Origin of the sequence: Neisseria flavescens (assembly GCF_001618065.1) — a bacterium.
In the GTDB taxonomy this organism is placed as follows: Bacteria; Pseudomonadota; Gammaproteobacteria; order Burkholderiales; family Neisseriaceae; genus Neisseria; species Neisseria flavescens_A.
The window spans coordinates 115344-172529 of the sequence record NZ_LAEI01000041.1 but is presented as its reverse complement, the minus strand read 5'-3'; the positions used below and the strand labels follow the sequence as shown (position 1 = coordinate 172529).

Sequence of the window (57186 nt, the reverse complement as noted above, 5' to 3'; positions counted from 1 at the left end):
GCGAGTACACGGTTACGCGCACCAGCAAAGCCGACAAACCGCAAGAATATATCGAACACAAACCCGATTGACGACTTCCTTCATAAAAGGCCGTCTGAATTAGGAATACCTCAAAAGTGTTTCATATTTCAGACGGCTTTAGTCATTTCCTGGCTTTGAAAATGTAAATATCGGTTTGTAATTCGGTTATTCCGCATAAATCATTTAAAATAAACAGCTATTTTGATTCTAAAAACGACACGGTATCCAATGAACGTTCAACGTCTTTTCCCTCTTTCCCTCAGCTTGATTACCGCCGCTGTTTTATCGGCGTGTGCCACCCAAAACACACCGACTGCTTCGAAAACCGAAACCGTCGTTCAGCCTAAATCTACTTCTATTCCTTCACGCCGCGCCGACAGCGAGTCCAAAGTCCTGTCCGATTACAGCCAATACCAAAGCGCCATCGATGCCGCCAAACGCGGTGACGATGCTTGGGTACAACAATTTTTATCCCAAGCCAGCGACAGCGCAATGGCTGAAAACGTCCGCAACGAATGGCTGAAAACCTTGGGCGCGCGCGGCCAATGGGATTTGTTCCGTCAAGAATTCGGCAAATTGAACGCCGCCGGCGTCGCACAAGAAGTGCAATGTTATGCCGATTTGAGCAGCGGCAATTACAGCAAAGCCGCCGAGCTGGTTCGCGTGACCAGCAAACTGCCTACCGGCTGTACCCGCTTGGTTGAAAGCGCGGCAGCTTCAGGCCGTCTGAACACCAACGACGCATGGCGTCGCGTGCGCGGCTTGTTGAGCAACAGTCAAACCACAGATGCACGCAACCTCGCCGCCGCATTGGGCAGCCCGTTTGAAGGTGGCGCGCAAGGTGCGACCGAATACAGCCTGTTGAGCGTGATCGGCAAAGATGCACGCAAATCCGCTTCTGCCGCCGCTACCCTGTCCGACATGGAATCAGGCCTCAGCCGCGAACAACGCAGCTTCGCATGGGGCGTACTGGGCCACTACCATGCACAAAGCCAAAACATGCCGACTGCTTTAAGCTACTACGGCCGCGTTTCCGACCGCAAGCAACTGACCGACGAACAATTAGAATGGTACGCACGCGCCGCTTTGCGTCTGCAACGTTGGGACGAATTGGCAAGCGTGATTCAGCATATGCCTGAAAAACTGCAAAAAGACCCGACATGGCAATATTGGCTGGGCCGCAGCTTTGCCGCACAAGGCAAAAGCAGCCAAGCCAAAGAAATGTATGAAAAAGCTGCCGCTTCCGGCCGCAATTTCTACGCCGTAATGGCAGGTGAAGAACTGGGCCGCCGCATCAATACGCGCAACAATGTTTCTGATGCCGATGCCAGAGACGTCCGCCGTATGAGCGAAGACGGTGCCATCAAACGCGCATTGGTTCTGTTTAAAAACTGCCAAAGCAACGGCGATTCCAAAATGCGCCGTCAGGCACAGGCGGAATGGCGTTTTGCCACCCGCGACTTCAACGAAGACAACCTGCTGACTGCCGCACAAGTCGCTTTCGACAACCAGTTCTACGACATGGCAATCAACAGCGCCGACCGTACCGACCACAAACTCAACTACAAACTGCGCTATCTCTCTCCGTTTAAAGACCTGACCGTCCGCTATGCCGCACAGGCAGGCGTTGACCCGGCATGGGTTTACGGTTTGATTCGCCAAGAGAGCCGCTTTGTCATGGGCGCGCAATCAAGCGTCGGCGCACAAGGCCTGATGCAGGTCATGCCTGCAACCGCCCGCGAAATTGCCGGCAAAATCGGCATGAGCAGCAGCGAACTCTACACCATGGACGGCAACATCCGCATGGGTACTTGGTACATGGCAGATGCCAAACGCCGCCTGCAAAATAACGAAGTGATGGCCACCGCAGGCTACAACGCCGGCCCCGGCCGCGCCCGCAACTGGCAGGCTTCTTCTCCTTTGGAAGGCGCCATCTACGCCGAGACCATCCCATTCACCGAAACTCGTGATTACGTGAAAAAAGTCATGACCAACGCGACTTATTACGCGTCATTGTTCAACGAACCGCAAACTTCGTTGAAACAACGTATGGGTACGGTTCCCGGCCGTTATTAATACCCGATAGGCCGTCTGAAAAGTGAGACAGAATCAAACGTTCAGACGGCCTGCAACCTTGACAGACTATCGGGTTTATAAGATAATCGCCCGATTGTTTCTGACCGAAAAGGTCACTTGCACGGCAAAAGCCGACTTGTTAGGAGGTGATGTTTACATCACGGCGCGTATCCCGCCCTGCCCTAGGCAAACCAGCGATACAACAACTCCCCCATTATGACAAACCGTCCTCTATTTCTTAAAACGGTTTGATTGAACAAAATTTAAAGGAAATAAAATGCCTGCTATTCGTGTTAAAGAGAATGAACCATTTGAAGTTGCCATGCGTCGTTTCAAACGTGCCGTAGAAAAAACCGGTCTGTTGACCGAGTTGCGCGCCCGTGAAGCGTACGAAAAACCAACTACCGAACGCAAACGCAAAAAAGCTGCTGCAGCCAAACGTCTGCAAAAACGTCTGCGCAGCCAACAACTGCCTCCTAAAATGTACTAATTACAGGCCTGCCCTGTGATAAACGACACACCGCAAGGGCAGCTTTGCGGTGTGTTTTGTTTTTCAGACGGCATCTTTTATATAAAGTGAGAACATTATGAGCCTAAAAACACAATTAACCGAAGACATGAAAACCGCCATGCGTGCCAAAGACCAAGTGTCTTTAAGCACCATCCGCCTGATTAATGCCGCCATCAAACAATTTGAAGTAGATGAGCGCACCGAAGCCGATGACGCAAAAGTCATCTCTATCCTGACCAAAATGGTAAAACAGCGCAAAGACAGCGCCAAAATCTACACCGAAGCCGGCCGTCAAGATTTGGCTGACAAAGAAAACGCGGAAATCGAAATCCTCAATCGCTACCTGCCGCAAATGATGTCCGCAGAAGAAATCAAGACTGTCGTTGAAGCAGTCATTGCAGAAACCGGTGCATCAGGTATGGCAGATATGGGCAAAGTCATGGGCGTATTGAAGACCCGCCTGGCCGGCAAAGCCGACATGGGCGAAGTCAATAAGGTTTTGAAAACCGCATTGACTGCTTAATCCTCAATAATCAAAAAGGCCGTCTGAAATATTATTTTCAGACGGCCTTTCTTATTGTGCCAATCAAGCAGCAGTTACTTTACCTTCATGACGCAACAAAGTAATCAAATCGCTGATACGTTTTTTCATGGAACGGCGATCGACGATTTGGTCGATTGCCCCCTTCTCCAACAAGAATTCTGCACGTTGGAAACCTTCCGGCAAGGTTTCACGTACAGTCTGCTCGATAACGCGCGGACCGGCAAAACCAATCAGCGCATTCGGTTCTGCCAAAACCACATCACCCAAGAAGGCAAAACTGGCAGACACGCCGCCCATGGTCGGGTCAGTCAATACGGAAATAAACGGCAGACGTTTTTCAGTCAGTAAATGCAAAGCCGCGCTGGTCTTCGTCATCTGCATCAAAGAGTTAATCCCTTCCTGCATACGCGCACCACCGGAAGCCGCCACGCAAATAAACGAACAATTATCTGCAACGGCACGACGTACACCCTGAACGAAACGCTCACCCACGACCGAACCCATAGAGCCGCCGATAAAACGGAATTCAAACGCAGCCACAACGACAGGCAGGCCGTTCATGGTGCCTTTCATAACAACCAATGCATCGTCTTCGCCGGTTGCTTTACGCGCAGCCGCGAGGCGATCAGGATATTTTTTGCTGTCTTTGAATTTCAGCGGGTCGGTCGGTTTAATATTGGCTGCAATCTCTTCACGGCCTTCTTCATCCAAAAGTAGATTCAAACGTTCGCGCGCAGAAAGCGGATTGTGGTGATTACATTTCGGGCAGACTTCGCTGTTTTGCTTCAACTCGGTTGAATAAACTGTTGCCGAACAAGACGGACATTTGTGCCACAGGCCTTCAGGGACGCTGGACGAACTGCTTCGGTTTTTAATTTTCGGAGGAAGAATTTTATCTAGCCAGCTCATGAATGACTCCTTGGAATTCAGAATTCAGACGGCCTGTTGAATGTAAGGCCGTCTGAAATAATGGAATAAAAAATATTAGCGAATCGCGTCTTTCAACTCTTTAACCAACACGCCTACCGCTTCGGCCTCGCTACCCGCGTGGCTTTCAATCTCTTTGACGATACGGCTGCCGACAATAACGGCATCCGCTACCGCACCAATTTTACGCGCACTCTCCGCATTATTGATGCCGAAGCCGACACCAATCGGAATATCGATGTATTTGCGCAAAAGCTCTATTTTACGCGAAACTTCTTCAGTATCCAAACTTGCCGCACCGGTCACGCCTTTGAGCGATACATAATACACAAAACCGCCGGCTACTTTGGCAATCGTTTGAATACGCTCCTCAGTGGTCGTTGGCGCAATAAGGAAAATACAATCAATACCTTGCGCTTTCAACGAGTCATGCAGCGGGGTAATGGTTTCTACCGGGGAATCCACAGTCAATACGCCATCCACGCCCGCGTCGGCAGCCGCTTGTGCAAACGCTTGATAACCCATTTTATGTACTGGGTTCAAATAGCCCATTAACACAATCGGCGTTTTATCATTGGTTTGGCGGAACAAACGTACTGTTTCCAATACGTCGTGCAAAGAAACATGATTTGCCAACGCCCTTTCGGCCGCACGCTGAATGGTCGGACCATCCGCCATCGGGTCAGAAAACGGCACACCCAGTTCCAAAATATCGGCACCATTAGCCACCAGGCTATGCATCAATGCCAAGGTTGTCTCAAGGCTGGGATCACCCACCGTAATATAAGGAATCAGTGCTTTTGCGCCATTGAGCGCTGAAAAAGTTTGTTGGATTCTGCTCATTTTCTGCTATCCATTTCATCGATTTGAATGTTGTTCGGCAGCCTATTTATTCTGCCGTTACATTTGTTTTAAAAACCTCAGTCTGCCATGAAAAGGCGGCATCTATCCGCATTATCTAATGACTGCTTCTTCCCAATCGGCAAACAAGAGGCTAAGTATAACATTTACCGGCTATTTCATAGAATCATTTGCAATCAAGATTCTGATATTTTGAAAGCAATATAAAACAATAAAGGCCGTCTGAAAATCATTCAAACAGCCTTTATTAGAATCAATTATGCAAATCTTTGTATGCTTTCGCACTTTTGATCAGAGTTTCCCTATCGATTACAGCTCAACATGATGGTTTTGTTGTTCAGAACCTAGATGACGCTCCAAATCAGACAAAATCTGTGTCAGACCATGACGGACTTCTTCCGCATTAGCGGCAGGATTGCCGTTTGCATCCAAAGCGCCACGGCTGAACGTATCGATATACGGTTCAAACGTATCTTTCAGTTTCAACAACTTAACTACATCTGAGCGCGTATATCGATCGCCACCGTATCCAATCACAACATTATTTTCATGTTGCCATTGGGCAAACTGAGCCGGGCTGATTTGCACCAATTGGCACATTTCATCCAACGTAAAATAACGCTTGGCAGGAATAACCGGATTATTGTTGTTTGTCATAGTAATGCTCCACCATGCCTTTGAGTTTTTGGCTGGCATGGAAAGTTACCACACGGCGTGCGGTAATCGGCACTTCTTCGCCTGTTTTAGGGTTACGGCCTGGGCGTTGGGGTTTGTCGCGCAATTGGAAATTGCCAAAACCGGAAATTTTAATTTCTTCACCACGCGCCAAAGTGCTGCGGATTTCTTCAAAAAAGAGCTCGACGATTTCTTTGGCATCATTCTTGGTGACGTTGCTGACTTTGTCGACCAAAATATCAGCCAATTCTGCTTTAGTTAGTGTCATGTGTTTACCTTCATTCAAACTGGTGCAATTATTACCAAAATTCTTTTAAAAATCAAGTCCTCACCAAAAAATCAAACATTATTGGTGATTTTTGGCGACAACTTTTATCTTAATTTTAAGCGCGAAGCTGTGCGTCTTTTTCGGCTGACGCTTTAATCATTTTCGCAACCAAAGGCTCAATGACTTCATCTGTCAGCGTATTTTCCATATCTTGCAAAATGATTTTGACGGCAACGCTCTTCATGCCTTCAGGCACGCCCGTACCGCGGTAAACGTCAAACACGCTGATTTCTTGAACCAGCTTGTTCGCCGCCGCTTTTAGGGCATTTAACAAATCATCATGCGTCACAGCTTCAGGCATTACAAATGCCAAATCTCGGCGTGCAGGTTGGAATTTGGATACAGACTGATAACGGGTTTTCTCACGACCCAATACCGCATCCATATCGATTTCAAATACCAGCGGCGCTTGTGGCAAATCATATTTTTGCAGCCATTTCGGATGCAATTCGCCAACAAAACCAACTACTTTGCCGTCTGAAACAATATTGGCGGCACGACCAGGATGCAATGCCGGATGTTCGGTCTTAACAAAGGATACTTCCTTGTTTTTCAAGAGGCTCTCAACATCGGCTTTCATATCGTAGAAATCCACGTTGCGTGTTTTCTCACCCCATTGCTCAGGCAGAACAGAGCCATACCACAAACCGCCGATACGTTCGTTTTGAACAAATTGATCAGCCGAATCTTTGCTGAACACACGGGCAATTTCAAACACGCGTACTCGGTTTTGCTTGCGGTTCAAATTGTTTTGCAAAACTTCCACCAAACCACCGATAAGCGTAGAACGCATGACGGCATACTGCGCCGCTAACGGATTTTGCAGGCGGATAGGATGGGTATTGGCAGCAAAGTCTTGCTCCCATTGCTCATCCACAAACGCATAGCTGACTACTTCGCGGTAACCGCGAGCCGCCATTTCGTTATAAACCGCAAAACGCGGACGTTTGGTTTCAGGCAAAGCCAACATTTTCAGACGGCCTGAAGTATAGTCGTCAGGAATATTTTCATAACCGTAAACGCGGCCGATTTCTTCAATCAAATCGGCTTCGATTTCAATATCGAAACGGAAGCTAGGAGAAGTGACACGGAAGCCTTCTGCGGTTTTTTCAGGCTGCAAACCCAAGTGTTGCAAGATAATTTCAACTTGATCGGCAGGAATTTCAACGCCCAATACCGTTTTCAGACGGCCTAAACGCAATTCAACCTGTTTTGCCTCAGGCAATTTTCCTTGTGCCTCAATCATTTCACCAGCTGCACCACCACAAATCTGCAACACCAATTCGGTAGCACGCTCAATGGCATCAGCTTGCAAGCGGTAATCCACACCACGTTCAAAACGGAAAGAAGAATCCGAGCCAAAACCGTATTGACGGGATTTACCGGCAATAATCTCCGGAGCAAACCAAGCAGCTTCCAACACAATATTTTGCGTCTCATCAGAAACCGCGCTTGCCTCGCCGCCCATCAAACCGGCCAAGCTCAACGCACCTTTTTCATCAGCAACTACCAGCGTATTGTCAGCCAAAGTAACCGTCTTCTCGTTCAGACACGCCAAAGTCTCGCCATTTTGAGCACGGCGGACAATCAAACTGCCTGACAGCTTGTCAGCATCGAAAACATGCATAGGCTGACCGATTTCCAGCATCACATAGTTGCCGATGTCCACCAATGCAGAAATGCTGCGGATACCGCTGCGTTCCAAACGTTGTTTCATCCAATCGGGAGTAGCTGCTTTCGCATTGACATTTTCAATAACGCGGCTGATAAAACGGCCGCAGTCGGCCGGTGCATCAATACGGACAGCCTGTTTTTTCTCACTGCCGATAGAGGCCGTCTGAATTTCAACAGGCGTAAACGCACATTGAGTCAAGGCAGAAACCTCACGCGCAATACCCTTAACACTCAAGCAATCAGCGCGGTTAGGCGTAATTTTCAATGTAAACAGCGTATCGTCCAAATCCAAGTATTCACGGATATTGGTACCGACAGGCGCATCTTCAGGCAGAATGTGCAGACCATCTACACCATCATCAGGCAAACCCAGTTCATTGGTCGAACACAACATACCGTTTGATGGTACGCCGCGCATTTTAGTCGGCTTAATTTTGAAATTGCCCGGCAAAACGGCACCTGGCAACGAACACGGCACTTTAATGCCCGGCTTGACATTCGGCGCACCACAAACAATCTGAACCAACTCGCCCGTACCGGCATCAACTTGGGTAACGTTCAAACGGTCTGCATCAGGGTGTTTTTCAACGGATTTTACTTCGGCAACAACCACGCCACTGAAAGCAGGGGCAGCAGTATCGATTTTTTCCACTTCCAAACCGGCCATGGTCAAAAGATGCTCCAGTTTATTGGCAGAAAGATCAGGATTGGCTTGAGTTTTCAGCCATGAATAAGGAAATTGCATATTATTTTCTCTACTATCAGGCCGTCTGAAACAAATTTTTATCAGACGAAATCAGTAATATCTATTCACTTTTCAGACGGACTATCAAAAAACCATCTGAAATTTATTTAAACTGCTTCAAAAAGTTCAAATCGTTATCGAAGAATAAACGCAAGTCATTGACGTTGTAGCGCAACATGGCAAAGCGGTCGAGACCGATACCGAAAGCGAAACCGGTATATTTTTCAGGGTCGATATTGACGTTTTTCAACACGTTAGGATGTACCATACCGCAACCGCCGACTTCCAACCATTTGCCGTTTTCGCCCATGATGTCGATTTCGGCAGAAGGCTCGGTGAACGGGAAGAAAGACGGACGGAAACGTACTTGCAGGTCATCGCGTTCAAAGAAGCGACGGATAAAGTCAGTGAACACTGCTTTTAAGTCGGCAAAAGTTACGCCCTCTTCTACCCACAAACCTTCGGCTTGATGGAACATAGGCGAGTGAGTGGCATCACTGTCCACGCGGTAAACGCGGCCGGGAGCAATAATTCGGATAGGCGGCTCTTTTTTATCGAGCATATAGCGGATTTGAATAGGCGAAGTGTGTGTGCGCAAAACGTCGCCGTTTTCAACGTAGAAAGTATCCTGCATCGCACGTGCTGGGTGATTTGCAGGAATATTCAAGGCTTGGAAATTATGAAAATCGTCTTCGATTTCAGGGCCGTCCGCCACTTCAAAACCCATACCGTGAAACAGCTCAACCACACGTTGCAAAGTCAAAGTAACCGGATGCAAACCGCCATGCTCTTGTGCACGGCCCGGCAAAGTAATATCCAAGGCCTCTGCAGCCAATTGGGCTTGCAGCTTGGCTTCATTCAGGGCATCGCGCTTGGCATTAAAGGCCGTCTGAAACTGATTTTTGCATTCGTTGATATGCGCGCCTATGGTTTTACGCTCTTCAGGAGACATTTGACCCAAAGTTTTCAAAAGTCCGGTCAATTCGCCGGTTTTACCAAGATAGCGTGCTTTAATTTGTTCTAAGGCATTGAAGTCTTGCGCGGCTTCAATAGCGGCAATACCTTCTGCAACGATACGGTTTACATTTTCCATAGTGGTTTATCGTCTGTTTGTTGATGGCAGGCCGTCTGAAACAACAAAGCCGTCTGTTGGATTTAATTACAAACCCGTTCAGACGGCCTTTTGTCTTACTGCGGCCAATCCGTTTGATAAGAGAGGCCTATTTTATCGCAAATTAGTATAAAAAAATAGAGTTTAAAGAAAGAAAATCAACTACATAGGATTTCTTTAAGAAAAGAAAAAAGGAAGCATAAGCTTCCTTTTTAAATAATCTTATCGAATTAAGCAGCCAAAGCAGCTTTAGCTTTTTCAACCAATTGTGCAAATGCAGCTTTGTCGAATACGGCCAAATCAGCCAATACTTTGCGGTCGATTTCGATAGCAGCGCGTTTCAGGCCGTTCATGAATTTGCTGTAAGACAGACCATTTTCACGGGCACCTGCGTTGATACGAACGATCCACAGTTGGCGGAATTGACGTTTGCGTTGGCGACGGTCACGGTATGCGTATTGACCGGCTTTCATTACCGCTTGTTTGGCAACACGGTAAACGTTTTTACGACGACCGCGGTAGCCTTTGGCTAACGCGAAGACTTTTTGGTGACGAGTACGAGCGGTAACACCGCGTTTTACGCGTGGCATATTCTAAACTCCTTAAGCGTAGGGCAACATTTTAGCAACAGAAGCCAAATCGCGTGAATCCACCATAGCGGTGCCGCGCAATTGACGTTTAGTTTTAGTGGTTTTTTTGGTCAGGATGTGACTTTTGAACGCATAACCGCGTTTTACACCACCGTTACCCAGTACTTTAAAGCGTTTTTTCGCGCTAGACTTGGTTTTCATTTTAGGCATTGGAAAACTCCATTCGTTATTAGATAAGGTATAAGGGGTTTTGAAATAAATTTCAAACACTTGGAACCCAAAATACCACGGTTTTTGCCGCTAATTAAACCTTATTTCGAGCGGCAATCGAAATAAGCCTTGCATTATAGCTTTATTTTTTCTTAGGCGCAATCATCATCACCATTTGGCGGCCTTCCATTTTAGGGAAGGACTCAATTTGTGCCACTTCAGCCAACTCTTCTTTTACACGTTCAAGCAGTTGGGCACCCAATTGTTGGTGGGCCATCTCACGACCGCGGAAACGCAATGTCACTTTGACTTTATCACCATCGGCAAGGAAGCGGTTGATATTGCGCATCTTGATTTGATAGTCGCCTTCATCAGTACCCGGACGGAATTTAATTTCCTTAATCTGCACCTGCTTTTGGTTTTTCTTGGCTTCGTCGCGCTTCTTGGCTTGTTGGTATTTGTATTTACCGTAATCCATCAGTTTGCATACGGGCGGTTTGGCAGTCGGGGAAATTTCTACCAAATCGACATCTTGCTCTTCGGCCATAGCCAGAGCTTCACGAACTGAAACGACACCAAGCTGATCGCCTGACTCACTGATTAATCGCACTTCTTTGGCGGTAATTTCACCATTGATTCGTGCTTCGCGTTCTTGAGCGATGATGAATACTCCTATAAAAATTAATGATTGACGAGGGCGTCAGTGATTTCTTGCTGCAATTGCGCAATAAAATCATCTACATTCAAAGAACCCAAGTCTTCTGCTTTGCGGCGCACCGCAACTTTGTTTTCTTGTTTCTCTTTATCGCCGACAACGATTTGATAAGGGAAACGGTATTGGCTGTTGTCGCGGATTTTGTAACCGATTTTTTCGTTACGCAAATCCAATTCGACACGGAAGCCCGCCGCCTGCAACTTAGCAGCCACTTCACGACAATAATCTGTTTGGTTCTCGGTAATATTCATAATCACCATTTGAACCGGCGCAAGCCACAATGGGAATGAGCCTGCATGGTTTTCAATCAGAATACCAATGAAGCGCTCCAATGAACCCAAAATAGCACGGTGCAACATTACAGGACGCGCACGATCGTTGTTTTCTGTTACATATTCGGCATTCAAACGCTCCGGCAATACGAAGTCCAACTGCAGGGTACCGCACTGCCAAGAGCGACCCAAGGCATCTTTGACATGGTACTCAATCTTAGGACCGTAGAATGCGCCTTCTCCAGGCAATTCTTCCCACTCTACGCCGCAAGCGGTTAATGCATCACGCAAGCCTTGTTCGGCTTTATCCCAAACTTCGTCAGAACCTGCACGTTGTTCAGGACGGAGGGACAGCTTCACAGCAACATCATGGAAGCCGAATTGTCTGTAAATGCGAACAAGCAATTCATTGAATGCACGTGCTTCGTCAACGATTTGATCTTCGGTACAGAAGATGTGCGCATCATCCTGCACAAAACCGCGAACACGCATCAGACCATGCAATGCACCGCTTGGTTCATTACGATGGCAAGAACCAAACTCGGCCAAACGCATTGGCAAATCGCGATATGAGCGCAAACCGTTATTGAAAATTTGCACATGACCCGGACAGTTCATCGGTTTAACCGCGTATTCACGTTTTTCGGAACTGGTCACAAACATATTGTCTTTATAGTTTTCCCAGTGGCCGGATTTTTCCCAGAAGGTTTTATCCATAATCTGAGGTGTTTTCACCTCTTTATAACCAGCAGCATTCAGTTCTTTGCGCATATGCTGCTCAATCACTTGCCACAAAGCCCAGCCTTTAGGATGCCAGAACACCATGCCCGGTGCTTCATCTTGCAGGTGGAACAAATCCAATTGTTTACCCAGCTTACGGTGGTCGCGTTTTTCCGCTTCCTCGATGCGTTGGATATAGGCTTTCAATTCATCTTTACTTGCCCAAGCCGTACCGTAAATGCGTTGCAACATTTCATTATTGCTGTCGCCGCGCCAGTATGCGCCTGCCAGCTTGGTCAGCTTAAAGTTTTTCAAGAAACGGGTATTGGGAACGTGAGGACCGCGGCACATATCGACGTATTCTTGATGATGATACATACCCATTGCTTCCACTTCAGGCATATCTTCAATCAGACGCAATTTGTACTCTTCGCCGCGATCTTGGAAAATTTTGATGGTTTCTGCACGAGGCGTCATCACTTTAATAACGTCATAGTCTTGTGCAATCAACTCTTTCATGCGCGCTTCGATAGCGGCCACATCATCAGGCGTAAACGGTTTTTCAGTCGCAATATCGTAATAGAACCCGTCTTCAATCACCGGGCCGATAACCATTTTGGCATCTGGGTAGAGCTGCTTGACCGCATGACCGACCAAGTGCGCGCAGGAGTGGCGGATAATTTCCACACCTTCTTTGTCTTTAGGCGTAATGATTTGAACATGGGCATCTTCGGTAATCGGATCGCAAGCATCCACCAATTTACCGTTAACCTTGCCCGCTACCGTTGCCTTTGCCAAACCTGCACCGATAGACGCTGCAATTTGCGCCACGGTAACGGGTGATTCATATTGGCGGACCGAACCGTCCGGCAAGGTAATGTTCAACATCAGAAAGCTCCAAAACATTAAAAAATAACGGCATAAAGCCGTTATGGAAATTTGGTAGGCACAATTGGACTCGAACCAACGACCCCCACCATGTCAAGGTGGTGCTCTAACCAACTGAGCTATGTGCCTTCATCTAAGTCGCTTATTGTAACGAAGCGTGTTCCCTTTTGCAAGCATCTGTAAATACTTTTCAGACGGCCTGAATATTTTTGTTTGATTTATACCTCATTTTTTATTTCCTCCGTCATTCAGGCCGTCTGAAGCATTGTTTTGACAAAGATAAAATCCAGCCGTCAACCAACGAAAAATCCTTTATAATCTGCCCTTTCATTTCGCACACACGCGAACGTCCAATCTATTATTACTATGCTCAAATTTACCTTACACAAAAAAGACGGTCATGCCCGACGCGGCACTTTGGAACTGAACCACGGCAAAATCGAAACGCCGGTATTTATGCCGGTCGGCACTTATGGTTCGGTCAAAGCGATGAATCCGCAAAACCTGCATGACATCAAAGCGCAAATCATCTTAGGCAACACTTACCATCTGTGGCTGCGCCCCGGTTTGGAAGTCATTGAACAATTCGGCGGCCTGCACGAATTTATAGGTTGGGATAAGCCGATTTTGACCGACTCGGGCGGTTTTCAAGTATTTTCGTTGTCCGACATGCGCAAGCTGACCGAAGAAGGCTGTACATTCCAAAGCCCGATCAACGGCGACAAACTGTTCCTCTCGCCCGAAGTGTCGATGAAAATCCAAACTGTGTTGAATTCCGACATTGTGATGCAGTTAGACGAATGCACCCCTGGCGAAGCAACGCACAGCCAAGCGCAAAAATCGCTGCAAATGAGCCTGCGCTGGGCGGAACGCAGCAAAAAGGCTTTTGAAGACCTGAAAAACCCAAATGCGCTGTTTGGTATTGTCCAAGGCGCGATGTATGAAGATTTGCGCGAAGAATCGCTGAAAGGTTTGGAAGAACTCGACTTTCCCGGCTTGGCCATCGGCGGCTTATCTGTTGGCGAACCCAAGCCCGAAATGTACCGTATGTTGCGCGCCGTCGGTCCTATCCTGCCGGAACACAAGCCTCATTATTTGATGGGCGTCGGCACCCCTGAAGACTTGGTGTACGGCGTGGCACACGGCGTGGATATGTTCGACTGCGTCATGCCTACCCGCAATGCGCGTAACGGCTGGCTGTTTACCCGTTTTGGCGATTTGAAAATCAAAAACGCCAAACACAAACTCGACAAGCGTCCGATTGATGAAAGCTGCACCTGCTACGCCTGTCAGAATTTCAGCCGCTCCTACCTGCACCATCTGCACCGTGTCGGCGAAATCTTGGGCGCACAGCTCAACACCATCCACAATCTGCACTTCTACCAAGTCATCATGGCAGAAATGCGCGAAGCCATCGAACAAGGCAAATTTACCGATTGGCAGGCGCAATTCCATGAAAACCGCGCCCGCGGTGTGGACTAACTATTTACCAAATTAAAATAAAAAGGCTATCTGAAAATTCTCAGATAGCCTTTTTTAGTTGAAATTTGAATTTCATTACTTACTAATTAGTATCCCAAACACCCCATTCATCAACCCCCATTTCATCACCACATATCGTTGCCAACTGATTAAAGTATAAAAATTTTTCCCCCTCATCAAAATCATCAAGTACGCAACCTGCAGAAAACCGATGGCAATTATCCATTAACAAACTATAACCTCGCTTCTTACCTACCCATTTTTTTGCTATTTTAGCAACTTTTTTTGAACCAACGGGCTTTCCATTTTTACAGCTTACAAAAACATTGATTGCATTATTCCAACCACCTAATCTCTCCATAAATTCGCTATAGGAAACCGTTTCAACCATGCCAGAACCATCAAGATGGACAATTTTTCCATTACCAACATAAATACCACTATGTTCAACTACACCTAAATCACACCAAACAACAGAACCTTCAACAGGTTTCACATATTCACGCAAAATTCCCCATGTACTGGTATCGTATAACTTATCTCTATTTAATTTATACGATCTGTCATATAAAGAACGATGCATAGTATTTCCTTTATAACCAAAATTTTCCCGTTTATCTTAAAAGGAGAGTGCTATTTTTAATTTTAAAACCCACCACGTTTCCAAATACTACTTTCAGAAACTCCAAACTTTTTTGAAGCCAATGAGACCGCCTCTTCTTTTGATACTCCCTCCGTAAATATTATCCATAAAATAAAACGAATAATTGGTAACCAGTCCATTTAGTTATACCCTCTAAAAAAAATTAAGATTAAAATTATTTCATATTTTATTCCATTCGTCTATATTTTTAGTTACTTCCATTTAGTTACTTATATTATGAATAGAAGATTCCTAATTCTTGTTTATAGCATTTTTTTTTAGATTAGCCACATTTACAAAAAATAATGTCTAAAACTAAAATCTCCAGACAATAGTTTCATTGTTATAATCTTATTTTTAAAATAAAACGATTTAATCACTATGTCCCGTTTCCATACCGAACCACCCTTAGCCTACACCGCACAAAACCGTACCGCCGTCCTACTGCTCAACCTCGGCACGCCTGACGCGCCTACTGCTGCCGCAGTCAAGCCTTACTTGAAAGAATTTCTGTCTGATCAACGCGTTGTCGAACTACCCAAGCTCTTATGGCAACCGATATTGCGCGGCTTGGTATTGACTTTTCGCCCGAAAAAAAGCGCGCATGCCTATGAAAAAGTTTGGTTTAAAGAAGGTTCGCCGCTTGAGGTTTACACACACCGCCAAGCAGAAGCCCTAGCCAAACATTTGCCCGATGTCATCGTCCGTCATGCCATGACTTACGGCAACCCAAGCGTTGCCGATGTTTTGGCGGAACTCAAAGCCCAAGGCGTGGGCAAATTGCTGGTCATCCCGCTCTATCCGCAATATGCCGGCTCTTCTACCGGCGCGGCTTTGGACAAAGTGTTTCAAGAGTTATTGCTGCAACGCAACCAAATGAGCGTCCGCACCGTCTCCCGTTATTACGACGATGCCGCCTATATTCAAGCCATGAAGCAGCATATTGAAGCCTATTGGGCCCAAAACGGACGCGGCGAAAAACTGATGTTGAGTTTCCACGGCATTCCGCAAAAGCATCACGACGACGGCGACCCCTATCCTGACGAGTGCCACCATACTGCCAAACTGCTGGCGCAGGCATTGGGCTTGTCCGAACAAGAATATATCGTTTCTTTCCAAAGCCAGTTTGGCAAATCCCAATGGATCAAGCCCAGCACGCAAGCCCTGTTTGATCAGCTTCCGAAACAAGACACGACCAAACTCGACGTATTCTGCCCCGGCTTCCTGGCCGACTGCCTCGAAACCATGGAAGAAATCGCCATTATGGGACGCGAACAATTCCACGCCGCAGGCGGCAAAGAATACCGTTACATCCCCTGCCTCAACGATTCCGCCGACTGGATTGCCGCACTTGCACAATTAAGTCGGGCTAATCTGCAAGGCTGGATTTGACCTAAACCAAAGGCCGTCTGAAAAATTCACTTTCAGACGGCCTTTAGCGTTATCATCAAGCTATTAAAACGCAAACCAAGCGTGTAGCCATCAAAAACAACACTACTCAAAAAGGAACACATCATGACTGCACTCCGCCCTATCCTGCTCCTTCTGACCTCACTCAGCATCCCAACCGCTTTTGCCGCCGATGCCGCGTTGATGAGCAAAGGACAAAAGATTTACGAAACCAACTGCGCCGCCTGCCACGGCAAAAAAGGCGAAGGCCGGGGTGCCATGTTCCCGCCTTTATTCCAGTCCGACTATATCAACAAAAAACCGCAAGTCCTGTTGCAAAGCATGACCAAAGGCATCAACGGCCCGATTAAAGTAAACGGCAAACCCTACAACGGCTTCATGCCTTCTACCGCCATCAACGATGCCGATGTTGCCGCCGTTGCCACTTACATCATGAACGCCTTCAATAATGGCGGCGGTACGATTACTGAAGCAGATGTCAAAAAATCTCACGGGAAAAAATAAAACGTCTCTCCCATAAAGGCCGTCTGAATATTTCAGACGGCCTTTTCGATACGGAACACATTTTTGTTTCCATATTTATGGTTACGCAACATCAACAAACATACGCAAAAAACCGTCAAACCAAAAAAAGCATATGCGTTTTGTGTTAAAGTAAACGTTATTTAGCGGCTGTTTTACGTCCAGGCCGTCTGAAAGGTTTTATGTTATGAACTTTTTCCGCAAGACTGTTTTATTTCTAGTCGTCCTCTCCATATTTGCCGCCTGCGGCTCCTTTATTTCCCAATACGTTTTGGGCATGAACCCGTGCGTATTGTGCATCCTGCAACGCTTGTGCGTATTGGCAGTCGGGCTGTTGACCATTGTTACGGCATTCAGTTCTCAATCTTCCAAATTTGCCCGCTCGCTCTCGGCATTGTTGATTGCCGCCCCGGCCGTTTACGGCGCAGGTGTTGCCGCCTATCAAATTTGGCTGCAAAGCCTGCCGCCCGGCACCGCCCCTTCTTGCGGCGCACCTTGGACCTTCCGCCTGCGCAACTGGCCTTTGTTCGATTGGTTTGAACCCATCGTTCGCGGCTTTGGCAACTGCGCCGAGCCGGACTATCTATTCGGCGTCGCCCTGCCGATGTGGAGTATTTTGTATTTCAGCTTCGTGGTATTGCTGCTACTTTGGGCTTGGTTGAAAACCAGAAAAATCTGATTGGTTTCGATATAAAAAGGCCGTCTGAAATTTCAGACGGCCTTTTGTTATTTAAACTGTTTAGTCCAGATTCAACACGGCAGAAGTGTAAACGTCTTGTACGTCGTCCAAATCTTCCAATGCATCAATCAGTTTTTGCATCTTAACCGCATCTTCGCCGCTCAACTCGGTTTCGTTTTGGGCGCGCATGGTAACGTCGCCGTCAACAGATTTGTAGCCTGCGGCTTCCAATGCTGCTTTCACGCCTGCCCAGTCATTCGGCGCGGTAATCACTTCGATAGAACCGTCGTCGTTGGTGATAACGTCTTCCGCACCAGCTTCCAAAGCTGCTTCCATCAGCGCATCTTCGTCAACGCCCGGTTCAAACACCAAATAGCCTTGATGAACGAAGTTGAACGCTACGCAACCGTCGGTACCCAAGTTACCGCCGTTTTTAGTGAACGCATGACGCACATCGGCAACGGTACGGGTTTTGTTGTCGGTCAGACAGTCCACCATCAAAGCCGCGCCGCCGATGCCGTAGCCTTCGTAACGCAACTCGATGTATTCCACGCCTTCCAGATTGCCCGTACCTTTGTCGATGGCACGTTGCACGTTGTCTTTAGGCATATTGTTTTCAGCGGCTTTTTCCAAAGCCAGGCGCAGGCGTGGATTTGCGCCCGGGTCGCCGCCACCCATACGGGCAGCAACGGTAATTTCTTTAATCAGACGGGTGAAGATTTTGCCGCGTTTGGCATCTTGTCGGGCTTTTTTGTGTTGGATATTTGCCCACTTACTATGGCCTGCCATGTTGATTCCTTTCGTTTTTTCACGCGTTGAGGCGGAATTTGCTTCATTTGTAAGGCGTGCATTTTATCATAAGTTGCCTTTAGCCAAAATATTTCAGACGGCCCGAATATTTGCAAAAACAGGCCGTCTGAAAACAAAGAAACCTTTTTAAATAAAGAAGCACAGTTGCGGCAAACCTTTGTCAGTTTTTCATTTTAATTCACGAAAGTTTACGGTATGATGACAAAATCGGTCAAAATTGTTAACAACTTAACCGGTATCAAATGGCAAAACGGCCTGCTCGCCGATATTGCCAACCGCGAAAAATGTGTGGGAGTAGTTACCCGTATCATTTTATTTTTATTGTTTTTATTAAAGGTTTTATTATGGAAGAAATATTGTCTGCTCTGGTGGGTGCAGTCAATCAGGTTCTTTGGGACTACCTGCTAATTTATGCCTTAATCGGTATCGGCCTGTTTTTTACCCTGTACTTGGGCGCGCCGCAAGTGACCAAATTGGGGACGGGTTTTAAAGCCGTTTTCGGCGGCTTGTTCAGCAAAAAAGACAAAGACCACGAAGGCAAATCCCTGTCTCAATTTCAAGCTCTTGCTGTGGCGATTTCCGCGCAAATCGGTACCGGTAACGTTGCCGGTGTCGCCACTGCGATTACTGCCGGTGGCCCGGGTGCCATTTTTTGGATGTGGTTGTCTGCCATTTTGGGCATGTCTACCATTTTTGCAGAAGCCGTTTTGGCGCAAAAATACCGCGTGGTCAGCCACGGCAAATACATCGGTGGCCCTGCGTTTTACATTACGCACGGGCTGACGCCGAAAATCGGTCGTGGTGCGGCGCGTTTCCTGTCCGGTTTTTTCTCCATTGCCTTGATTATCGCGCTGGGCTTCATCGGTAACGCGACCCAATCCAACTCCATCGCCTCTGCCATGAATTTGGCTTTCGATATTCCCCCGATGGCTGTCGGCATTGCTTTGGCGGTTTTCGCCGGCCTGATCATCATCGGCGGTATCAACCGCATTGCCGGTATCGCGCAATTTGTCGTGCCGTTTATGGCGGTAATTTACATCTTGTGTGCCGTGATTATTTTGTTCAAATTCTCCGACCACATCATCCCGATGTTCCACAGTATCTTTGTTGCCGCCTTCAATCCTGAAGCGGTATTGGGCGGTGCGGCCGGTATCGGTATGCGCGAGGCCGTCCGCTTCGGTGTGGCGCGCGGCCTGTTTTCCAATGAAGCCGGTATGGGTTCGACCCCGCACGCTCATGCGACCGCCAACGTCAAACACCCTGTGCAACAAGGTATGGCCGCGTTTATCGGTATCTTTATCGATACGCTAATGGTCTGCACAGCAACCGCGCTGATTATCCTGCTGACCGATGCCAACCTGTCCGGCGAAACCGGCGCGGCAGTTACCCAACTGGCTTTTAACAAAGCCTTCCCGGGTTTCGGTTCGCAACTGCTCGCCGTCTGTCTGACCTTCTTCGCCTTCACCACCATCATCGGCTGGTACTACTTCGGCGAATCCAATATCCGCTTCCTGTTCCGCGGCAAATACTTGGGCATCTACCGCGCACTGGTTTTGGTGGCCATCGTATTGGGTACATTGGGCAAAGTGGATTTGGTTTGGAGCATGTCCGATATGTTCAACGGCTTTATGGTCTTGCCGAACTTAATCGCCCTCTTCCTGCTGCGTAAGGAAATCCGTGCGGTTTACGACGACTATCTGGCGCAAACCAAAGCCGGCAAAGAGCTGACCTACAACTATGAATTCCACGAATTCCACGACAAAAACCCAGGTTAACGACAAACAAAAACCTCTCAGTCAAACTGAGAGGTTTTTTATTTCAGGCCGTCTGAAACTACAACACATAAAAATAAATGCTGATAAATTGCGTCAAACTGCCTGCCAAGACAAACAAGTGCCAGATACCGTGGCCGTGGCGGATTTTCGTATCGTTGATAAACCAATAAATCCCCACGCTATACAATACGCCGCCCAACACCAGCCAAAACAACCCGCCGGCCGAAAGCGACTGTATCAGCGGCCACACCGCCACCACAATCAGCCAGCCCATCAACACATAAATCACCATCGACAGCAGCCGCTTCTCGCTTTTACGCCCAATCGTCAGTTCCTGAACAATGCCCAGCAAAGCCAGTCCCCACGACACGCCGAAAAGCAACCAGCCCCAGCCGCCGTGAAGGGTAATCAGCGTAAACGGCGTATAGCTACCTGCAATCAAAAGATAAATCATGCAATGATCGACCTTTTGCAAAATCGCCTTGGCTTTCGGCTGCGGAATGCTGTGGTATAAGGTTGAGCCCAAATACAGAAGCAGCAGGCAAACTCCGTAAGTCAGTGCACCGGCAATCCGATAGCCGTCCGCCGATTCCACCGCTTTCACCAGCATCAGCACCAACGCCGCCACTGCCAATAAGAAACCGGCCAAATGGCTGTACGCATTAAATCTCTCGCCGTGATACATAAACCATTCTCATTTCTAAAAAACCAAAGTGTACGCGAAGACAGGCCCTTCGTCAGAGAAATCGGTTTAAAAATAAGTTAAAGCGCAAAGGCCGTCTGAAAAACACGGCCTTGCAATATAACAAAAACATCTTTGCAACAAACAAACCATTCTTTCCCTTTTTCAGACGGCCTCACTAAAGTATCGGCTATCGCCAAGGTTGCAAAGAGAGAAAAAATGTCTATCCAAAACCACCACCTCGACTGGCTCGAAGCCGAGTCTATCTACATCATCCGCGAAGTGATTGCCAACGCCCAAAATCCGGCCTTGCTGTTTTCCGGCGGCAAAGACTCCGTCGTATTGCTGGCGCTTGCCGTCAAAGCCTTCCAAATCGAAGGCCGCCCGCTGAAGCTGCCGTTCAAACTCCTGCATGTCGATACCGGCCACAATTACCCCGAAGTCATTCAGTTCCGCGACGATACGGTAGCGCGTACCGGCGTACAACTTGTGGTCGGCAGCGTAGAAGAATCCATCCGCAAAGGCAGCGTCGTCTTGCGCCGCGAAACCGATTCACGCAACGCCGCACAAGCCGTTACGCTGGTTGAAACCATCGAAGAACAAGGTTTTGATGCGTTGATGGGCGGTGCACGCCGCGACGAAGAAAAAGCGCGCGCCAAAGAACGCATCTTCTCTTTCCGCGACGAGTTCGGCCAATGGGATCCCAAAAACCAACGTCCTGAATTATGGTCGCTCTACAATACGCGCCTGTTCCAAGGCGAAAACATGCGCGTATTCCCGATTTCCAACTGGACGGAATTAGACATCTGGCAATACATCGCACGCGAAAAACTCTCCCTGCCGCCGATTTATTACACCCACAAGCGCGAAGTGGTCGAACGAAACGGTCTGCTCGTTCCCGTTACCCCGTTGACCCCAAAACGTGAAGGCGAAGTTGCCCAAATCCGCGATGTCCGCTTCCGTACCGTCGGCGATATTTCCTGCACCTGCCCTGTTGCCAGTACCGCCGCCACGCCCGAAGATATCATTGCTGAAACCGCCGCCGCGACCATTTCCGAACGCAGCGCCACACGCATGGACGACCGCGTATCGGAAGCGGCAATGGAAGAGCGCAAAAAACAAGGCTATTTCTAAACTGTTTTTTTCAGACGGTCCATATATATTTCAAACCCGAACAACACGGCAAAGCCATCCGCCCCTGCCGTGTTGTTTGCTTTATTATTCTTGCAAATATCATTTAACAACAAAAGCTTAATCAACCATCCTTACAAAGCGACAAACAATAAAACATAAACAAACATGGTATAATAAACAATTACAGGCAGAGATTTAGACAAAAGTCTCAGGCCGTCTGAAGGAGGAAAAACATGAATCGACGCGTTTATATCGTACATGGCTTTGAAGGCAATCCGCACGGCAACTGGTTTGACTGGCTTTGCGCCCAAGTCAAAAGCACCGGCGCACAAGCAATCTCACTCGCCATGCCCAATCCCGACAAACCAAGCACGACCGCGTGGCAGTTTACCCTTGACCAGCACATCGGCAAGCCCGATGCCCATACCTTCCTAGTCGGCCACAGCCTCGGTTGCATTACCCTCCTTCACTTCCTCAGCCGCCAACAGCCGCAAAAAATCGGCGGTCTGTTGCTTGCCGCCGGTTTTGCCGATACGCTGCCGCCCCTGCCTGCGCTTGATGCCTACATTAAAGCAGCGTCCCCCGATTTCGACATCCTGCGCAAAATCGACATGCCCAAACACTGCCTGGTTTCCGACAACGATACCCATGTTCCGCCCGAACTGACTTTGGACATGGCGACCAAGCTCAAAAGCCCTGTTACCCATATTCCCGAAGGCGGCCATTTAATGGCTTCGGACGGCTTTACCCAACTGCCGCAGGCTTGGGAAGCGCTGAAACCCATGTTGACCGAATAAACACTCACTCTAATCCGGTTTTCAGACGGCCTAGTGTGCTTCCCCTCACCATGACAGGCCGTCTGAACAACAATAAAAAACAACCTGCCTTTCAAGCAGGTTGTTTCTTTTTATGCCTAATTGGCGGCAAATTTAATATTGCACCGTCCATTCAATCTCGCTACCGGCCCTCATCGGTACAAGTTCGCCATCGCCGTAAGGTACGCTGGCAGGTACGGTTTGCGTTTGTTTGAGCAATGTGATGGTATCGGAATTTTCAGGCAGACCGTAGAAACGCGGGCCGTTTTTAGAAGCAAAGGCTTCCAGTTTGTCCAACGCGCCTGCTTTCTCAAACACTTCGGCATAAAGCTCGATGGCGGTCATCGCGCTGAACATACCGGCGCAACCGCAAGCATTTTCTTTGGCAGTTTTGGCATGTGGCGCAGAATCCGTGCCGAGGAAGAATTTGTGCGCCTTATCGCCGGTAACGGCGGCAACCAAAGCCTGACGGTGGGTTTCGCGTTTGAGTACAGGCAGGCAGAAATGATGAGGACGCACGCCGCCGACCAAAAGGTCGTTGCGGTTGAGCAGCAAGTGTTGCGGCGTAACGGACGCGGCCACATTATCGCTGGCTTCCAATACCAGTCGGGCAGCCTCGGCAGTGGTGATGTGTTCAAACACGACTTTAAGATTCGGCACTTGCGCCAAAACTGGCTTCATCACGCGCTCGATAAAGGCGGCTTCGCGGTCGAAAATATCAATTTCAGCATCGGTCACTTCGCCGTGAACCAAGAACAAAATGCCCTGTTTCGCCATTTCTTCCAACACGGGAATCAGCTTAAACAAGTCGGTTACGCCGGAATCGGAATTGGTGGTTGCGCCTGCTGGATAAAGTTTGAAAGCCACAATACCGGCAGCCTTGGCTTCGCGCACGAGTTCGGGAGTGGCGTTGTCGGTCAAATAAAGCGTCATCAACGGCTGAAAGGCGCTGCCTTCAGGCAGGGCGGCCATAATGCGCGCTTTGTAGGCTTGGGCATCGGCAACGCTGACGACGGGCGGCTTCAGGTTGGGCATGATAACCGCGCGGCCCATTTGTCGGGCGGTGTACGGGGCAACGGCTTTAAGCGCGTCGCCGTCGCGCAGGTGTAAGTGCATATCGTCGGGGCGGATGATGGTCAGGGTTTGCATAGCTTACTTTCGAGTGGTTTGGTTTGATAATGTTTCAGACGGCCTTTATTCGGCGGTAACGGTTTCTAGCAATTTGATGTTTTTCAACCGTCAACCGGCCTAAGGCAAAACGGCGGCCTTATTGTCGTAAGAATGATGAGTCAAATAAAAAACAGCCTGTACCGGAAAATGCTCGGACGACGTTGTTTTAACGGTCAGCAAGGTTTCTTTCGAACTGCCGGACGCGCGCCATGCGTAGGAAATCTGACGCATAGGCAACGGGGTTTCCGCCAAATTATCGGCACGCAACTCAGCATTCAAACCTTGCGGCGGATTTTCTGCCAAAGCCAAAAATTGTTTGAAAATCAGATGGTCGTCGGCTTTAGCCGTGCGCACGCTGCAACTGTCTTCAGTCAGGCTCAAATAATAATCTGCGCCGTTTTCCGTTTTCTTCCAAATGCTTAATGCCTCCAAATCCATCATTCCAGCAGGCAAATCGGCAATATCTTTTTTCGACAATAAAACCAGTTTGTTGGCATTGGCAAACTCGCCGACAAGGGCAGCATCGCCGTCTGCGGCCACGCAGCTTTGGCGGAACAAGTCGGTTACATTTTGGGCATAATCGGCAGCGTTCTGCGGCAAAACGCCTTCATTGCCACATGCACTGAGGCAGACGGCCAATACGACGGCAGACAACGCGACAGCTTTAGACATTTCAGACAGCCTTTATTTGTGTTTCAACACCAGCTTGAACACGCCGTCGGTCTCGCTCGATTCCAACAAGACATGTCCGGTCTGACGGCAAAACGCTTCAAAATCGCCGGGCGCGCCGCCATCAGTAGCCAATACGGTCAGCACTTCTCCTTCCTGCATTTGCGCCAAAGCTTTTTTGGCACGCAAAATCGGCAACGGGCATTTCAAACCGATGACATCCAGAGTTTGTGTATTCATGATAAAAACTCGTCATATTAATCAGAATTAACGTCAATTATACCGCACTTACTTGCACCCCACCCTGCAAGCCCATAAAATAAAGCCGTTTTTCACTTTGGAGCTGTCTATGCGCCGTTTTGCCCTTCTCGCTCTCAGCCTTGCCGCGACTCAAGCATTTGCTTTGGGTTTCAGCCAAAAGGATACGCTGACCAACACGCGTTATCAGGAAAGCCCTGAAGAAGTTGCCGCACGCGAGTTTAAAGAACACAAAGCCGAGTTGCCGCCCCTGCCCGATACCCAATCGGGCGATTGGTTCGACCTCTATGTCAACGAAACCTACGGCAAGCAGCCCAAAATCCTGCTCAGCAGTCTGCAAATCATGCCTGCGCCTGACAACAGCATCCGCTACGTCTTGAACGTGCGCTCCGACAAAGGCTACGACAACCTCTCCGTCGAAGGCCTCTATTGCGCCCGTACGTCCTTTACTTACAGCAACGACAAGCGTTCGTCTTACAAAGTATTCGCTTACGGCGACACAGTAAACCACCGCTGGATCGAGCCGCGCAAAGGCGATTGGAAGCTGATCGGCAATGCGTTCAGCCGCAACGATGCCCTGCATACTGCCCTGTATCAGGCATTCTGTATCGACGGCATGCCGACAACGGTCGAAGGCTTGGTACAACGTTTGAAAGAACGCGGCGGCCGTCACAGCACAACGCTGACCAACCACGACAAATAAACTGCTTTAATCAACAAAAAGGCCGTCTGAAATTTTTCAGACGGCCTTGTCTTTCAAGACGGCTTAGAATTTGTGATACAAGCCCACAGAAGCAGCTTTTTGTTCAACGCCGCCTTTGTTGGCCGCAGTCAGACGGGTTTTGTTGCCGACTTTCAGATACGCCAGTTGGGCATTGATGCCGGTGCGTTTGCTGAAGGTGTATTGACCGCCGACAACGACTTGGTCGAATTTATCCACCAATTTCTCGCCGCTGTTCACGCCCTTGGCAGGCCAGCCGTGTGCGTAAGTAATGCGTGGGGTCACGTTGCCGAATTTGTAGCCGACAGTTACCGCTGCATCAACTACTTTTACGGCTTCAGATTTGCCTGTATCGACAGTAATGTCACTACCCTTGTACTCATTAAAACCATCGGTGAAATAGCCTAAATATTCGTTGCCTGTCTCATGGCCTTTGGCATAGTGTACGCCGCCGCCGACAAAGAGATTGTCTTTATCGTAATAAGTTTCGACTTTGGCGATTTGCGCCGCTTTGACTTTGCCTGATTTGTCGGTGTACGCGCCGTTGTAGTGACCGTAAGCCGCATTGGCGGTAAAGCCATTTTTAGAGAAACTCACGCCGCCGGTGTATTGGTCTTTGGCCGGTTTGCTGTGCGTGTATTTGTCTGAAGGATTGCGGTTGTCGCGCGGTGCGTAAGACACATTGAATTTGAATCCGCCGAAATCCGGGCTGTCGTAGCGTACGGCGGCGTTGCGGTTGCCGGTACGGGTAAAGATGCCCAAGCCTGCGGCATTGGTTTTGTACATCCATGGATCGATGGTGTCCATTTCATTCAGCATATTGCTGAGTTTACCGGCGCGAATCTTACCGAAGTTACCTTGCAGGCCGATGAAGGAGTCCCGAGTGGCAAAACCTTGGGAACCGCCGGTAATGGCTGTTTTTTGTTCTACCTGCCAAATGGCTTTCAAATCGCCGCCCAAGTTCTCGCTGCCTTTGAAACCGATACGGGAAGTATTGTCATTGATGCTGGTTGCGGTAGAGCTGGTTTCAGAACCTGCATCACCTTTGATTTTTACTTGACCGACGGTCACGCTGCTTTTGATTTGACCATACAGAATCACTTCTGCAGATGCAGCCAGCGGCAAACCGGCAATAACCAAAGCGATAATCGATTTTTTCATTATTCTCTCCAAAACAAAGTTAAAATCTCGTGAAAACACGTTTAGCAATATTAATGTTTTCCAACGCTACAAACAACTACTTTCATCTTGAGAAACACTTTTATTCATTAGAGTTTAGACTTTTTACAACATTTTCAAATAAAACAGGCCGTCTGAAAGAAATTTCAGACGGCCTCTCCCATTCAAAGTCACGACAAGGACAATCTTCCTCTTATTGTAATCATTTAATCAAAAATGATTGCTTGATAAATGTTTGCCATATATCAACCCAATATTCCCAAATTGCCACTATCATTAACTTACTTCTTATGAAGAAGTTTTTTATATCAATAATTTATTTGGTATAAATTTTCCTTTTACCTAATATAAATAAACAGGAGCCCTTATGTTGAACAAACATCTCTTTTTATCTTTGCTAATGGCTGTCTCTACTGCAGCGGTATCCGCCGAAACCCATCATGCACATTGGTCTTACACAGGTGAAAACGATGCTGCACACTGGGGCGATTTGAGTGAAGACTTTGCTGTCTGCAAAACAGGTAAACAGCAATCTCCAGTGGACTTCTCCACAACAAAAGCAGTAAAAGGCAAACAACCGGCATACCGTTACAACGTCGCCGACTACAAAGTAGAAAATAACGGCCACACCCTTCAAGCCACGCCGCAAGGCAAGGCCCAAACCATCGTGATTAACGGTAAAACCTATACCTTCAAACAATTCCACTTCCATACGCCGAGCGAACATACTTTCAAAGGCAAACATTTTCCAATGGAAGCGCATTTCGTTCATCAAGCCGAAGACGGCACTTTGGCGGTCATCGGCTCTGTATTTAAACCGGGCAAAAACAACCCTGCCTTGTCCGCGCTCACTGCCAAAAAACTGAAAGCGGGCGAATCCGTAACGTTGAAAAACTTGAATATCCAAGCCCTGCTGCCTAAAGATAGCAAGTACTTCCAACTGAAAGGCTCGCTGACAACACCGCCTTGCAGCGAAAACGTGACTTGGGTTGTCTTAAAAACTCCGGTTCAGGCAGATGCGGCGCAGTTTAAAGCCATGCGCGATATTATCGGCGGCGAAAACAACCGTCCCGTACAACCTTTGAACGACCGCGAAGTCAATGAAGACAAATAACTTCTAAGGCCGTCTGAAAACAAAAAAGCACCCGGATAACGGGTGCTTTTTCAATCACATCAATCAGACTTTTTTGTTACCCAACGCGGCTTTCACAAACGCGCTGAACAAAGGATGGCCTTTGCGCGGATTGGAAGTAAATTCCGGATGGAACTGACACGCGAAGAACCAAGGATGATTTGGCAATTCGATGGTTTCAACCAAACGCTCGCGGCCTGCGGATACGCCGCCAATGACCAAACCGGCTTTTTCCAACTGAGGAACATAGTTGTTGTTGACCTCGTAGCGGTGGCGATGACGTTCGCGGATATGTTCGCTGCCGTAGATTTTTGCAGCAAGGCTGCCCGGTTTGAGGTCAACTTCTTGCGCACCCAAACGCATGGTACCGCCCAAATCGGCAGATTCGTCACGGGTTTCTACGCTGCCGTCGGCAGTTTGCCATTCGTCAATCAGGGCAACGACAGGCGCGGCGCATTTCAAGTCAAACTCGGTAGAGTTCGCACCTTTCAAACCTGCAACATCGCGGGCGTACTCAATCAGGGCAATTTGCATGCCCAAGCAGATGCCCAAGTATGGTACGTTGTTTTCACGCGCATAGCGTACAGCGGCAATTTTGCCTTCTACACCGCGTGAACCAAAGCCGCCCGGCACCAAAATCGCGTCCATGTCTTTGAGCATGGAAACGTCGCCATTGCTCTTCTCGATGCTTTCACTGTCGACAAAGGTAATTTGTACGTCGGTTTCAGTATGAATACCGGCGTGTTTCAGGGCTTCGATCAGCGATTTGTAGGACTCGGTCAAATCAACGTATTTGCCGACCATTGCGATTTTGACGGTGTGTTTCGGATTTTGAATCGCGTGAACGATTTTCTTCCATTCGGTCAAATCGGCTTGTTTGACATTCAGTTGGAGCTGCTCGGTAATGATGCTGTCGATGCCTTGGTTGTGCAGCATTTCAGGGCATTCGTAAATGCTGTCCACATCGTAGCTGCCCACGATGGCGCGTTCTTCAACGTTACAGAACAAAGCAATCTTACGGCGCTCGTCCGCAGGCATTTCTCTGTCCATACGGCAGATCAGAATGTCCGGTTGCAAACCGATGCTCAACATTTCTTTAACGGTATGCTGGGTTGGTTTGGTTTTGATTTCGCCGGCGGCGGCAATGTAAGGAACATAGCTCAGGTGGGCAAACAATGTATTGTTGCGGCCGAGCTGGCTGCGCATTTGGCGGATGGCTTCCAAAAAAGGCAACGATTCGATATCGCCGACTGTACCACCGATTTCGACAATCGCCACATCATAACCGGCCGCGCCTTCATGGATACGGCGTTTAATTTCATCGGTAATGTGCGGAATCACTTGTACGGTACCGCCCAAATAGTCGCCGCGACGCTCTTTGGCAATCACGTTTTCATAGACTTGGCCGGTACTGAAGCTGTTGCGGCGGGTCATGGTGGCGTTGATGAAACGCTCATAGTGACCGAGGTCGAGGTCGGTTTCCGCGCCGTCATCGGTTACGAATACTTCACCGTGTTGAAACGGGCTCATGGTACCCGGGTCAACGTTGATATACGGGTCAAGCTTAAGCATGGTCACGTTCAAGCCACGCGACTCGAGAATAGTAGCAATAGAAGCGGCGGCGATACCTTTACCCAAAGAAGATACAACGCCGCCGGTTACGAAAATAAATTTAGTCATGATGCGATACCCATGTTGGAATGTGTGATTTTAACTTGAAGCAGCATATTCTGGCAAACGGCAAAAGCTTCAGGCCGTCTGAAAACAGCGTTTTCAGACGGCCTTATCATACTGATTCTATATATCAGCGCAGCTCGCGGCGCAGGATTTTGCCAACGTTGGATTTTGGCAACTCGTCGCGGAATTCGATGTCTTTCGGCACTTTATACGCCGTCAGTTCTTTGCGGCAGAAATCGATCAGTTCTTCCTTGGTCAAAGACGGGTCTTTGCGTACGACGAAGACCTTAATCGCTTCACCGGTTTTCTCGCTTGCCACTCCGATACAGGCGACTTCCAAGACTTTGTCGTTGCTGGCCACCACTTCTTCGATTTCGTTCGGATATACATTGAAACCGGATACCACAATCAAATCTTTTTTGCGGTCCACCAGCTTCAGCCAGCCTTTTTCATCCATCACGGCAATGTCGCCGGTCTCCAAAAAGCCGCGCGCATCAATTGCTTTGGCGGTTTCTTCAGGACGGTTCCAATAGCCTTTCATCACTTGCGGACCGCGTACCCACAATTCGCCCGGCTGTCCGATAGGCACTTCTTTGCCGTCCGCATCGCGTAATTCGACTTCGGTCGAAGGAACCGGCAAACCGATACCACCGCTGTAAGCCTCGATATTCAAAGGATTGCAACATACGCCCGGGCTGGCTTCGGTCAAGCCGTAAGCTTCCACAATCGGCGTACCGGTGATTTTTTTCCATTTTTCCGCCACGGCTTTTTGCGTTGCCATACCGCCGCCCAAAGTCAGCTTCAAACGGGAAAAATTGACTTCAGCGAAATCAGGACGGTTGACCATCGCATTAAACAAGGTATTCACACCGATGAACACGCTGATCGGCTCTTTTTTCAATTCGCCGATAAACCCCTTCATATCGCGAGGGTTGGTAATCAGGATGATTTTAGAACCGGTATTAGCGAAAATCATCAGGTTTACCGTCAAGGCAAAGATATGATAAAGCGGCAACGCGGCAATAACCGTTTCTTTGCCTTCGTGCAGGCTGTTTTTAATCCATTCTTTTGCCTGCAACATATTGGCGCAGATATTGCCATGACTGAGGACGGCACCTTTTGCCAAACCGGTCGTGCCGCCTGTATATTGCAGCAAGGCAGTATCGTCGCGCGTCAATTCGACAGACTTGAACGTATTTGCCGCACCTTGCTTCAAGGCCGTCTGAAAAGTCACGGTATTGGGAATGCGGTATTCCGGTACCATTTTTTTCACTTTGCGGATGACGAAGTTCATCAACGCGCCCTTAATCATGCCGAACATCTCGCCGACCGATGCCACAATCACATGTTTGATTTGCGTACGCGGCAACACCAATTCTAGCGTATTGGCAAAATTCTCCAACACGACAATCGTTGTCGCACCGCTGTCTTTCAACTGATGCTCCAACTCGCGCGGCGTATAAAGCGGATTGGTATTTACTGCCACCAAACCTGCCTGCAAAATACCGAAAAGCGCAATCGGATATTGCAAAACGTTCGGCATCATAATCGCCACACGCTCACCGCGCGGCAGTTTCAATACGTTTTGCAGATAAGACGCAAAATCGGTCGCCAACTTGCCCACTTCGGCATAAGTCAGCGTTTTACCCATGTTTTGAAAAGCAGGTTTATCCGAAAATTTCTCAACACTTTGACGGAATACGTCGCTGATGGAGCTGTACTGAGAGATATCGATTTCGGGGTTGACACCTTGTTCGTAGCTTTTGAGCCAGAGTTTTTCCATATTGATCAGTCTTTTATTGAGTCGTTTTTTAGAATCGAGGCCGTCTGAAGGCTTTATTTAATCCGCCGCTTCGTTTTCAGACGGCCCTTTTATTAAGCAGTAATGATGACAGGCTTGTCGGTGGACATAATGATACCGCCGCCCAAGCACACATCGCCGTCGTACAATACCGCAGATTGTCCGGGGGTTACCGCCCATTGCGGCTCATCAAAGACAAGCTCAATGGTTTCATCATCCAAGTAACGTAACGTGCAAGGCGCGTCAGCCATACGGTAGCGCGTTTTGCAGGTATAGCGTCCTTCTTTCGGACGTTCGGGCAATGTGAAACTCAAATCGTTCATAATCAGGCTTTGCGTATAAAGCAAAGGATGGTCATGGCCTTGGACGACAATCAGTTCGTTTTTGGTCAAATCCTTGGCCGCAACAAACCATGGTTCTCCTGCGCCGCCGATACCCAAGCCTTTGCGTTGGCCCAACGTGTAAAACATCAAGCCGACGTGTTCGCCGACTACTTTGCCTTCAGGGGTAACCATTTTGCCATTATTGGTCGGTAGGTATTTTTGCAGAAATTCGCGGAACGGGCGTTCGCCGATAAAGCAGATGCCGGTACTGTCTTTTTTGGTTGCAGTCGGTAATTTGAATTCTTCGGCAAGATGGCGGACTTCAGGTTTCTCCAATTCGCCCAATGGGAAAATCGCGCGCTCAAGTTGGAAAGGCTTGAGGCGGTACAGGAAATAGCTTTGGTCTTTGTTTTGATCCAAGCCTTTGAGCAGGTAATGCACGCCGTTGCGAACTTCTTTTCGGGCATAGTGTCCGGTGGCAATGGTATCGGCGCCCTGCTCTATGGCATAGTCCAAAAAGCATTTGAATTTAATTTCGGCATTGCACAAGACATCCGGATTTGGCGTGCGGCCTGCGCTGTATTCTTTGAGAAAATAGGCAAATACGTTGTCTTTGTATTGTGCGGCGAAATTGACGATGTCGATGTCGATGCCGATGATATCGGCAACGGCAATGGCATCGAAGGAATCTTGTTTGATGCTGCAATATTCGTCGTTGTCGTCATCTTCCCAGTTCTGCATGAACACGCCGCTGATTTGATGGCCTTGCTGTTTGAGCAGGGCCGCGGTAACGGATGAATCGACGCCGCCGGAAAGGCCGACGATGATGTTTGCTGGTGTGTTGTGAGTATTCATGAGCAGAATGTGGGTTTCAAATGCATTTTTTAAAGCGTGATTTTAGCACATTTTGATTTGACGACAGGAAAGGCCGTCTGAAAGCCCAATGACTTTCAGACGGCCTTTATATGCAAATTCAAGCAATTAGTGCTGATGCGCGCCACCGTGAGCACCGTGGTCGTGACCGTGATCCATACCGGATTGTGGTGCGGTTTTCACTTCCAGCTCGACAGTTTGAGGTTTCGCGTTTTTGAATTTCAGGGTTACAGGCACTTTTTCGCCTTCTTTCAATTGTTTTTTCAAACCCATGAACATAACGTGGTAGCTGCCTGGTTTCAGCTCGGTTACGCCTTTTGCAGCCAAAGGCACGCCGCCTTTAACTTCGCGCATACGCATAACACCGTTGTCGTTAATATGGGTGTGTACTTCAACGCGTTCTGCAACAGGGCTGCTGCCGCCTACCAAGAAGTCTTGTTTGGCTTCATCGTTTTGGATTTTCATGAATGCGCCACCCATTTTCATACCTTCGACAGTGGCACGTGCCCAACCGTCTTCAATATGGATACCGGCTGCAGATACGGAAGTTGCCAAGCCTGCCAGAATCAGGGTTGCCATTAATTTTTTCATGTTTTGCTCCTTGTGTTTGCCAAATGGCTGGGATATACAGCCTTCATCTTACAACCAAAGGCCGTCTGAAAACTTTGATATAGATTAATTAATACTATCTAATCCTAATGAATTACCATATTACCACATTTTTAAGCAGTTAATGCAATAATCCAAACAATAAATAACATGAACAAAGCCATCAGTTGCGCGGCCGAACCGGCATCTTTGGCACGCTTGGCCAGCTCGTGTTTTTCAGTAGAGGTATGGTCAACGGCTGCCTCGATGGCGGTATTAAACAATTCGGTAATCAATGAAATAAACGATGCAACAATGAGCACCATTTTGGTGGCCGGGCCGAAATCAAGGAACAATGCCAAGACAATTAAAATCAGGTTCAGCCAAAGAACTTGGCGAAATGCGCTTTCATAACGATACGCGGCAGCCAGTCCGTCTTTGGAATAACCAAACGCATTGATAATGCGCTTGATGCCGTTTTTGCCTTTTTTTCAGATGCGTAGGAGGATGGTTCCATCATATTCTCAACATAAAAAGGCCGTCTGAAAAGAAACGGTCGGGTCAATTTTCAGACGGCCTTTGGGTTTATTGTTTTGCCCAAGATGCTACGGCATTTGCGAACATGGCGGCAACGTCGAAATCTTTTTGCTTCATGATTTCTTGGAAGCCGGTCGGGCTGGTTACATTGACTTCGGTCAGGTTGTTGCCGATGACATCCAAACCGGCAAGCAAAATACCGCGACGCTTCAATTCAGGCGCAAGGGTTTCTGCAATCTCACGGTCGCGCTCGCTCAATTCCTGCGCCACGCCTCGGCCGCCAGCAGCCAAGTTGCCGCGCGTTTCGCCGTTTTGCGGAATACGCGCCAAAGCATACGGAACAACTTCCCCGCTGATAATCAGAATGCGCTTGTCGCCATGTACGATTTCAGGAATATAACGTTGCGCCATGATGGTGCGTGAATCAAGCTGCATCAGGGTTTCAAGGATACTGCCGATATTGGGGTCGGATTCGATCAGACGGAAAATGCCCATACCACCCATGCCGTCCAACGGTTTGATGATGATGTCGCCGTGTTCTTTCAAAAAGGCACGGACATCGGCGGAACGTGTGGTAACCAAAGTCGGCGCGGTAAACTGGCTGAAGTTCAAAATCGCCAATTTCTCATTGAAATCACGCATTGCTTGTCCGCTGTTAAATACTTTTGCGCCCTGCTGCTCTGCCAAAGTTAAAAACTGGGTCGCATACAGATATTGCATATCAAACGGCGGATCAGTGCGCATAATGACCGCATCGAAATCTTTTAAGGCCGTCTGAACTTTTGCTTCTGATTTAAACCATTCGTGATCGTCATCGTTCTTCGCACCGACAAACTCAAATGCTGCTGCCTGAGCCACTACCAAACCTTCACGGACGGACAATTCTCCGCTCAAGGTATGAAAAAGCTGCCAACCGCGCTTTGCCATTTCACGCATCATGGCGTAAGTAGTGTCTTTATAGGTTTTAAAACTTGCCATTGGATCGGCGATAAACAGGACTTTCATCAAAATTTCCTTGTAAACAGACGATATAATCATACCTTGTATTCTGCCTGCCTGAAAAGGTGGCAAAATATAGAAAAGGCCGTCTGAATCCTATTTTCAGACGGCCTTGAGGCTTTTAGGCGGCTGCCAAATGCAAGAGTTCGGCGGCATGGCTGCGTGTGGTATCGGTAATAATTTCGCCACCCAGCATACGCGCGATTTCCTCAATGCGCTGATGATGGTTCAACACGCTGATTTCGCTGACGGTTTGCTCCCCTTCGCTATGCTTGCGGACCTGCCAATGGTTTTCACCGCAAGAGGCGACTTGAGGAAGATGGGTTACCGCCAAGACTTGATGTTTTTTACCTAAGGCACGCAAAGCTTTACCGACCATTTCAGCGACGCCGCCACCAATACCGGTATCCACTTCGTCGAAAATCAATGTCGGCACTTGTGTGTATTGGCTGGCAACCACTTGCAAAGCCAAGCTGATACGCGCCAATTCGCCGCCGGAAGCCACTTTGTTCAAAGGACGTGACGGATTGCCTTTATTCGCCGCCACTTGGAATTGCACCTGCTCCAGACCATGTGCGGTCGGCGAAGACGGCAACAAAACGATGTCAAAACGTGCGCCCTTCATGGCCAAATGCTGCATATGCTCGGTGGTCTCTTCGCCCAAACGGCCGGCTGCCTGATGGCGCATGGCGGAGAGAATATGCGCGGCATCGTGGTATTCGGCAAGATTGCGTGCGACTGTATTTTCCAAGGTTTCCAAATCGGCAGCTGCTTGCAGGTTTTGCAGGCGCTCGTCGATTTCTGCCAACTTTTGCGGCAACTCTTCCGGCTCAATGCGGTATTTGCGCGCCATGCTCATCAATTCGCCCATACGGCTTTCTTGTGCGGCCAATTCATTAGGATCGATGTCGCTGCGACCGGCTACATCGCGCATATTGGCACTGATTTCACCCAACTCGGCTTCAATACTTACCAACATATTCAGACTCTCGGCAAAGCGCGGCTCAATGTTTTGCAGATTGCCCAGCAGTTTTTGGCATTGGTAGATTTGACGTTGGATACCGTTGTCCCCATCTATGCTGTCGCCCACCTGTTCGGCGGTTTGCAACAACTCGGCCGAATGCGCCAGGCTGTCGTGGCTTTGGCTTAAGGTTTCCCACTCGTTGGGCTTGAGCTCCAATTGGTTCAATTCATTAAACTGCCATTCCAAACGCTCGCGTTCGATAGCCATGGTTTCTGCCTGTTCTTGCGCCTCTTGTAGTGCCTTTTTCGCATTGACCCAATTTTGATAAAGCTGTTTGACCGTTTCTGCCTGCTCTTTGCTGCCGGCAAACGCATCTAACAACTCGCGTTGTGCAGATTCTTGATTCAACGAATGATGGGCATTTTGGCCGTGAATATCGATTAACTGCTCGCCAATGGCTTTCAGCTGCGCCAATGTTGCTGCCTGATTATTGATATAACTGCGGCTTTTACCCTTGGCATCGATAATACGGCGGATGCTGAGCTCTTCCGCATCTTCTTCCAAAAGGCCTTGCTCCTGCAGCTGCGCTTTCAGTTCGGGCAAACCGCTGATGTCGAACAAAGCCGACAACTGCGCTTCTTTGGCGCCGCTTCGCACTTGGCTATAATCGGCTTTATCGCCCAACAACAGGCCAATCGCGTCCAGAGTAATCGATTTGCCTGCGCCGGTCTCGCCCGTCAATACGGTAAAGCCGTTTTGAAAATCAAGATTCAGGTTTTCAACAATGACAAAATCACGCAAAGAAAGTGCCAACAGCATTGCAGTATTCCTTAGTAAATCACCCGCACCTATGCGGAATAGCTTTAGATAAACTGATTATAACTAAGATTTTTTATAGTTTGAATCAGATTTTTCTTATAATTTATCTAAGATATTTATTTTAAACAACTTATTTTTTAAGCAGGCAATAAAAAGGCCGTCTGAATATTGCTACATTTTCAGACGGCCTAAATTTGCTTTATTCTGCCAGCTCTACTTGTTCATGCCCCATTAATTCCTGCCCTACTCCGGCAAGCAGGTTCAGATAACGCTCATACTGCTTGAGCATATCGGCAATCATTCTTTTTGCGTCATATATTGCACATCGTATCCATCGCGCCCATCCGAGAAATACGTCAACGGTATGAACGTTACCGCATATTTGAAATGAGGCAGGCTGTCTTCGCGAATCAACTGATCGGTAATTTCCCGCTTTACGGATTTAATCCCATAGACAAAATCCCTTACCGTCCCTTTATGCACCACCAGCTCCACCGATGGCTCATCCTGTTGCAACAGGCAACGGATTTCTACGTCCATATTGTATTTTTCGGTCAATTCGTTTTTCAATTCCTGCATTGCCGGAAGCGCCGTATTTTTCATAAATTTGATGATATCGACTTCCTGCGTCTGATTCATCATTTGGCCAAGGCGTTCCCTCCAATGATCGCCCGACCAGAAAATACTGCTCGGATTGACGGCGGTTGCAAAATAGTTGGCATCGTTGTTCAGGGCTTTCCACAAAGAAACCATCATAAAAATCATCAACACCGCAAATGGCAGAGACGCAATCAGGGTCATGGTTTGCAAGATAGGCAAACCCCCGGCACCCAGCAACACAATGGCCACAGCCGAAATCAACATACCCCACATAACCGATTGCCACTTGGGCGAAGCCAGCCCTTTATCGCGCGAAGCAATATTGTTCAGCACATAAATGCCTGAGTCGGCAGAAGTGATAAAAAACAGCGCAATCACCAGCAATGCCACCAAGCTGCTGACAACCGGCCATGGCAAATAATTCAAAAAGGCAAACAACAGTTTTTCAGGCTCGTTAGTCAAGGCAGACAAGGCGCCGTTTGCCACATGCGTGTCCAGCCACAAGGCCGAATTACCAAATACGGTAAACCACAAAATACTCATCAGGCTAGGCACTGCTAATACGCCAAAAATAAATTCGCGGATGGTTCTGCCTCGTGAAATTCGGGCAATGAACAAACCGACAAAAGGCGACCACGAACACCACCAAGCCCAATACAACACCGTCCAGCCGGTAAACCATTTTGTATGCTCAGGCTCATAGGTATATGACTTAAAGCTGAACGAAACGAAGTTGCTCAAATAAGTGCCCAAATTGTCGCTGAATGCAAAAATCAAATACGTCGTCGGCATACTCAGCAAGACAAACAGCATTAAAGTCAGTGCCAATACCAAGTTGGTTTCACTCAAAATTTTGACGCCTTTTCCCACGCCCGAAGTTGCGGAAAATATGGCAATCGCCATCACAACAACGATAATGCCGACCTGCAAGACATAGCTGTTGTCCTGCACCCAGCCCATCTTCAACAAACCGGAACCCATTTGTGCCGCGCCAAATCCCAAGGTTGTGATAATACCGAACAAAGTCGCAATCAAAGCCATCACATCGATGGCATCGCCCATTTTGCCGTTGATTTTGTCTTTTAAAATCGGATAAAAGCAGGAGCGCAACGCCAGCGGCAATTTATAGCGGAAACCGAAATACGCCAAGGCAAGCGCAATGATTCCGTAGATTGCCCAGGCATGAATCCCCCAGTGGAACACCGTATGCAGAATCGCCTCTTGCGCATTGCCTTTGGCAATCGGGGAAGAGAAATGCGATAAAGGCTCGGCCACACCGAAAAACATCAAGCCCACGCCCATACCGGCTGCAAACAGCATAGCCAACCATGATAAAAACGAAAACTCAGGTTCGTCCTCGTTTGTACCCAACCTGATACTGCCAAGGCTGCTGATGGGAAGCGCCAATAAGAAAATAAGGAATACAGAGAAAGTCAGAATGTAAAACCAGCTGACATTTTGAAAGATAAACTGCTTCATGGCATTTAACAAAGCCTCAGTATTTTGAGGCCAAACCAAAGCAGCTGACAAAAGCAAAAGGACGAAGAAAAGCGTAATACCGACCACGCTTGGGTTGAAAGAAGATTTGTTTTGAATGAATTGTTTGAATTTCATATCGGTTCCGTAGTTGATACAGCGCATATTTGAAGAACAAACGGGCTGCCGATTGATAAAGAGAGAAACGTTTCCGTATGTCTTCTCAAACTATTCCAGAACGAGAGATATTTATTCTAATGATTTTTTAAATTATATCACAAAATCAATAAGTTATTAAAATAAATGAAAATTATATTTAAAATCATGATGTTATACAACAATAAAGGCCGTCTGAAACATGATTGTTTCAGACGGCCTTTACATTCAAATCAGTTAATCAATCTGTTTCCTGATTCAACTGCTTCTTCAGCTTCCTCATCACCTGTCGGCGGCGTTTCCATCAAATCAGGCAACACCAGCTCGCCCAATTCAGTCAGCGGCGGCAACTCTTCCAAACTTTCTAAACGCAAATCGCTTAAGAATGTTGCCGTGGTTGCCCACAAAGCCGGACGGCCGACAGAATCACGGTGGCCGATGACTTCAATCCAGCCCCTATCCTGCAAGGTCTGCATCACATTTTGCGACACCGCCACACCGCGTATGCCTTCGATATCGCCACGCGTTACCGGTTGCTGATAGGCAATAATCGCCAGCGTTTCCATCACGGCGCGGGAATAACGCGGCGCGCGCTGCTCTTGCAGGCTGCCCAGTCGTTCAAATGCAGCTTGGGCGACTTGGAAGCGCCAGCCCTCATGGGTATGCACCAGTTGCAAAGCCCTGCCCTGCCAGCGAGCCTTCAGTTGCGCCAACACGTCAATCAGCTTGTCTTGCGACAACGGCGGCACGCACAATTCGCGCATGGCTTTTTCGTTTAAGGGTTCGACTTGCGTCAACAGCGCCGCTTCAATCAGCGCATCGGGAGAAAGTTTTTCAGTCATAATAAAATCAATGTTCAGACGGCATAAACAGCCAAAGGCCGTCTGAAAGATAATATGGTCAACGGTTTGTTACGCGCTCAAATGCGCTTTCAGTTTTTCTTCGTCCAAAAACCAATGGCAAATTTCGGTATCGCCATCCAGCAAGACAGGTACCAGCTCATTGTACTTTTCTTCTAAAACCGGATCGGCATCGACATCAACAATATCCAGCTCAAATCCAAACTGCTCCTGATAAGGCTTTAATTGTTCGCGCATTTTGTGGCACAGGCTGCAATATTCCCGAAACATCAAGGTCAGTTTCATGGCGGTTACTCTCGGAGGGACAAAAGCGGCCATTGTATAGCAAAATGCCGCCAAACCATACAGGCATGAGAAAGGCCGTCTGAACAGGCGCGAAACGAAATCAAGGATTTCTATCACGCCTTCAGACGGCCTTTGTGTATATTCTAAAATTAAGACTGAACGTTGATACCGGCAGTCACGGTATTTTGGGCACTGCTTGCAGTCAAAAATGACGCTGCCAATTCGCCGCAGCAACCGCAACAAGTCGCCACGCCCAATTGAGCCTGTAAATCGCTCATGGTGGTTGCACCGGCGGCGATGGTCTCTTTGATGTCGTGGTCAGTAATGGCGTTGCAGATGCAGACAAACATGATGTGCTCCAATAATTTTGTTACCCTCTGTAATTGAGAGTAGGATTTATTCTTGAACGTAAATATAAATAAAAACGGTTTGCATTGCAATATTGGCACTGTCCTTTTGTTTTGAAATTTTTCTATGTAAATTTGTATTTTGATTGTTATTTTATAAATAATAAACTTTATAACCGTTCAGACGGCCTCAATAACAAAAAGCGGCATCTTCGAGATGCCGCCTTTATTTATGAACGGGAATGGTGTTCATCGACCATGTTTTTCAAACGGATATTGGCAACATGGGTATAAATCTGCGTGGTATTGATGTCAGAATGTCCCAACATCATCTGGACCGAACGCAAATCGACGCCGTGATTGACCAAATGCGTGGCAAAAGCATGGCGCAAACCGTGCGGACTGAGCGAAGCAATACCGGCCGCTTCGGCATATTCTTTGACTATCATCCATGCAAGCTGACGGCTGATGCCGCTGCGTTTCTGGCTGACAAACACTTCGTCGCAAATTTTGTTTTTCAGCAATAACGGGCGCGATTCGTTGCAATAGCGTTCCACCCAATATGCCGCTTCCTGTCCCAACGGAACCAGACGCAATTTGTCGCCCTTGCCTATGGTACGGATACTGCCGCGATGTAAATCGATATCGCTGAGCGTCAATTTGACGGCTTCGGTCACGCGCAAACCTGTTGCATACATGACTTCAAGCAAGGCTTTGTCGCGCAGCCCGTGCAGCGTTTCCACATCCGGCGCAGCCAGCAGCGCATCGATTTGGGCTTCGGTAATCAGCGTGGGCAGTTTGCGTTCAGATTTCGGCGCCTTGAGAAAACGGGTGGGATTGTCTGCTCTTTGGCCTGTTTCTTCCAACCAGCCGTACATACGCTTGCAAGCTGACAATGCCCGCGCTTGGGACGTACTTTTTTCCCCTTCCGCATACACGGCATCAGACAGGGAAAATTCATCGGCACTCAACCAATCCTGCCCGCCCTCGGCCAAACGCGCGGCGACTTTGACCAAATCACGGCGGTAACTTTGCAGCGTATTGTGGCTGAGCCGGTCTTGCAGCCAAAGGGATTCAAGCAGCTTGTCTATTAAATCGTCCATACTCATCAAACTGTATTGAAAGGCCGTCTGAACGGCATGACTTTACATCCGTTCAGACGGCCTTAGGTTTTCAAAGCCCTATTTTAAGAGGCTTGAGAAATTGTATCCAACACTTCCTGTGCGTGTCCGGCCACTTTGACTTTGCGCCATTCATGGGCGATTTCGCCGTTTTCGTCCAGCACAAACGTGCTGCGCTCGATGCCGAGGGATTCTTTGCCGTAAAGCTTTTTCAGCTTGATCACGTCAAACAGTTTGCAGACAGTTTCTTCTTTGTCGCTCAACAATTCAAACTGGAAGCCTTGTTTAGCGCAGAAATTCTGATGCGATTTGACACCGTCGCGCGAAATGCCGACAACGGTATAGCCCAATGCTTTGAATTGTTCCAATCGGGCATTGAAATCCAAGCCTTCGGTGGTACAACCGGGCGTGCTGTCTTTAGGATAAAAATAGACAACCAACGGCAAATGTTCGGCGGAGTTAAAATCGCTGCCGGAAGAAGATGGGAGTGTGAATTGATATTTTGACATATTATTCCTTTCAGACGGCCTAAATTTAGCCTGCATTCATTTTTCGCTTAAATTCAAATAACTGCGCGTGCCTTGAAAATCTTCCAATGCGCGCAACAAAAGCTGGAAGTGGTCGTCATTGCCAGCCAAATCCAACTCATCGGCATTGACGGTCAGCAAAGGTGCGCTTTGATACAAATGGAAGAAATGGCTGTATTCGTCATGCACCCGTCCCAAATAGCCTTCGGGGAACAAGCTGATAATGCCTTCGTGACGTTTTTGCAGGCGTTTGCGGTTGTTTTCAACGGCGGTTTGCAGATAAATCACCACATCGGGCTCCGCGTATTGCGGCAGAATGCGTTGCTTCATATCGGCAAAAAGCTGCTGCTCGTCATCATTCAAAACGATGGGCGTAAAAATACGGTCTTTTTCCGGTAGAAAATCAGCCACAACCATTCCGCCTTGCGCACATTGGTCTTCAATAATATTCACGCTTTCAGCGCGGCGCGTCAGGAAGAAAAGCTCGGCAGCCAAGCCATTATTGGAAACATTGCTGTAAAACTTCATGAGAAACGGATTGTGATCCGGATTCTCCGACAACAGCAACGCGCTGAAATGCTCTGCCAAGCGGCGGCTCAAAGCGGTCTTGCCGCTACCGATGGCACCTTCGACAACAATATAACGAGGGTTCATAGTAACTCTTTGTAATGTGTTTCCCAACAATATTTTATAGCAAAAAAGGCGTGTCCAACACGCCCTTTCTTGTTTTCGTCCGTTTTTCAGACGGCCTTTATTCTTTCAACAGGCGAATACCCTGCCCGCCCAAAGCCTGAGCCAAATCAGCCGCACGGCCATGCTCGCCCAACTCGAAATTCGGAAGAATTTCAGCCAACGGCAACATAACGAAACTGCGCTCATGCGCGCGCGGATGCGGCAAAGTCAGATGAGGGTCATCGCTGCGGATACCGTCAAAATCGATGATGTCCAAATCCAAAGTGCGCGGCGCATTACGGAAGGTACGTTCGCGCCCAAATTCGACCTCGATGCGGTTTAACTCCGCCAACAGCGCTACGCCGTCCAATGATGTTTTCACGGTACAAACGGCGTTCACAAAATCGGGCTGATCGTCATAACCAACCGGCGCAGTCAGATACAGGGAAGATGTTTTTTCGAGCCGGATATGAGGATGCGCGGCCAATTCGGCCAAAGCGGAGCGAACCTGTTCGGCAGGATTGGCGAGATTGCTGCCCAAAGCGATAACGGCAAAATGCGGATACATTTCAGACGGCCTCTTTTAAAACGGCAGCGTTTTGGTCTTGGCAAGGAAAACAATCGTAGCAACACACGACATGGCCAAAACATAGACGATATAGAATTTCGGCGAACGCGGACGCGAACGCATCATAATCATGCCCAATACAATATAAACCAGCAACAGCAGGATTTTCATGCCGAGCCACGGCGCATTGAACGGCGAAAAATGGGTAATCTTCATCAGCCACAAGCCGGTAAACAGCAACATGGTGTCGTTCAAATGCGGCATGGCTTTCCAAATGCCAGCCAATGGCTTCTCAGGATGACGCCAGAGCAGGAAAAAACGTATGTTGAACAACAGGATGGTAATGGCAACGAAAATCTGATGGCTGTATTTTACAAACAGATATTGCATGGCAGTTTCTTATGTTAAGGGTTGAAAAACAAAGCAGCTATTTTACCGCAAACATCTATTTCTGACGCAACTTTTCAATCGCCAGCAGATAGGGAGGCGCATTACGGCGGTTGACAAAGCCATAGCGTAACACGGCAAAGGCTTCCTGCGGCAAAGTTTCCGCCCATTGCACAATCGCTTCAGCCTCTATTCGGCCGGCTTCATGCCCCGGGTACAATACCGCCACGGCAAGCCCGCCCTCTTTCAGCAAACCCAAAGTATCCGTCAGCGCACGGATACTGCTTGCCGCCTCAGTTGTACAGCTTTTATCGCCGCCCGGCAGCCAACCGAAATTAAATACTGCGGCATCTAAAGGCTCGTCGATATAAGACGAAAGGTTTTCATGGCCGTCATGTATCCGGGCTACCCAACCATCTACGCCGTTTTCTTTCAGACGGCCTTGAGTCTGCATTAATGCTTTAGATTGCACATCAAACGCCCACACCTTACCCGTCTCGCCAACCGACTGCGCCAACAGCAAAGTATCATGCCCGTTTCCGGCCGTCGCATCCAAAGCGCGGCCGCCTGCTTTTAAGGCTTGTCGTAACAGGAAGTGGGCAAAGGGAAGAATGTTTTCAAGCAGCATGATAAAGGTCGTCTGAAAATAAAAATACCCTACCGCAAAAGCGGTAAGGTATTGAAAAACAGGAATGCGTTACATCATTTATTCGGCAGGTTGTTGCACAGTCTCAACTTGAACCGGAGCAGCTGCGGCAGCGGCTTGAGGTTGTTTGTTTTCGTGCTGCAGGCTGACTGCGCGTGCAGGAACGATTGTTGAGATAGCGTGTTTGTAAACCATTTGAGTGACGGAAGTATTACGCAGCAGAACAACGTACTGGTCGAACGATTCCACTTGACCTTGCAGCTTAATGCCGTTTACCAAGTAGATCGAAACCGGAACGTGCTCTTTACGCAACGCATTCAAAAAAGGATCTTGTAACATTTGTCCTTTAGCTGTCATATTCTTGAGCTCCATTATTATGATTGTAAAGACGCCAAAATCGGCGTTTGATGGGATTGTAGCCCCGAATAGGATAAATTACCAACTATTTTTTTCTATCACACCGTTTAGGAATCCAGCAATAAGGGAACTTCCCGTCAAACCGACTGTTTCATTTCCATATTCACAACAACCCTAAACCCAAATTGGATGTTTTTTTAAATTCGGCAAATCCTATCGAAAATATGCCATGAAGTTCTAACAAGCTGTTTTTTATGATAAAAAGTCCGTCTGAAACTGTTCAGACGGCCTTTCTGCTTATTTGCTAAATTGTTTTTTCACGCTGACTTTGGTTTTCTTCTTGAAGCGGTTTTTCTCTTCCTTACGGCCTTCGCGTTTCTCAATACGGTTGCTCAGGCTGACACGGCGCAACGGTTTTTTCTTCGGTTTGTCTTCCGCATTTTCATACGGGTTTTCCGAAACATTGTATTGAATTCTGAGCGGCGTCCCTTGCAGATTGAAGGCTTTACGGAACGTTTGGGTCAGATAACGTGTGTAGCTGTCAGAAATGGCATGCAGCGAATTGCCGTGAACCACAATCACCGGCGGATTCATGCCGCCCTGGTGGGCATAACGCATTTTCGGACGCACCAAGCCAGCACGTGGCGGCTGTTGACGCTCGATCGCGCTTTGCAATACGCGCGTGATTTTCGGCGTCGGCATCTTAATCATTGCCGCGTTGTAGGCAGCCTGAATGCTTTCAAACAAACCGTCTATACCGCGCTCTTTCAATGCAGAAATAAAGTGGAACTTAGCAAAATCAAGGAAATACAGTTTGCGGTTGATATCGCGTTTCACTTGCTCACGGCGCTCTTCGCTGATGCCGTCCCATTTATTGACCGCCACTACCAAGGCACGGCCTGCTTCCAAAGCAAAACCTGCAATCGTCGCATCTTGATCGGCGATATCTTGTTGCGCATCCAACACCAAAACAGCTACGTTTGCCGCTTCAACCGCCTGCATGGCTTTGATAACGGAGAACTTTTCCACAGCTTCATCCACTTTGCCGCGACGGCGCACACCTGCGGTATCAATGATGGTAAACGGCTTGCCTTCACGTTCAAAATCGATATGGATACTGTCGCGCGTCGTGCCTGCCATATCGAAAGCAGTCACGCGTTCTTCGCCGAGGATGGCGTTTACCAAGGTCGATTTACCGACATTTGGACGGCCGATTACAGCAAAAACAGGATGTTTCGCTTCTTCCTCTTCCTTTTCAGGCTCAGGGAAGGTTTCCAAAATATCTTCAATCAGATAATACACGCCATCGCCGTGCGCACCTGAAATAACATAAGGGTCGCCCAAAGCAAGTTCGTAGAACTCGGCGGCAAGTACGGCCCTATTGCCGCCTTCGCCTTTATTCACGGCCAAATAAACGGGACGCGGACTTTGGCGCAAACGGTCGGCAATGATTTTGTCTTGCGGCGTCAAACCGGTGCGGCCGTCCACCAAAAACACCACTGCATCGGCTTCATCGACAGCCTGCAAGGTTTGTTTTGCCATTTCGTGCAAAATGCCGCTGTCCACAACTGGCTCAAAACCGCCGGTATCGATGACCAAATAAGGTTTGCTGCCGACTTTGCCATGACCGTAATGTCGGTCACGCGTCAGGCCGGGCAAGTCATGCACGAGCGCGTCTTTGGTGCGCGTCAAACGGTTGAATAAAGTAGATTTGCCGACATTGGGGCGGCCGACAAGCGCGATGGTTGGTTTCATGATTGAGTCTTTCTGTGTCAAGTGCCGCCTAAAAACGGGAGCGGAACACAAGCAGGTGTTTTAAAAACACGGTTGATAAGGATAAGTGTAGGCCGTCTGAAAAGTCATTGCAACTTCAGACGGCCTTGATTTCAAACAAACTTATTTCAAGCTGTCGATTTTCATTTGCAGCAATTCGCGGCCTACTGCGGTTTGCGGCATTTTGCTCAAAGCAACTTCGTAACTTTGTACGGCTTCTTTGGTTTTATTTTGGGCAACGTAAACATCGCCTTTGGTTTCCAGCATCAAAGGCTCGAAATCAGCCTCAACCTGAGTATTCAGGGCATTGATGGCGGCATCGTATTTTTTCTGCTGCAACAGGACAACGCCCAAACGCTGTGCTGCCAAAGCTTGAACCAGCGGTGCATTTTGGTTTTTCAGCACCCAATTCAAATGACCTTCCGCCACATCATAACGGCCGGCATCGAACTCGGTTGCCGCTACCATCAAAGTGGCTTGGGCTGTCGAAATAGAATCAGGATAGTTTTTTTGCAATTCGGCCAAATCGGCATTGATGGCTTTTTGGTCGGTTTTTTGCTGTGCCTTTTCCACCATTTGCGCCAATACGGCGGCGGCTTCCTGATCTTTTGAAGCTTTTTGGCCTTGGTAAATGGTGTAACCCAAATACCCCAAAGACGCCACGATCAGCAAGGTAAAAATCCAACGGCCGATGCTTTTCCAAAAATATTTAAAGTTGTCTAACTCTTGTTGTTCTTCCAAATGGGCTGCCATTTATGCGTTCTTCCATTGTTGTAAAGTGTCTGTCAAATCAGCGGCGGCAACGGTTTGTTGTTCGTGTTTGCCCTGCATATCTTTCAGGGTAACTGTATCGTTTGCCAGCTCATCCTGAGCCACAATCAGCGCAAAGCATGCGCCACTGTTGTCTGCTTTTTTCATTTGCGCTTTCAGGCTCTGATAACCGGAATGCTGCATCACATTGAAACCTTGGGCGCGTAAGGCTTGCGCGTATTTCATCACCTGCAAGTCCGCACCTTCGCCTTGGTGCATTGCATAGACATCAGGCGCGGCGTTCACTTCCAGCGAGCCGTATTCGTTCACCAAAAGCAGCAGGCGCTCAATACCCATTGCAAAGCCGATAGACGGCGCAGGTTTGCCGCCAAGTTCCTCAATCAAACCATCGTAACGACCGCCACCGCACACAGTCGCCTGCGCACCGAGTTTGTCGGTCGTCCACTCAAAAACCGTCTGATTGTAATAATCCAAACCACGAACCAAGCGCGGATTTTCAATATATTGAATACCCAAACCATCCAACATCGCCTTGAAGCGTGCATAGTGGTTTTGCGAAGCCTCGCCCAAGTAATCCACCAGACGCGGCGCTGCATTGCAGATTTCCTGCAAATCAGGGTTTTTCGTATCCAAAACGCGCAAAGGATTGGTTTTCAGACGGCGTTTGCTGTCTTCATCCAATTGCGCCTCATAGCGGGTCAAATATTCAACCAATGCCGCACGGTGTGCCGCGCGTTCCTCACGGTTGCCCAAACTGTTGATTTCCAAAGTCAGGTATTCGCGAATACCCAATTTTTCCCATAAGTCGGCAGACATCGCGATGATTTCCGCATCGATATCCGGCCCTTCAAAACCCAAAGCCTCGATACCGACCTGATGGAACTGACGATAACGGCCTTTTTGCGGACGCTCGCGGCGGAACATCGGCCCCATATACCACAGCTTTTGCGGGCTGTTGTACAGAAGGTTGTGTTCGACCACCGCACGCAGACAAGAAGCCGTACCTTCAGGGCGCAGGCTCAAACTCAAAGAATCGTTTGAATCGGAGAAGGTGTACATTTCCTTGCCGACCACATCGGTTTCCTCGCCGATAGAGCGGACAAACAAACCGGTTTGCTCGACAATCGGCGTACGGATTTGCTGGTAGCCGTAAGCGCGTGTCCAACGGCCGACCGTGTCTTCAAACGCCTGCCAAAACGCAGCCGTCAGTTTGAAATCTTTTTGTTCGACAGGTAAAAGGTCGTTCATACCTTTTACAGATTGAATTTTTTGTGCCATTTCAATATGGGATAAGCGAAAATCAAATAGTTGGGCATTATAGCTGATTTTTAAGGGTTTGTGAGGTTGGGAACAAATCAAAAGGCCGTCTGAAACAGTTTTCAGACGGCCTTTGACTCACTCTACACGCCGTAGCCTGATTTGTTTGACTGCAAATTCCGTCTGCCGCTTGGGATGATGTGTGAAAAACAATTTATTTGAAATCGTCTCCGCTTTTTTCGGTACGACAGCCAAAATCTTACCTGCCAAATTTCCCTCACGGGTTTTCCAAGCATCCAAAAACTGCGCCCTGCTCATGGAAACATGACCCAGCGACGGGTCGGCAAGCAAAACCGTATTGCCGTCTATGCCGCGCAATACCGAGAAATGATCATCCTTACGGTATTTCAAATACACGATGACGGGGATTTTCAACTGCACGAGCTGCTCGAAAGACAGGGCATAGCCTTTCGCTTCAAAACCCAAATCAGGCATAATGCGCTGCATATCCTCAAACGACGCGCGCATCTGTTCCTTATCCAGCTTTTTCAATACTTCTTCCTCCGTCAGCTTTTGCCCGTAAAAATTGTTCAAAAGCGTCGCCACCGAAGCCGCCCCGCAGGAAAAATCCAAATCCTGTTTTACAATATTGAAATCGCGCCTCTCTTTCCAACTTTGCACTTTGATTTTTCCGTAAACAACAGGATTATCGTTAAACATAAGTGCAGCATTCAGAAGACCGGATAAAGAAACGGCAATCGGCACTGACAGACAAATACGTTTTAACATCATCATACCTTCTAAAGATATATGTAAGAGGTCGTCTGAAAAAGCTTTCAGACGACCTCTTACATAATTATTCTTAATAGTATAAATAGTAAGGGATATAACAGGTATTAGGGGCAAACCATGTTGCACCATGACCTACTGCCCTTACCGCTTCTTAGACAGTCTTTTTACGAATACCATCATCAGGATTGTCCAAAAAAAAATATTTGATAAATATATTGCAAGATATTTTATTCCAACTTCATCCGAAACAGAAACTAATATATTTTTAATTAATACATAGCCGATTATTACATTTATTATTCCTATAATATATAAGGATCTTCCCAAAATTTTTTTTGATTTTATTTTAGGCATATCTTTTATCCATACTAAAATACAGCCCAATGTCGAAAAGAAAATAACAGGAAACACTACCTTACCTCCCCTTGCTTCCAACCAAACCGATAGCAGGTTTGGTTGGAAATTGGTTTATTTATTATTTAACGGCGAATGTTGGTGTTCTTACCCATAGAACCTGCATAACCAGTTATGCCACCAGCAACAGCCCCCACTGCTACACCTCGCATACCATTAATCAGTGTTCTTCCTCCGTTAATAGGGCTTGCCGCACCAATTAACGCACCAGTTCCAATTGCTGCCCAATGTGAATTTCGATTATACGAGCCACTAGCAACAGCATGAGCCATATAGCTGAAATGCCCTCCAACTCCTCCCATAATGCCTCCAACAGCATTAGGAATCCACTCCCCCTCAGTTTCTTTCATCTCCTTTTGAGAAAGCTCCGCCAACTGCATCGGCGCATCTGCCTGCGTGTGGAACACTTGGTCTTCAAATGCCTGATTATCCATGCTGTTTGCCATTACGGGAGTGGCAATCATCGTTAGAATCATCATGGCTGCGGTAATTTGTTTTTTCATAAAAGTCCCTTTTTTACAAGGTTGGAAAATCAAAGCCTGCTTAAAACGTATGCTGTACGCCCAATTTCAGTTCGGAGCTGCTCTGCCCTGAAATATTGAAGCGTGCGGATGCGTTTAAAGACGTGGCTTTGGAGAAGCCGAGGCCTGCGCCGAGATGGGCGTAGGTAGATGTATTCCTTGCGGATTCTTTTTTGCCGTCCAGACGGTCGGGCTGCTTGCCCAGCCATTGGATGCCGCCTGTGAGGCTGATCCTGTCGTTGGCGGCGAAGGAGATATTGGGATTCAGCACCCAGTAGTTGCCTGCTTTGTATTTGACGTCGTCTGAAAGGGTTTTGCTGCCGTTAATACGGTAGGCGGCGGTCAATGAGAGGACGACAGGATCGATGGCTCTGTAGGTGGTCGCGCCAATCAGCCATGATTTGCCTGACGAGGCTTTGCCACGTGATTTTTCGTAAAGCGTACCTTCGAGAAAGCCGATAAGAGCAGGATTTTTATCGTCTTTGAGGAAGGTATGGCTGATACCGAGGGATACATCGGATAGATGCTTGTCGCGGGTTTTGCTGCTTTCGCTGTCGAATCTGCGGTCTTCGCGCCACAAGTAGCTGCCGCTGCCGTAAATTTCGGTGTTTCCGGTCAAGCCATAGCGTAGGCCGAGAGTGCCGACGAGCATATCGCTGTTACTGCCATTTTCCTGAATTTCGGTCGGGACGGGAATAAAGGAAGCAGAACCTGTCTGAATGTAAATTGGCGCGGCAAGTTCGGAACGGCTGCTTTCGCTGTTGATGTAGGTAACGGAAGCATCGAGTTTGATTTTGCCCTTATCGGTCATAATGTCTTCGATATTCAGAGGCAGATCTGCACGGACGCAAAATGGAACAAAACTAACAAATGCAATAAGGATATTTTTCATATTATTGTTTTACCAAGTTAAATTGAATTTAACGGATATTAATGAAATTTAGTGTAGTTTGTCTAAATTATATTTTTAATGATAACTTGAAAAATTATTGCTTTCTTCTATTAAGGTATTTTCTGCAAGAGTTCGTCTAAAGACGAAAGCTTTGAGTTTCAATCCACGTTTTCAGACGACCTTAACTGCTAAACCGTCCATTAATCTGAAACAGGTCACCAGTCATCAAAGATGAATTCCTTTCTGCTCTGAAATGATGGCGGCAACAGAAAATCGTGTCCGCCCCCAATGAAAAACATCGTCTGAAAAAATCCTAAAAACCGAGTACAATCCGCCGCATGAAAAAACGTACCAATCCCCTCCCCCTTTTAGACGGTGTTAAACCCAGCTACTTGGTTTTGCCGCATGAAAAGCAGTTTTACGGCTTGCCGCTGCTGCATTTTTTATGCGCTCATTTTCCCTTTGTCGGCGAAGAAAACTGGCGGCGGCGGCTGAACAGCGGTTTTGTGGTGGGCGCGGATGGCGTACCGTTTGATGAGAATACTTTGTTCGAGCCCGGCAAGACGATGTTTTATTACCGTGAAACCAGCCGTGAGAGCGAGCCGCGTATTCCGTTTGAAGAAAAGATTTTGCATATTGATGAGCATTTGATTGTGGTGGACAAACCGCATTTTCTGCCTGTCATCCCCAGCGGCAGGTTTTTGCGGGAAACCCTGCTCACGCGCCTGCGTTTGCGGCCGGAATTGCAGCATTTGAATGTTGAAGACATTACGCCGATTCATCGCTTGGACAAAGATACGGCAGGCGTTATGCTGCTTTCGCTCAATCCTGCCACGCGTCGTGATTATCAGACCATGTTCCAAGAAAAAACCGTACAAAAAACCTATGAAGCGGTCGCGCCGACGCGGACGGATTTGGACTATCCTCTGGATATTTCGTCACGAATGGAACGCGGCGAAAAATTCTTTCTCACGCGGGAAACGGAAGGCGAACCCAACGCCCACACAACCATCGAGCTTATCGAAAACCGCGGCGCATTCAGCCTCTACCGCCTCACGCCGCATACAGGAAAGAAACACCAGCTCCGTGTGCATATGATGAGTTTGAATATGCCGCTGATGAACGATGCGCTTTACCCTACCCCATTGGCGGCCGGTGATGAAGACTACGACAAACCTTTAAAACTTCTGGCCAAAAGAATAGAGTTTACCGATCCTATCAGCGGAGAAATCCGCGTATTTGAAAGCGGCTTTACGCTTTAAGTTATCCAATCCAATGAAAAAGGCCGTCTGAATATTTCAGACGGCCTTTTTGTCACCAAACTATTTGATTAGTGATGAATGCAGCTACACTCTTTATTCATATCAATCACCATGCGGCCGGTAATTTTACCTTCGCGCATTTCTTGGAAAATGGCAGGTGCTTCATCCAAAGCGCGCAACTGGACTTTAGGCACAACCAAACCTTCTGCGCCGAATTGGAATGCTTCTTCCAAATCTTTACGGGTACCGACCAGAGAGCCGACCACTTCGATGCCGTCCAAGACCAGACGCGGGATGGACAGGTCCATAGATTCGGGCGGCAGACCAATGGCAACGACGCGGCCGCCTGCACGGACGCAGTCCACAGCGGAGTTGAACGCGACGGCGGATACGGCGGTAACAACAGCTGCGTGTGCGCCGCCGGTTTTTTCTTGGATCACTTTGGCAGCGTCTTCTTTGGCGGCGTTGATGACTAAATCAGCGCCGCTTTCTTTAGCGAATGCCAGTTTTTCATCGTTGATGTCGATGGCGACAACGTGTGCGCCGAATACTTTTTTCGCGTATTGAACTGCCAAGTTGCCCAAACCGCCTGCGCCGTAAATCGCAATCCATTGGCCCGGACGGACACCGGAAACTTTAATCGCTTTATAAGTGGTCACACCGGCACAAGTAATGCTCGAAGCTTGCGCAGGGTCAAGACCGTCGGGTACTTTAACGGCGTAGTCCGCATCGACGATACAGTGGGTCGCCATGCCGCCGTCGGCAGTATAGCCTGCGTTCAATACAGAGCGGCACAAGGTTTCGCGGCCGGTATTGCAGTATTCGCAAGAACCGCAGCTTTGGAACAGCCATGCGATGCTGACACGATCGCCAACTTTCAGATTTTTCACACCGTCGGCAACTTCTTTAACCAAACCGATGCCTTCGTGTCCCAACACGCGACCCGGTTTGTCGCCGTAATCGCCTGCCGCAACGTGCAAGTCGGTGTGGCACACGCCGCAATACTCGACTTCCACCAACGCCTCGCCGTATTCCAGCGGACGCAGTTCGCGTTCAACAACTTCTACATCACCTGCTACATCTTTATTTACTACCACAGCATGCATTTTCATGAGAGAGTCTCCTAGGGTGTTGAAAAACTGTTTAGCTATGAATGAGAATACTCCCCATATTCTAAGCCGTCAACCCATAATCTTTTTTAAAACAATGAGTTATAATGTTATACCATAACAGGATCTATTTAAGCCGTATAAATCTTTAAATACATTAACAAATGCACTTTCATTTCAATCAAATCCTTTATTTTTCAGACGGCCTGCTACATAAAACAACATTGCAAATATAAATTTTAAGAATATTCTCATTTTTAGTACTTGAACTTAAAAAGAAAAAATAATAAGCTGTTTTCATGGTGCAAAAACACCTATTCCCATTCATTAAGGAGACAGCATTATGGCAAAAGATTTAAATGTGTTTGATAAAGAATATGGCCTTTTGATCAACGGCGAATGGACAAAAGGTAGCGAAGGCAAACTTTTATCCTCTTACAACCCTGCCAATGGCGATGAGTTGGCCAAGTTCACAGACGCAACCGATGCCGATGTCGATGCTGCCGTAGCCGCTGCGCAAGAAGCGTTCAAAACATGGCGCAAAACCACTACTGCCGAACGCGCGGCCATTTTGAACAAAATCGCCGATGTAATCGATGAAAACGCCGAATTGTTCGCCCTGCAAGAAACCTTGGACAACGGCAAACCGATCCGCGAAACCCGCGCCGCCGACGTGCCTTTGGCTTCCGACCATTTCCGCTATTTCGCCAGCGTGATCCGCGGTGAAGAAGGCACTGCGACCCAGCTTGACGCCGAAGACCTGTCCATCGTTCTGCGCGAACCGATCGGCGTTGTCGGCCAAATCATTCCTTGGAACTTTCCATTCTTGATGGCTGCATGGAAAATCGCTCCGGCATTGGCCGCAGGTTGTACCATCGTCATCCACCCTTCTTCCAGCACTTCATTGAGCCTGTTGTCCCTCGCTCAAAAAATCAACCACTTGCTGCCTAAAGGCGTGTTGAACGTGATTACCGGCCGCGGTTCTAAATCCGGCGAATACATGCTGCACCACAAAGGCTTCAACAAACTGGCCTTTACCGGCTCAACCGAAGTCGGCCGCCGCGTCGGCATCGCCGCCGCCGAATTGCTGATTCCGTCCACTTTGGAATTGGGCGGCAAATCTGCCAACATCTTCTTCGACGATATGCCTTTCGACAAAGCCCTCGAAGGCGCGCAAAAAGGTATTTTGTTCAACCAAGGCCAAGTGTGCTGCGCCGGTTCGCGTATCTTCGTTCAGGAAGGCATTTACGACAAATTCGTCAATGCTTTGGCGGAAGAATTCAAAAAAATCAAAGTCGGCCTACCTTGGGAAGACGACACCCAAATGGGTTCGCAAGTCAATGCCGGTCAACTCGAGACCATTTTGAAATACGTCAAAATCGGCGAACAGGAAGGCTGCCGCATCATTACCGGCGGTAAAAAAATCGAAGGCGAATTGGGCAAAGGCGAATTTGTCGAGCCTACTTTGATTGAAGCCAGCAACGAAGCCCGTGTTTCCCAAGAAGAAATCTTCGGCCCGGTTGCCACCGTGATTAAATTCAAAACCGAAGAAGAAGTCATCAAAATGGCGAACGACAGCGAATACGGCTTGGGTGGCGCAGTGTGGAGTACCGACATCAACCGCTGCCTGCGCGTTTCCAACGCATTGGAAACCGGCCGCGTTTGGGTAAACTGCTACAACCGCCTGCCTGCCGGCGCGCCGTTTGGCGGCTACAAAACTTCAGGTATCGGCCGCGAAACCCACAAAATGATGCTCGCCGCCTACACCCAAGTGAAAAACATCTACATTAGCACCCGTGAAGAACGCGAAGGCTTCTATTAATCCGCCGTTTCACATTAATCTGATTTAAAAAATATAAAGGCCGTCTGAAACCTGTTTCAGACGGCCTTGTTTTATTCTGTTTTACAATAAATGCTTTATATCTTTCTCAAAAAAAGCCCCATCACTTTCTCTCCGGCCACAGCCAGCAATGCGCCGGCCACAACCACCATAGCACCCACATAGCTGACGAGATTCATATCCGAAGCGGCAAAATAATCGGGGGCGAGATGATGGCCGATGGTGGAAAATATCATGGTGAATACAGGAATCAGCGTGGTGACGATACTGACTTTTGAAGCGTCCCAATGGTTGAGCGCTTCGCCGAATGAACCGTAGCCGATCAGCGTGTTTAAGCAGCAATAGATAAAGCAACCCCATAAAAACGGATTGCCGATATGGGCAATCTGTGACGGTTCGGCAAACGGCAGGAAAACAAAGCTGCTGCAAAAATAAATCATGAGCAGGATTTGTTGCGAATTGAAATGTTTGGACAAAAGTTTTTGCGCCACACCGTAACACACCCAAATCATGCTGCCCGAAGCCGCCATCATCACGCCGACCGCGTAGCTGCCCAAGCTGAAAAGTTCGCCGAATTTGTCGTTGAAAAACATGACCAAACCCGTCAGCAAAAGCATCAAGCCGATTTTTTGCCAGTGCGTAAAGGCTTCTTTAAACACGCCTACGCCGACCAAAATCATGGTAAAGGGCGAGAGCTGCCACAACACCTGCGTGGTTGTCGGCGAAATATAGTGCAAACCCATGGCAACGAGAACAAAGTTGGCGGAAATACCGATAATGCCCAACACCAATAAAAACAAGGTTTGCTTGGAAAATTCAGACGGCCTCGGCAGCTTGCCGGTCAGCCCCAACAGCACAAACAACACCAGCGAAGCCACTAAAAAGCGTACCCACACCAGCGTGGGCACATCGACGGCTTTTAAGGCCTGCTGTGCGATGACCGGCAGCGAACCCCAAGTCATGGTGGCAAGCAGCGCCAATGAAAAGCCGAGCCACGGTTTTTGTTTCTTCATTTTTCAGACGGCCTTTGCTTACGCGGCTTCCCAGTAGTCGATATAAAGCTGTAATTCGAGATTATTCCGCCATTCGTTGGCAACGGGGCGGTACACCGTGCGGATGTATTCGGGAATGTCTTCGCTGCAACGCCAAAACATGGCTTCAAATTCGTAGCCGTCTTTTTGTAGCCAGACTTTTTTATGTTTGCCTTCCGCACCCAACGGCTGCTGGCGGATGACGTGAAATTCATCGGTAAAACTCGGTGGCGCGAAGCCCTGCCCCCAAACGTGTTTGGCAAGGTTTTGCGCCTGTTCCAGCGTAATGTCGCGTGCAGGCAGGCTGCCGTCGGTGATGAAGGTTTGCGACAAATCGTCTTCGCACACCATCTCGCGCACGGCTTCATCAAAGGCCGTCTGAAACGCGGGAATATTGTGTTCAAGTATGCTCAAACCCGCCGCCATCGCGTGTCCGCCGAATTTCAAAATCAAATCGGGATGGCGTTTGGACACCAAATCCAAAGCATCGCGCAGGTGCAGATTGGGAATGGAGCGTCCCGAACCGCGCACTTCGCCATTGTCGGCAGGCGCAAACACGATGGTCGGACGATAAAAACGGTCTTTGAGGCGGCTGGCAACGATGCCGACCACGCCTTGATGGAAGTCGTCGCGATACGCCACCAACGTCGTCTGCCCTGAAGGCAGGGTTTCAGGAAAATCGTTCAGCGCGTCTTGCAGCATGGATTGCTCGATTTCGCGGCGCTCGATATTGAGGTTGTTTAACTGCGCCGCCAGTTCCTGCGCCTCGGCATCATCTCGCGCCAACAGACAGGCAATGCCGACCGACATATCGTCCAGCCGTCCGGCCGCATTGATGCGCGGCCCCAACGCAAAACCCATATCAAATGGCTGCGCTTTGCGCCAGTCGCGCCGCGCTACTTCAAACAAGGCGCGGATGCCGGGTCGCATCTTGCCCAAACGCATCCGTTTCAAACCTTGAGACACGAGGATACGGTTGTTGTGGTCCAGAG

General features: G+C 48.2%; 59 protein-coding genes, 1 tRNA gene and 2 pseudogenes (2 of these 62 running past the window's edge). 15 read left to right on the top strand and 47 right to left on the bottom strand.

The window, feature by feature from the left end; translation table 11 throughout:
• The 4 genes from TW89_RS06215 to TW89_RS06200 all read left to right on the top strand — a co-directional run.
• Positions 1-71 carry the 3' end of an FxsA family protein gene (locus TW89_RS06215; RefSeq protein ID WP_164836705.1) on the top strand. It extends 397 nt beyond the left edge of the window, so 71 of the gene's 468 nt are visible here — the last part of the coding sequence; the start codon falls outside the window, past its left edge; the stop codon is at positions 69-71.
• 178 nt (positions 72-249) lie between these two features.
• Positions 250-2097 carry a lytic transglycosylase domain-containing protein gene (locus tag TW89_RS06210; RefSeq protein ID WP_128580876.1) on the top strand — a complete coding sequence of 616 codons (1848 nt, stop codon included), beginning with the start codon at positions 250-252 and terminating at the stop codon, positions 2095-2097.
• 277 nt (positions 2098-2374) lie between these two features.
• Entirely contained in the window at positions 2375-2587 is a 213-nt protein-coding gene (gene rpsU, locus TW89_RS06205) for a 30S ribosomal protein S21 (RefSeq protein WP_003680926.1), read from the top strand.
• 97 nt (positions 2588-2684) lie between these two features.
• Positions 2685-3131 carry a GatB/YqeY domain-containing protein gene (locus TW89_RS06200; RefSeq protein WP_004519479.1) on the top strand — a complete coding sequence of 149 codons (447 nt, stop codon included), beginning with the start codon at positions 2685-2687 and terminating at the stop codon, positions 3129-3131.
• 63 nt (positions 3132-3194) lie between these two features.
• Here the strand turns inward: TW89_RS06200 and accD are convergent, their stop codons facing one another.
• The 11 genes from accD to TW89_RS06145 form a co-directional block, all read right to left on the bottom strand.
• On the bottom strand, positions 3195-4061 hold the full coding sequence (accD, locus tag TW89_RS06195; protein ID WP_049331298.1) for an acetyl-CoA carboxylase, carboxyltransferase subunit beta: 867 nt from the start codon (positions 4059-4061) through the stop codon (positions 3195-3197).
• Positions 4062-4136: 75 nt separating this feature from the next.
• Entirely contained in the window at positions 4137-4922 is a 786-nt protein-coding gene (gene trpA, locus TW89_RS06190) for a tryptophan synthase subunit alpha (RefSeq protein WP_128580875.1), read from the bottom strand.
• A 327-nt stretch (positions 4923-5249) separates the two neighbouring features.
• The gene (locus tag TW89_RS06185; protein WP_004519475.1) at positions 5250-5597 is read right to left on the bottom strand and encodes a hypothetical protein; all 348 of its coding nucleotides are present in this window, start codon (positions 5595-5597) and stop codon (positions 5250-5252) included.
• Complete coding sequence (locus tag TW89_RS06180; RefSeq protein ID WP_003680933.1) at positions 5581-5883, bottom strand: integration host factor subunit alpha; 303 nt, start codon at positions 5881-5883, stop codon at positions 5581-5583. Before TW89_RS06180 ends, TW89_RS06185 begins: the two co-directional genes overlap by 17 nt.
• A gap of 115 nt (positions 5884-5998) precedes the next feature.
• Positions 5999-8362, bottom strand: coding sequence for a phenylalanine--tRNA ligase subunit beta (gene pheT / locus TW89_RS06175; RefSeq protein WP_128580874.1), 2364 nt, complete (start codon positions 8360-8362; stop codon positions 5999-6001).
• A 103-nt stretch (positions 8363-8465) separates the two neighbouring features.
• Positions 8466-9455, bottom strand: a complete 990-nt coding sequence (pheS, locus tag TW89_RS06170; RefSeq protein WP_003683075.1) for a phenylalanine--tRNA ligase subunit alpha — start codon at positions 9453-9455, stop codon at positions 8466-8468.
• A 248-nt stretch (positions 9456-9703) separates the two neighbouring features.
• A complete protein-coding gene (rplT, locus tag TW89_RS06165) occupies positions 9704-10063 on the bottom strand; it encodes a 50S ribosomal protein L20 (protein ID WP_128580873.1) in 360 nt (119 codons plus the stop codon).
• 12 nt (positions 10064-10075) lie between these two features.
• Positions 10076-10273, bottom strand: coding sequence for a 50S ribosomal protein L35 (gene rpmI, locus TW89_RS06160; RefSeq protein WP_128580872.1), 198 nt, complete (start codon positions 10271-10273; stop codon positions 10076-10078).
• Between the two features lie 142 nt (positions 10274-10415).
• Positions 10416-10937 carry a translation initiation factor IF-3 gene (infC, locus tag TW89_RS06155; protein ID WP_079453677.1) on the bottom strand — a complete coding sequence of 174 codons (522 nt, stop codon included), beginning with the start codon at positions 10935-10937 and terminating at the stop codon, positions 10416-10418.
• Positions 10938-10954: 17 nt separating this feature from the next.
• On the bottom strand, positions 10955-12868 hold the full coding sequence (thrS, locus tag TW89_RS06150; RefSeq protein WP_128580871.1) for a threonine--tRNA ligase: 1914 nt from the start codon (positions 12866-12868) through the stop codon (positions 10955-10957).
• Positions 12869-12920: 52 nt separating this feature from the next.
• A tRNA-Val gene (locus tag TW89_RS06145) sits at positions 12921-12997 on the bottom strand.
• Between the two features lie 237 nt (positions 12998-13234).
• Here TW89_RS06145 and tgt point away from each other — a divergent pair.
• A complete protein-coding gene (gene tgt / locus TW89_RS06140) occupies positions 13235-14350 on the top strand; it encodes a tRNA guanosine(34) transglycosylase Tgt (protein ID WP_003675511.1) in 1116 nt (371 codons plus the stop codon).
• 82 nt (positions 14351-14432) lie between these two features.
• Here tgt and TW89_RS06135 read toward each other — a convergent pair whose 3' ends face one another.
• Together TW89_RS06135 and TW89_RS11720 are read right to left on the bottom strand one after the other, a co-directional pair.
• The gene (locus tag TW89_RS06135) at positions 14433-14933 is read right to left on the bottom strand and encodes a lecithin retinol acyltransferase family protein (RefSeq protein ID WP_128580870.1); all 501 of its coding nucleotides are present in this window, start codon (positions 14931-14933) and stop codon (positions 14433-14435) included.
• Positions 14934-14995: 62 nt separating this feature from the next.
• Positions 14996-15133, bottom strand: a complete 138-nt coding sequence (locus tag TW89_RS11720) for a hypothetical protein (RefSeq protein WP_164836704.1) — start codon at positions 15131-15133, stop codon at positions 14996-14998.
• 241 nt (positions 15134-15374) lie between these two features.
• Between TW89_RS11720 and hemH the strand changes: the two genes are divergently transcribed.
• The 3 genes from hemH to TW89_RS06115 all read left to right on the top strand — a co-directional run bounded on the left by hemH (position 15375) and on the right by TW89_RS06115 (position 17604).
• Positions 15375-16385, top strand: coding sequence for a ferrochelatase (hemH, locus tag TW89_RS06130; RefSeq protein ID WP_128580869.1), 1011 nt, complete (start codon positions 15375-15377; stop codon positions 16383-16385).
• A 123-nt stretch (positions 16386-16508) separates the two neighbouring features.
• The gene (locus tag TW89_RS06125; RefSeq protein WP_128580868.1) at positions 16509-16907 is read left to right on the top strand and encodes a c-type cytochrome; all 399 of its coding nucleotides are present in this window, start codon (positions 16509-16511) and stop codon (positions 16905-16907) included.
• A gap of 205 nt (positions 16908-17112) precedes the next feature.
• Positions 17113-17604 (top strand): disulfide bond formation protein B, encoded by a 492-nt coding sequence (locus tag TW89_RS06115; RefSeq protein ID WP_070607855.1) that lies wholly within the window; start codon positions 17113-17115, stop codon positions 17602-17604.
• A gap of 60 nt (positions 17605-17664) precedes the next feature.
• On the opposite strand, the gene TW89_RS06110 is transcribed toward TW89_RS06115, so the two are convergent.
• A complete protein-coding gene (locus TW89_RS06110; RefSeq protein WP_003745951.1) occupies positions 17665-18393 on the bottom strand; it encodes a YebC/PmpR family DNA-binding transcriptional regulator in 729 nt (242 codons plus the stop codon).
• A 365-nt stretch (positions 18394-18758) separates the two neighbouring features.
• On the opposite strand from TW89_RS06110, the gene TW89_RS06105 reads away from it, so the two are divergent.
• On the top strand, positions 18759-20189 hold the full coding sequence (locus tag TW89_RS06105) for an alanine/glycine:cation symporter family protein (RefSeq protein ID WP_128580867.1): 1431 nt from the start codon (positions 18759-18761) through the stop codon (positions 20187-20189).
• A gap of 58 nt (positions 20190-20247) precedes the next feature.
• Here the strand turns inward: TW89_RS06105 and trhA are convergent, their stop codons facing one another.
• Entirely contained in the window at positions 20248-20874 is a 627-nt protein-coding gene (gene trhA / locus TW89_RS06100; protein WP_128580866.1) for a PAQR family membrane homeostasis protein TrhA, read from the bottom strand.
• Positions 20875-21063: 189 nt separating this feature from the next.
• Between trhA and cysD the strand changes: the two genes are divergently transcribed.
• Both cysD and TW89_RS06090 read left to right on the top strand, forming a co-directional pair.
• Positions 21064-22005 (top strand): sulfate adenylyltransferase subunit CysD, encoded by a 942-nt coding sequence (gene cysD / locus TW89_RS06095; RefSeq protein WP_432757675.1) that lies wholly within the window; start codon positions 21064-21066, stop codon positions 22003-22005.
• Positions 22006-22238: 233 nt separating this feature from the next.
• Positions 22239-22802, top strand: coding sequence for an RBBP9/YdeN family alpha/beta hydrolase (locus tag TW89_RS06090; RefSeq protein WP_070765096.1), 564 nt, complete (start codon positions 22239-22241; stop codon positions 22800-22802).
• Between the two features lie 132 nt (positions 22803-22934).
• Here the strand turns inward: TW89_RS06090 and pyrC are convergent, their stop codons facing one another.
• From pyrC to TW89_RS06075, 3 genes are all read right to left on the bottom strand, one after another.
• A complete protein-coding gene (pyrC, locus tag TW89_RS06085) occupies positions 22935-23969 on the bottom strand; it encodes a dihydroorotase (protein ID WP_128580864.1) in 1035 nt (344 codons plus the stop codon).
• A gap of 99 nt (positions 23970-24068) precedes the next feature.
• Positions 24069-24662 (bottom strand): NMCC_0638 family (lipo)protein, encoded by a 594-nt coding sequence (locus TW89_RS06080; RefSeq protein ID WP_128580863.1) that lies wholly within the window; start codon positions 24660-24662, stop codon positions 24069-24071.
• A gap of 12 nt (positions 24663-24674) precedes the next feature.
• Positions 24675-24899, bottom strand: a complete 225-nt coding sequence (locus TW89_RS06075) for a sulfurtransferase TusA family protein (protein WP_128580862.1) — start codon at positions 24897-24899, stop codon at positions 24675-24677.
• 109 nt (positions 24900-25008) lie between these two features.
• Here TW89_RS06075 and TW89_RS06070 point away from each other — a divergent pair, with 109 nt between their 5' ends.
• Complete coding sequence (locus TW89_RS06070) at positions 25009-25620, top strand: CNP1-like family protein (protein ID WP_164836706.1); 612 nt, start codon at positions 25009-25011, stop codon at positions 25618-25620.
• A 63-nt stretch (positions 25621-25683) separates the two neighbouring features.
• Here TW89_RS06070 and TW89_RS06065 read toward each other — a convergent pair whose 3' ends face one another.
• Positions 25684-26799: a porin gene (locus tag TW89_RS06065; protein ID WP_128580860.1), complete on the bottom strand. Its 1116-nt coding sequence runs from the start codon at positions 26797-26799 to the stop codon at positions 25684-25686.
• 385 nt (positions 26800-27184) lie between these two features.
• Here TW89_RS06065 and TW89_RS06055 point away from each other — a divergent pair, with 385 nt between their 5' ends.
• Positions 27185-27931: a carbonic anhydrase gene (locus TW89_RS06055; RefSeq protein ID WP_128580858.1), complete on the top strand. Its 747-nt coding sequence runs from the start codon at positions 27185-27187 to the stop codon at positions 27929-27931.
• Positions 27932-27994: 63 nt separating this feature from the next.
• Here the strand turns inward: TW89_RS06055 and TW89_RS06050 are convergent, their stop codons facing one another.
• From TW89_RS06050 to TW89_RS05930, 25 genes and pseudogenes are all read right to left on the bottom strand, one after another.
• Positions 27995-29629: a CTP synthase gene (locus tag TW89_RS06050; protein ID WP_128580857.1), complete on the bottom strand. Its 1635-nt coding sequence runs from the start codon at positions 29627-29629 to the stop codon at positions 27995-27997.
• Between the two features lie 124 nt (positions 29630-29753).
• The gene (locus tag TW89_RS06045; RefSeq protein ID WP_128580856.1) at positions 29754-31409 is read right to left on the bottom strand and encodes an AMP-binding protein; all 1656 of its coding nucleotides are present in this window, start codon (positions 31407-31409) and stop codon (positions 29754-29756) included.
• A 92-nt stretch (positions 31410-31501) separates the two neighbouring features.
• The gene (gene mnmA / locus TW89_RS06040; RefSeq protein ID WP_128580855.1) at positions 31502-32605 is read right to left on the bottom strand and encodes a tRNA 2-thiouridine(34) synthase MnmA; all 1104 of its coding nucleotides are present in this window, start codon (positions 32603-32605) and stop codon (positions 31502-31504) included.
• Positions 32606-32731: 126 nt separating this feature from the next.
• A complete protein-coding gene (locus tag TW89_RS06035) occupies positions 32732-33214 on the bottom strand; it encodes a copper chaperone PCu(A)C (RefSeq protein ID WP_049348010.1) in 483 nt (160 codons plus the stop codon).
• Between the two features lie 131 nt (positions 33215-33345).
• Positions 33346-33728 (bottom strand): annotated as a pseudogene (locus TW89_RS06030) (diacylglycerol kinase).
• Between the two features lie 68 nt (positions 33729-33796).
• Positions 33797-34753 carry a glutathione synthase gene (gshB, locus tag TW89_RS06025; RefSeq protein WP_128580854.1) on the bottom strand — a complete coding sequence of 319 codons (957 nt, stop codon included), beginning with the start codon at positions 34751-34753 and terminating at the stop codon, positions 33797-33799.
• Positions 34754-34868: 115 nt separating this feature from the next.
• The gene (gene recN, locus TW89_RS06020) at positions 34869-36530 is read right to left on the bottom strand and encodes a DNA repair protein RecN (RefSeq protein ID WP_128580853.1); all 1662 of its coding nucleotides are present in this window, start codon (positions 36528-36530) and stop codon (positions 34869-34871) included.
• A 199-nt stretch (positions 36531-36729) separates the two neighbouring features.
• A pseudogene (locus TW89_RS06015) lies at positions 36730-38744 on the bottom strand (BCCT family transporter).
• A gap of 251 nt (positions 38745-38995) precedes the next feature.
• The gene (gene scpB, locus TW89_RS06010; protein WP_128580852.1) at positions 38996-39604 is read right to left on the bottom strand and encodes an SMC-Scp complex subunit ScpB; all 609 of its coding nucleotides are present in this window, start codon (positions 39602-39604) and stop codon (positions 38996-38998) included.
• Positions 39605-39673: 69 nt separating this feature from the next.
• Positions 39674-39907 carry a glutaredoxin family protein gene (locus tag TW89_RS06005; RefSeq protein WP_070461515.1) on the bottom strand — a complete coding sequence of 78 codons (234 nt, stop codon included), beginning with the start codon at positions 39905-39907 and terminating at the stop codon, positions 39674-39676.
• A 149-nt stretch (positions 39908-40056) separates the two neighbouring features.
• Positions 40057-40257 carry a (2Fe-2S)-binding protein gene (locus TW89_RS06000; RefSeq protein ID WP_003681978.1) on the bottom strand — a complete coding sequence of 67 codons (201 nt, stop codon included), beginning with the start codon at positions 40255-40257 and terminating at the stop codon, positions 40057-40059.
• 227 nt (positions 40258-40484) lie between these two features.
• On the bottom strand, positions 40485-41363 hold the full coding sequence (gene xerD / locus TW89_RS05995) for a site-specific tyrosine recombinase XerD (protein ID WP_128580851.1): 879 nt from the start codon (positions 41361-41363) through the stop codon (positions 40485-40487).
• 77 nt (positions 41364-41440) lie between these two features.
• Positions 41441-41884 carry a peroxiredoxin gene (locus TW89_RS05990; RefSeq protein ID WP_003683206.1) on the bottom strand — a complete coding sequence of 148 codons (444 nt, stop codon included), beginning with the start codon at positions 41882-41884 and terminating at the stop codon, positions 41441-41443.
• A gap of 36 nt (positions 41885-41920) precedes the next feature.
• The gene (locus TW89_RS05985) at positions 41921-42556 is read right to left on the bottom strand and encodes a deoxynucleoside kinase (protein ID WP_070590983.1); all 636 of its coding nucleotides are present in this window, start codon (positions 42554-42556) and stop codon (positions 41921-41923) included.
• 97 nt (positions 42557-42653) lie between these two features.
• The gene (gene folK / locus TW89_RS05980) at positions 42654-43142 is read right to left on the bottom strand and encodes a 2-amino-4-hydroxy-6-hydroxymethyldihydropteridine diphosphokinase (RefSeq protein WP_128580850.1); all 489 of its coding nucleotides are present in this window, start codon (positions 43140-43142) and stop codon (positions 42654-42656) included.
• A 15-nt stretch (positions 43143-43157) separates the two neighbouring features.
• Positions 43158-43532, bottom strand: coding sequence for a SirB2 family protein (locus tag TW89_RS05975; RefSeq protein ID WP_003681989.1), 375 nt, complete (start codon positions 43530-43532; stop codon positions 43158-43160).
• Positions 43533-43587: 55 nt separating this feature from the next.
• Positions 43588-44157, bottom strand: coding sequence for a class I SAM-dependent methyltransferase (locus tag TW89_RS05970; protein WP_128580849.1), 570 nt, complete (start codon positions 44155-44157; stop codon positions 43588-43590).
• Between the two features lie 78 nt (positions 44158-44235).
• Positions 44236-44532: an RNA chaperone Hfq gene (gene hfq, locus TW89_RS05965; RefSeq protein WP_036493792.1), complete on the bottom strand. Its 297-nt coding sequence runs from the start codon at positions 44530-44532 to the stop codon at positions 44236-44238.
• Between the two features lie 297 nt (positions 44533-44829).
• Positions 44830-46287 (bottom strand): ribosome biogenesis GTPase Der, encoded by a 1458-nt coding sequence (gene der, locus TW89_RS05960; RefSeq protein WP_128580848.1) that lies wholly within the window; start codon positions 46285-46287, stop codon positions 44830-44832.
• A 141-nt stretch (positions 46288-46428) separates the two neighbouring features.
• On the bottom strand, positions 46429-47058 hold the full coding sequence (locus TW89_RS05955; RefSeq protein ID WP_128580847.1) for a YfgM family protein: 630 nt from the start codon (positions 47056-47058) through the stop codon (positions 46429-46431).
• The gene (hisS, locus tag TW89_RS05950) at positions 47059-48354 is read right to left on the bottom strand and encodes a histidine--tRNA ligase (protein WP_128580846.1); all 1296 of its coding nucleotides are present in this window, start codon (positions 48352-48354) and stop codon (positions 47059-47061) included.
• A gap of 117 nt (positions 48355-48471) precedes the next feature.
• Entirely contained in the window at positions 48472-49128 is a 657-nt protein-coding gene (locus TW89_RS05945; protein ID WP_164836703.1) for a C39 family peptidase, read from the bottom strand.
• A 138-nt stretch (positions 49129-49266) separates the two neighbouring features.
• Positions 49267-49536: a hypothetical protein gene (locus TW89_RS05940; protein ID WP_070713038.1), complete on the bottom strand. Its 270-nt coding sequence runs from the start codon at positions 49534-49536 to the stop codon at positions 49267-49269.
• Positions 49537-49604: 68 nt separating this feature from the next.
• Positions 49605-50042, bottom strand: a complete 438-nt coding sequence (locus tag TW89_RS05935; protein ID WP_128580844.1) for a hypothetical protein — start codon at positions 50040-50042, stop codon at positions 49605-49607.
• Positions 50043-50082: 40 nt separating this feature from the next.
• Positions 50083-50952 (bottom strand): meta-pathway of phenol degradation family protein, encoded by an 870-nt coding sequence (locus TW89_RS05930; protein ID WP_128580843.1) that lies wholly within the window; start codon positions 50950-50952, stop codon positions 50083-50085.
• A 338-nt stretch (positions 50953-51290) separates the two neighbouring features.
• Between TW89_RS05930 and TW89_RS05925 the strand changes: the two genes are divergently transcribed.
• Positions 51291-52214, top strand: a complete 924-nt coding sequence (locus TW89_RS05925; RefSeq protein ID WP_128580842.1) for an RluA family pseudouridine synthase — start codon at positions 51291-51293, stop codon at positions 52212-52214.
• 68 nt (positions 52215-52282) lie between these two features.
• Here TW89_RS05925 and adhP read toward each other — a convergent pair whose 3' ends face one another.
• A complete protein-coding gene (gene adhP, locus TW89_RS05920) occupies positions 52283-53326 on the bottom strand; it encodes an alcohol dehydrogenase AdhP (RefSeq protein WP_164836702.1) in 1044 nt (347 codons plus the stop codon).
• Between the two features lie 340 nt (positions 53327-53666).
• On the opposite strand from adhP, the gene TW89_RS05915 reads away from it, so the two are divergent.
• On the top strand, positions 53667-55145 hold the full coding sequence (locus TW89_RS05915; RefSeq protein ID WP_070584307.1) for an aldehyde dehydrogenase family protein: 1479 nt from the start codon (positions 53667-53669) through the stop codon (positions 55143-55145).
• Between the two features lie 95 nt (positions 55146-55240).
• On the opposite strand, the gene TW89_RS05910 is transcribed toward TW89_RS05915, so the two are convergent.
• Complete coding sequence (locus TW89_RS05910; RefSeq protein WP_128580841.1) at positions 55241-56176, bottom strand: DMT family transporter; 936 nt, start codon at positions 56174-56176, stop codon at positions 55241-55243.
• A gap of 18 nt (positions 56177-56194) precedes the next feature.
• Positions 56195-57186, bottom strand: the 3' portion of a protein-coding gene (gene recJ, locus TW89_RS05905; protein ID WP_128580840.1) for a single-stranded-DNA-specific exonuclease RecJ. 709 nt of this gene lie beyond the right edge of the window; 992 of the gene's 1701 nt are visible here — the last part of the coding sequence; its start codon lies off the right edge, out of view; its stop codon occupies positions 56195-56197.

Excerpts from the sequence above, each read along its gene's own strand:
- adhP (WP_164836702.1), bottom strand. The coding sequence starts at position 53,326 with ATGAAAATGCATGCTGTGGTAGTAAATAAAGATGTAGCAGGTGATGTA.
- TW89_RS06115 (WP_070607855.1), top strand. The coding sequence starts at position 17,113 with ATGAACTTTTTCCGCAAGACTGTTTTATTTCTAGTCGTCCTCTCCATA.
- TW89_RS06005 (WP_070461515.1), bottom strand. The coding sequence starts at position 39,907 with ATGAAACTGACCTTGATGTTTCGGGAATATTGCAGCCTGTGCCACAAA.
- TW89_RS06045 (WP_128580856.1), bottom strand. The coding sequence starts at position 31,409 with ATGGAAAAACTCTGGCTCAAAAGCTACGAACAAGGTGTCAACCCCGAA.
- TW89_RS06070 (WP_164836706.1), top strand. The coding sequence starts at position 25,009 with ATGCGCCGTTTTGCCCTTCTCGCTCTCAGCCTTGCCGCGACTCAAGCA.
- TW89_RS05985 (WP_070590983.1), bottom strand. The coding sequence starts at position 42,556 with ATGAACCCTCGTTATATTGTTGTCGAAGGTGCCATCGGTAGCGGCAAG.
- rpmI (WP_128580872.1), bottom strand. The coding sequence starts at position 10,273 with ATGCCTAAAATGAAAACCAAGTCTAGCGCGAAAAAACGCTTTAAAGTA.
- recN (WP_128580853.1), bottom strand. The coding sequence starts at position 36,530 with ATGCTGTTGGCACTTTCTTTGCGTGATTTTGTCATTGTTGAAAACCTG.
- rplT (WP_128580873.1), bottom strand. The coding sequence starts at position 10,063 with ATGCCACGCGTAAAACGCGGTGTTACCGCTCGTACTCGTCACCAAAAA.
- hemH (WP_128580869.1), top strand. The coding sequence starts at position 15,375 with ATGTCCCGTTTCCATACCGAACCACCCTTAGCCTACACCGCACAAAAC.
- TW89_RS06035 (WP_049348010.1), bottom strand. The coding sequence starts at position 33,214 with ATGAAAAAATTAATGGCAACCCTGATTCTGGCAGGCTTGGCAACTTCC.
- TW89_RS06075 (WP_128580862.1), bottom strand. The coding sequence starts at position 24,899 with ATGAATACACAAACTCTGGATGTCATCGGTTTGAAATGCCCGTTGCCG.
- TW89_RS11720 (WP_164836704.1), bottom strand. The coding sequence starts at position 15,133 with ATGGACTGGTTACCAATTATTCGTTTTATTTTATGGATAATATTTACG.
- rpsU (WP_003680926.1), top strand. The coding sequence starts at position 2,375 with ATGCCTGCTATTCGTGTTAAAGAGAATGAACCATTTGAAGTTGCCATG.
- TW89_RS06090 (WP_070765096.1), top strand. The coding sequence starts at position 22,239 with ATGAATCGACGCGTTTATATCGTACATGGCTTTGAAGGCAATCCGCAC.
- TW89_RS05910 (WP_128580841.1), bottom strand. The coding sequence starts at position 56,176 with ATGAAGAAACAAAAACCGTGGCTCGGCTTTTCATTGGCGCTGCTTGCC.
- der (WP_128580848.1), bottom strand. The coding sequence starts at position 46,287 with ATGAAACCAACCATCGCGCTTGTCGGCCGCCCCAATGTCGGCAAATCT.
- TW89_RS06180 (WP_003680933.1), bottom strand. The coding sequence starts at position 5,883 with ATGACACTAACTAAAGCAGAATTGGCTGATATTTTGGTCGACAAAGTC.
- TW89_RS06200 (WP_004519479.1), top strand. The coding sequence starts at position 2,685 with ATGAGCCTAAAAACACAATTAACCGAAGACATGAAAACCGCCATGCGT.
- TW89_RS05935 (WP_128580844.1), bottom strand. The coding sequence starts at position 50,042 with ATGAAAAAACAAATTACCGCAGCCATGATGATTCTAACGATGATTGCC.
- folK (WP_128580850.1), bottom strand. The coding sequence starts at position 43,142 with ATGTATCCGCATTTTGCCGTTATCGCTTTGGGCAGCAATCTCGCCAAT.
- TW89_RS05955 (WP_128580847.1), bottom strand. The coding sequence starts at position 47,058 with ATGGCAGCCCATTTGGAAGAACAACAAGAGTTAGACAACTTTAAATAT.
- TW89_RS06050 (WP_128580857.1), bottom strand. The coding sequence starts at position 29,629 with ATGACTAAATTTATTTTCGTAACCGGCGGCGTTGTATCTTCTTTGGGT.
- TW89_RS05970 (WP_128580849.1), bottom strand. The coding sequence starts at position 44,157 with ATGCTGCTTGAAAACATTCTTCCCTTTGCCCACTTCCTGTTACGACAA.
- TW89_RS05930 (WP_128580843.1), bottom strand. The coding sequence starts at position 50,952 with ATGAAAAATATCCTTATTGCATTTGTTAGTTTTGTTCCATTTTGCGTC.
- TW89_RS06055 (WP_128580858.1), top strand. The coding sequence starts at position 27,185 with ATGTTGAACAAACATCTCTTTTTATCTTTGCTAATGGCTGTCTCTACT.
- mnmA (WP_128580855.1), bottom strand. The coding sequence starts at position 32,605 with ATGAATACTCACAACACACCAGCAAACATCATCGTCGGCCTTTCCGGC.
- scpB (WP_128580852.1), bottom strand. The coding sequence starts at position 39,604 with ATGACTGAAAAACTTTCTCCCGATGCGCTGATTGAAGCGGCGCTGTTG.
- TW89_RS05975 (WP_003681989.1), bottom strand. The coding sequence starts at position 43,532 with ATGCAATATCTGTTTGTAAAATACAGCCATCAGATTTTCGTTGCCATT.
- trhA (WP_128580866.1), bottom strand. The coding sequence starts at position 20,874 with ATGTATCACGGCGAGAGATTTAATGCGTACAGCCATTTGGCCGGTTTC.
- gshB (WP_128580854.1), bottom strand. The coding sequence starts at position 34,753 with ATGAAAGTCCTGTTTATCGCCGATCCAATGGCAAGTTTTAAAACCTAT.
- pheT (WP_128580874.1), bottom strand. The coding sequence starts at position 8,362 with ATGCAATTTCCTTATTCATGGCTGAAAACTCAAGCCAATCCTGATCTT.
- TW89_RS06185 (WP_004519475.1), bottom strand. The coding sequence starts at position 5,597 with ATGACAAACAACAATAATCCGGTTATTCCTGCCAAGCGTTATTTTACG.
- hfq (WP_036493792.1), bottom strand. The coding sequence starts at position 44,532 with ATGACAGCTAAAGGACAAATGTTACAAGATCCTTTTTTGAATGCGTTG.
- TW89_RS05915 (WP_070584307.1), top strand. The coding sequence starts at position 53,667 with ATGGCAAAAGATTTAAATGTGTTTGATAAAGAATATGGCCTTTTGATC.
- accD (WP_049331298.1), bottom strand. The coding sequence starts at position 4,061 with ATGAGCTGGCTAGATAAAATTCTTCCTCCGAAAATTAAAAACCGAAGC.
- TW89_RS06125 (WP_128580868.1), top strand. The coding sequence starts at position 16,509 with ATGACTGCACTCCGCCCTATCCTGCTCCTTCTGACCTCACTCAGCATC.
- pyrC (WP_128580864.1), bottom strand. The coding sequence starts at position 23,969 with ATGCAAACCCTGACCATCATCCGCCCCGACGATATGCACTTACACCTG.
- thrS (WP_128580871.1), bottom strand. The coding sequence starts at position 12,868 with ATGTTGAACATTACCTTGCCGGACGGTTCGGTCCGCCAATATGAATCA.
- TW89_RS05990 (WP_003683206.1), bottom strand. The coding sequence starts at position 41,884 with ATGTCAAAATATCAATTCACACTCCCATCTTCTTCCGGCAGCGATTTT.
- trpA (WP_128580875.1), bottom strand. The coding sequence starts at position 4,922 with ATGAGCAGAATCCAACAAACTTTTTCAGCGCTCAATGGCGCAAAAGCA.
- TW89_RS06210 (WP_128580876.1), top strand. The coding sequence starts at position 250 with ATGAACGTTCAACGTCTTTTCCCTCTTTCCCTCAGCTTGATTACCGCC.
- tgt (WP_003675511.1), top strand. The coding sequence starts at position 13,235 with ATGCTCAAATTTACCTTACACAAAAAAGACGGTCATGCCCGACGCGGC.
- pheS (WP_003683075.1), bottom strand. The coding sequence starts at position 9,455 with ATGGAAAATGTAAACCGTATCGTTGCAGAAGGTATTGCCGCTATTGAA.
- TW89_RS06080 (WP_128580863.1), bottom strand. The coding sequence starts at position 24,662 with ATGTCTAAAGCTGTCGCGTTGTCTGCCGTCGTATTGGCCGTCTGCCTC.
- TW89_RS06105 (WP_128580867.1), top strand. The coding sequence starts at position 18,759 with ATGGAAGAAATATTGTCTGCTCTGGTGGGTGCAGTCAATCAGGTTCTT.
- TW89_RS06135 (WP_128580870.1), bottom strand. The coding sequence starts at position 14,933 with ATGCATCGTTCTTTATATGACAGATCGTATAAATTAAATAGAGATAAG.
- hisS (WP_128580846.1), bottom strand. The coding sequence starts at position 48,354 with ATGGCACAAAAAATTCAATCTGTAAAAGGTATGAACGACCTTTTACCT.
- TW89_RS06000 (WP_003681978.1), bottom strand. The coding sequence starts at position 40,257 with ATGTTTGTCTGCATCTGCAACGCCATTACTGACCACGACATCAAAGAG.
- TW89_RS06065 (WP_128580860.1), bottom strand. The coding sequence starts at position 26,799 with ATGAAAAAATCGATTATCGCTTTGGTTATTGCCGGTTTGCCGCTGGCT.
- TW89_RS06110 (WP_003745951.1), bottom strand. The coding sequence starts at position 18,393 with ATGGCAGGCCATAGTAAGTGGGCAAATATCCAACACAAAAAAGCCCGA.
- TW89_RS05925 (WP_128580842.1), top strand. The coding sequence starts at position 51,291 with ATGAAAAAACGTACCAATCCCCTCCCCCTTTTAGACGGTGTTAAACCC.
- xerD (WP_128580851.1), bottom strand. The coding sequence starts at position 41,363 with ATGAGTATGGACGATTTAATAGACAAGCTGCTTGAATCCCTTTGGCTG.
- TW89_RS05945 (WP_164836703.1), bottom strand. The coding sequence starts at position 49,128 with ATGATGATGTTAAAACGTATTTGTCTGTCAGTGCCGATTGCCGTTTCT.